A 57,671-nucleotide genomic window follows, 5' to 3' on the forward strand; every position below is an offset into this window, starting at 1 on the left:
GCTAGTGCGCCACGTTGAAAACGTGATAAAGTAGATGTACCCAAAGTAATCACTCCCTATATTGGTTGGAATTAGCTACTACCATTGTAAGTGATTGCTTTGGGCTTTTTAATTTCTGTTCGGATTAATTATAGAATTTGCCTTATCCAATAAGTATTTTACACTACATACTAAACATTACCAAACATTTATCTTTAATTAATTGTTAAGGTGCTGTTCGATAGTACGACAAAAAAACGGCTTCCTGCAGCGGAAGCCGTTTTTTATAACGTTGCTAATATTGCCGGAACTTCTTTTAATGATTCAATTTGATAATCCGCTACCGATTGATCAATCGCGAAAAGTGGATCAAATGGTTTTAATGCGATGACGGTTAAACCAGCCGCCTTCCCCGCTTGAATCCCCAGTGCAGAGTCTTCAATCGCAACCGCCTCGGTTGGTTCTAAATGCATTCTTTTAAGCGCTTCTAGATACACATCTGGTGCTGGTTTATTGTGCGCAATCTCTGCACCACTAACAACCGTTTCAAAATAAGGTTCTAACGCGGTTTCCAACAACATTTGTTGAATAATTCCGCGCTCACCAGCGGACGCCAAACCGATTTGATATGTCGGTGCAACGGTTGCTAATAACGGTTGTGCGTCTGGGTTCATGATATTTTTAAAAACGATTGGATGAGCCGCTTTATACGACGTATAGCCGTTTTTAATTGCCGCTCGTTCCAAAACAGTATGGTTTGGAAACAACTGTTTTAAAACGGCATTCATATTGGAACCAATTTGTTTACGACTTTCCTCTGCCGTTAGTCGTGCGCCAATTGCATTCAAAAATGCTAAGCGTTGTTCAAAATAATACGGTTCACTATCCACTAAAACGCCATCGACGTCAAAAATAATCCCTTTTACTGTCATCTTCTCTCAATCCTATCTGGTTAATTAAAATAAATCTGAAATCTTCCGTAAGTAATCCGCAATTTTATCAGGTAATTCAGGTTGTAGCAACAATGACTGTAAAAAGCGATTGCGGTTATACCACCGATTCCAAAAACCAACGGTATCCTGTGGTGCCATAGTCAACAATGAACGCTGCCACTCCTGTAAGACGATTAAACAATAATCGACATAGAGTTGATGCTTGTTCATTAAACTGATTAGAACGTTCGTCAGATGACTATCTTCACCATATGCGAGTGCGTTATCAGAGAAGCGATACGCCTGTAGCACAATTGCCATCATCAAAATCTTATCCGCACGTTGGATTTCAGGTGTTTCGTTAAGTTCTGACCAGACATTGATGATATGCGTCATCGCATGCGCCCAGCCTTTACCATCAACGTATCCTCGTGAATCTAATTCGATGACTGTATAAGCCATTACTCGCCGTTCAATTGCCAATAATTCGGCCGTACTTAATACATGATAAAAAGTGCGGTTAGCATATAAAATCCCGGCCAAAAACATCGCGCTAAACGAACGTAAAAAAACAGCGTCATTTTCAGGTTCTAAAATATGCGCGAATAAATAATCATCTTGCAATAAGCGGTCCTTGACCCAAATCAATTGGGCTGGGGTTAAAACCGTCTGCCGTAATAATCGATTGAATAAGTAAAAAACACCTTTATCGCGCACTTGCGAATCTGGGCTTGCAAGATGCCTTAATAAATCATCGAGCTCTTCATCGCTGATGGTCGCTTCTTTGCCTTTGGTTTTAATTCGCTCATCAATTGCTGTGATTCGTTGCAAGACTGACTCGTTGTCCTCAGGTACTACGACATGTGTCCGCCGCGTCTTATATTGGACGCCATCCATGACGACCAATACTTTTTCCGGAATTGATTGATAGATGTCCCCTTTAATCAATGCACTACGAATCGCGTCTAACTGTTGCATCACATTTTGAACTTCCTTCATCAATCATCACCCACTCTCTACTGAAAACATCTCATAACTAACTATTATAATGCATTCGGCCACAGACATAAACTATCAATCCTTAAACAGGCCCACGATATGACAAAATCGTCACCTCGCTTAGAATAAATTCCACCTTTAGACTGAATCAATGTAACTTCTAGCTTGATACGATTAAGACATCAATTCACAAGGAGTGTCAATCATGAAAAAAATCATTCTATTACTGTTCTCACTTGGACTAATTGTTATCGGCGGTCCAATTATCGGATCAGCCACAACTCAGAATATGACGGACGGCAATGACCTTGCCCAACAGTGGGACCGGTTCAACCTCTTAATTCCCAGAGAAGCCGTCTATGTTAAAACAGCACACCAATACGGGACACAACGATTACCTTTACCGGCAACCTGCTTACCGTGCTGATGGCAGTCATTACGAAGTCGTTTTCCAAGCGCCGCGCGCACTAAAACCTAATCACTACTTAAAATTAGATGCCAAGGGGCGCTTCGTCAATTCTTGGACTGTCGTTTCAAAATCTGAATTGCCCGTTAAACTGCAGGCTAGTCTATAATTGTAAAATACAATCGAACTAAATGCTGTTAATTGCGAAATACAAACGAGGGATTTCGCTTTTTTCATTGCTTACATTTAATAAGTATGCTATATTATTCGCATGCACTGATAAAAACGATTTCACAAGGGAGTAATGAACATGACAGAATTATTCGATTTACAACAAACACGCCGGACAATTTATGCACTTGGCAAAAACGTTTCAATGAGCGAAGCTGAATTATCAGAATTAATCTTCAACACCATTAAAGAAACACCAACTGCTTTTAACGCCCAAGGTTCACGCGCCATTATTCTCTTTGGAAAAGCAAATGAAACACTTTGGAACGATATTACAGCAACTGCCTTAAAACCATTAACACCTGCGGAAAACTTCCCAAGTACACAAGCTAAATTGGCTTCATTCGCCGCTGGTGTCGGGACAATCTTGTTCTTTGAAGATCAAGACGTTGTTAAGAATCTTCAAGAAAACGTGCCATTATATGCCGAAAACTTCCCAACATGGTCAGAACAAGCTTCAGGCATGGCACAATATGCCACTTGGTTAGCCCTCGCAGAAAAAAATGTGGGCGCTAGCTTGCAACATTATAACCCAGTAATTGATGAAGCCGTTACTGCAAAATGGAACATTCCATCAAACTGGAAACTTCGTGCGCAAATGCCATTTGGTTCAATCGAAAATCCAGCCGATGCTAAAGACTACAATACCGATGCAAGTCGTTTCCAAACCTACACAAACTAATTTTAAACCGAATCGACCAGAGTGCGCATGCACTCTGGTTTTTTATTTTACCCAACAAAAAAAGCGACTCGCATCCGCGAACCGCTTTTTACTTTAAGGAGAATGAGAGATTCGAACTCTCGCGTGGGCAGAACCCACCTGACGGTTTTCAAGACCGTTCCCTTCAGCCAGACTTGGGTAATTCTCCATATCAAATCTTACAACGTTTATTATAATATCAAGTTCGCTAATCACTGTCAAGCCTGTTTTTTAAAAATAACTGCTATTTACACCCGCCCACCAACTCGGTATTATAAAGGGGTGCATTTAAAATCAAGTAAAACTACTTGGACTGGTTCGGAAACTTCCCAGAATAAAAAACTAAGGATCTCAAGGAGGTTAGAAATAAATGCAAACTCGCAAAATCATTATCGATTGCGATCCAGGCATCGATGACACGCTCGCTTTGAATTTGGCCATTCAATCGCCAGTGGTGGAAGTCGTTGCAATCACCATTGTTTGCGGCAACGTTCCCGTCCAAATCGGCGTGGACAATGCCTTTAAGTGTCTTGAACGCCTCGGGCGGCTCGACATTCCCGTTTATGTTGGTGCGGATAAACCGCTCCATAAACCATTTGTCAGTGCGCAGGATACGCATGGCATGGATGGTTTAGGTGACAGCCATATCCCGCGCCTATCCACTATTCAACCGGCACAACAATCCGCCGCTGATTTTTTAGCAGCCACTTTTAGTCAACCGAGCGATATCAGTATTATCGCACTCGGACCATTGACCAATATTGCGACTGCGCTCCAGCGGAATCCAGATTTAGGTCGGCACTGTGCCCGCTTTGTTTCAATGGGTGGGACCTATAAGAGTCACGGTAACTGCTCACCCGTTGCTGAATTCAACTACTGGAGCGATCCGGATGCCGCACTGTTGGTATTCGACCAACTCGATCAAAAGATTGAAATGGTTGGCTTAGACGTGACCCGTGAAATTGTCTTCACGCCAACATTGCTGGCTTATTGTCAGCGTGTCAATCCTGAAGTCGGCGACTATCTAAAAGCCATCACCCAGTTTTATTTTGATTTTCATTGGCAATATGAACACATTATCGGCTGTGTGATCAATGATCCATTAGCAGTCGCCTATTTTATCGATCCAACCCTTTGTCACGGCTTTGAAAGTTATACCACCGTCGAAACAACCGGCATCAGCATTGGCCAAACACTGGTTGACCGGTTCGATTTCTGGCACCATCCTGCCAATAGCCTCATCTTAACTAAGGTGGACACCAATCGTTTCTTTGAACAGTTTTTGACCGTCGTTTTAAATGCACAAGCAACCCTCATTAAAACGGACTTACCAAAACTTAGATAAGGAACCTATTATGCGAAAATTTAAAACACAACACTTAACCATTCTGGCACTTGCCATTGCACTCAATTACGTAGGCGCTAACATTGCCCTATTTTTACGGTTACCAATCTATCTCGATAGCGTCGGCACCATTTTAGCCAGCACCCTATTAGGTCCTCTGGCAGGCGCATTAACTGCCACTTGCAGTAGCATCATCAGCGGTGTCACGACCGACTTATTTGCGCTTTATTACTTGCCAGACGGTCTATTAACCGGCTTACTCGCTGGATGGTTCTTATACCACCACCAACGGACGAAACGCGAGTTACCCCTTGTTGCTTTAGGTGTCGCCATTCCCGGCACAATTGTCAGTTCATTAATCACTTACTTCTTGTTCCACGGTATCACCTCTTCAGGGTCAAGTTTAATTGTACAACTACTAAGCGGCTTGGGACTAAATCAGTTTGTCAGCATTACACTGGTTCAAGCCGGTACGGATTATCTGGACCGGCTCTTGGCAATCATTGTGGTGACACAGGTTTGCGTCCACCTCAAACAAAAAATCAAGACACTCTAATCAATTAAAAAAAGCAAGTGTGCTTCTAACATCAATTAGAAACGCATTTGCTTTTTTTAGTTTTGCATCAGTAACGTGACATACTGTTCTAGATAATCTCGGTCGACCTCATCGTAAGCGCCAACGACGCGGTTATCAAGATCCAAAACACCGATTAGTTGATTAGCCTTGATCATTGGCACAACAATCTCAGAACGTGCAGCCGAATCACAAGCGATATAATTCTGATGTTGCGCCGTGTCTTCTACAATTAACGTTGTTTGCTTTGCGGCGGCTTCACCACACACCCCTTTACCTAGTGCAATGTGCATACACGAGACGTTTCCTTGAAATGGGCCTAAAATCAGCTCAGCATCTTGATACAGATAATAACCCGCAAAAACAGTCTCCGGTAATATTTGATTTAATAACGCCGAAGAATTTGCTAGATTAGCAATTAAATTCGTTTCACCTGCCAGCAAAGCAGCTTGTTGTTTTAAGAGCATTTCGTAAGCCTCGACTTTAGCTTCTTTTGATTTAAACATCACAATCACTTCCTCTTTTCAAGCTATTATAGTGGAAGCTTGCTGCGTTAGCAATTCAAAACATCCCTTAATTTCGACATTAAAAAAAACGCACATCGGCGGTTTTTTTAATGAAAAATTGTTTTATTTCTTCGATAAACTGTCTCTAGTTCGCCCTCTTCATGATTGACGTACCGCGCAATCGCGTATAAATAATCAGAGAGCCGATTCAAGAAAGTTAATACAGCTTCGTTAATCGGTTCTACTTCCTGCAAGGCGACGACTTGGCGTTCAACACGCCGCGCAATTGTCCGACAATATTGTAGTTTCGCTGCTGATGGTACTCCCCCAGGTAAAATAAATTCTTTTAAAGCAGGTGGAACATCTGCATACTGATCAATCTTAGCTTCTAACCATTTCGTGTATGCGTTGTCTGTCCGATACCCCCGCGAATCATCCGGCGTCGCTAAATCTGTCCCACAGTCAAACAGAATTTGTTGAATCTCAACCAATTCCATTCTCAATGCCGGATAATCAGGTAAATCACTGATGACGACACCTAAGTATGAATTTAACTCATCAACACCCCCGTATGCTTCCACACGAATTGCGTTTTTGCGCACTTTTTGACCGCCGATAATTCTGGTTAATCCCTTGTCACCGGTCTTTGTATACAGTTTCAATCTGTAGCCTCCTAAAACTGTCATCCATTATCAATTTTAGTGTACCACGTTTGAAAGCGAATTTTTGGCGTTGCTTAATTTTTAACACTTGTCTGCTTGTATCAATTTAAGTAATGCCTCAATTCGACGGTACGAAACATCACATGTATCGCCATTTGCAAATATCACTTGATGCGTCTCCTTATCAATCCGTACGACTTTGTCCGGATTCACTAGGATACTCTTATGGGCTCTGAAAAATTGTGGCAATTGCGCTTGAATCGTCACGATTTTCCCTACAAATTCACTTAACCGATGATCACTGTGTAAGAAGACGTGCCGTGCTTTATACGCTGTTTCGAAATAATTAATCTCTTGAATTGCCACTTTTTCAAACGATAATCCATCATCATATTCAAAATGAGCTGGTTCTTCAGCTAATGGCACCTGTTGTTGTCGTAACTTAATGGCATCGTTAATGGTTGCTTGAATATCTGCACGAACCTGTGCTAACCCGCGATCCTTCAAAATAAAATTCAAAACATTAATTCGGCGTTGAATGGTTTCCATTAAAAGTTCGTCATGTGTTGAAACGAACACAATCTGTGCATATGGATCCAATTCACGAATTTTAAGCGCCAATTCCATCCCATCCAGCACGTCATTCTCTAAATCAATATCAAGAAAGTAAACGCCCCCTTGCGTTTGACTTTCTTGTAAAAAAATTAATAGGTCATAGCCATTCTTAGTCTTCAAACGCACCTGAGCATCCAATATATTTTGTTGAATATATGCCGTTATAATCTCTTCATAACTATCTAGTAAAACCTGTTTATCATCACATAAAAAAATATCAACCATGGGTCTCCTCCTGTTCAACAACAAGCATTGCAACGAAATAGTCTCCATCTTGTTTTAACATTAAGCTAAAATCTGAGCGCATATCCGTGATTTCTTTAGCAGTTGTGAGCCCAAGCCCGCGATTAATCCCCTTCGTTGAATAACCAGCCTGATAAAGCTGACCAAATTCTACTGGTGTATTAATCGTATTTTTGACACAATAGACCATCTTACCCTTTTGCTCGAATAAACTGACACTGATTGAACCATCTTTAATATCATTTACCGCGTCAATTGCATTATCCAAAAAGATTCCCAGAATCCGTAATTCATCAAAATACTGTTGTTGTTGCTTAAATAAATCCGGTTGAACCTCTAAATTAAAGGGAATCCGATTATTATGTGCTTCAATATACTTGCTAAAAATAATGCCTTTAATATAAGCATTATTAATCTCTTGAAACCGTCCAATTACCTGATCTTGAATCGTGTCAAAGTTATAATGCGTTAGTAAATCATGAAAATCCTGCATTAAAACTGGGCTCCCTTGTTCATTGATAATTGTCTCTAAAGCCAATAAAGCATTGGCGATATCGTGGCGAAACTTGCGTATTTCACGGTAGTTACGCTCTAACTGTTCAACATACAGCGTTAGATTTTGCTGACTTTCTTGTTCTACGTTGATTCTATTTTGGCGAATCACAGCTTTCGTATACAAAAGCATTCCCACAATCACCAAAACTAATAGTAATAGCACAAGTCCTAACACAAGGTACAAATATTCAACCGGCAGATTCGCATGCTTAAAGCTATCAAAAAGCACCATCACTGCCACCACAAATAACGCGAGACCGGCTAAAATCGTGCCGGCCACGCACATACCGTATGAAGCAATGGATGCTTTAATAAGCTGATCTAACCGTTGGACAATTAATCCTAATCCGGCTGCAATCAATAATTGACTCAACATAATTAAACACACCATTTGCCAATTAAACTGGCTACTCATCAGATTATCAAGGCCCTTTAAGTGAGTATACCCAATTAACCCCACCGTTGTCAGAACCGATGATAGCATCACGATGATGTAACTAAAGATGGTTGCGATAATTAACGCATAACTTGTCTTTAATTTACGCAGATTTTTAAAGCCATTTAACCAACCATATAATCCAACAGTTGCCAAAACCAGCCATAGCTCTTCAAAAAAATTTCCAATTAATAAATCCATTCCCTGAACAAAAGCAATGCCGACTCCAACTGATAATAGTAGTTGAAATCTGTTCGTTCGTTTCAACTTCCCCGTCAAGAATAATACTAATAGTAGAAACGAACTAAACGTACTTAGATTAATGACAATCTGCATTGCCAGCGGCATTTTCATTGCCATGCATAAAACTCCCTACTCGAACCTTAATTTCAAAACCAGAAAATTAAATTTTGAATGTTACTCATCATTATCATACCCCTCCTTTCATATTATGAATACCCATGATTGATGACTCATTTCGATTTTATCACGTAATTTTTTTAAAAGGATTAAATGTCATAAACGTATACTTATCTGCATTAAACGTATATAATTAATCATAAATATAGATAAATAATTACTATTTGGAGGCTAAAAATGTTTTTAGGCCAATTGATCCATCAACAGCGACTCAACAAGCAACTGACACAGTCTGAATTAGCAGCGGGGATTTGCACGCAAAATACAATCAGCAAAATTGAAAAGAAAAATCTGCCCCCCACAATTCCAATTCTAATTAAGATTTGTACACGGCTTGGATTGACATTAAATGAACTTTTCACCGAATTTAACGCGCTCGACACTGCCAGTGACGAAGGCGTGATTTCTGCGGAAGTTGCTTTATTAGCAGGCGATTCTGGCCCTGCTGCCGCATTAATTACCGATATCGACTTCAAGGCAACCGAACATCCTTATCCCGCCATCTTCTTCTTTTTCAATGGCTATTTAAGTTACCTTGACCATCAATCTGAATTACAGATTTTTTCCGCTTATAACTCGTTCACAGCGGCTATCGGTGACGACACTTCAACGTTGAAGTTACTTCTAAATACCGGCATGGGTTTAATTTACCAAGAAGCTGGCGAGGAATTAGCTGATTTTTATTTCAATAACAATATCAATTTCATCAACCAACTTGATCACATCAATGTCATTGATGTTCAACGCGTCCTATTTGCTTCGCGTCACACAGCAGCCTATATGATTAACCAACACCGCATTGATGCAGCTATCGAGTTTTTGACGAAAGCCCTCAAACTGAGTCAAAAAAATCAAATCATCAAACAAGTCGATCATTTGTATTACCTCCGTGCTCGGGCACGCCAACAAAGCGGTCGAGACTATGCAGAAGATCGCGAAACCGCGTTAGTTTTTGCCAAATACCTTAAAAATAACGCGTTAATCGCTAAAATTAAAGCGTTAAACTAAAAAACACTATCCGATTGGATAGTGTTTTTTTAACTAATTGATTGAACGCGACTGGCAATCATCACCACTAAACAACTCTTGATCATTTCAATCGGAAAATACGGCACAAAACCGGTCATTAAGCCGGTCACTACGGATAATTTTAATGACCAGATTAGCCAGAGTGTGCCAAATCCGAGTTGAATAATGCTTGCTAGCACATTGCCGCCGAGAAGTACGCGGTTCGATTGTCCAAATAGTTGCTGACTATAGTGAACAATTGCCACATAAGCGATAAAACCAATCAGATAGCCGCCTGTTGGTCCGACCAGCACTGCAGCCCCACTGGCATAATTTGCAAAGACCGGTAAGCCAAGCATGCCTAACATGAGATAGCTCCCGATGACCAGTCGACTTAAGCGCCATGCTAACGTGGTGCCAATTACACCAACTGCGAGCGTTTGGAGTGTTACTGGAACCAGCGAAATCGGTAGACTGACTTGAGCGCTAACCATTAATAACGCCAAGCACATCCCGACTAAGCTAACTTTTCTGGCAACCGATAGTGTCATTTAAATCAGCTCCTCCTTAAAATCAATCTTTTGGCCGACTGCCACTTGCGAGCCATTGCTCAGAATTAACGTGCCATCCGCTAAAAGCTGTGTAATGACAAGCCCATTTTGCAAACGTCGGCCAATAATCGCCGACCAGTTGCAATAATGAGCACCAATCGCCTCGTCCGCTTGGGCCAATCCGGCTGCTAGCCGGTTGAGGTACGTAGCACAAAATTGATTGATGTTCACTTGGTGGGCGTTTACGGCTTGGCTTAAATTACCAATTCGCTGGGTTGCAATGGTTGAGGCAAAATTTAGCCCGACGCCAACCACAATGCCCGCCAAAGTTCCTTCAGTGTCAAGGACCCCTTCCGTCAAAATACCAGCAATCTTTCGCTGATAATCATAAACATCATTGACCCATTTTAAACGAACCTTTTGCTGGAGCGTTGCTTGGATTGTTTCAGCGACTGCAACTCCAGCGGCGGCTGTGTAGCGAAAAGCGTTGACTGGCTTACTTTTTTCAAACGGAACCGCGACACTCAAGTACAAGCCCCCAAATGGTGAGTCAAAAACATGGCCGTGTTGGCCGCGCCCGCCGGTTTGTTGTGTTGCAATTACTGCTTGCCACGGTACCAATGAGGTCTGTTGTTTTAAATAAAGATTAGTGGATGCCAATGTTGCATGGACTTCCAGCGATAGGTGTTGTTTCAGATACGGGATTAGTGCTTCTTCAATTTGCTGGTGATTAATCTGAATTAAATCGGTCATTATTGTAAATGAACACCTTTATCGACGTAGATCACATCCCCAGTCATGCCGCTTGCCAGCGGACTTAACAAGAAACTAGCGACGTTGCCGACTTCTTCGATTGTCACTGATTGACCGTCGACTGTGCGGTTTTCAGATTCCATCAATAAGTCACGATAGCCTTTTACACCGGTCACCGCAAGGGTTTTAATTGCGCCAGCTGAAATCGCATTGACCCGAATTTGGTCTGGGCCTAAATCGCGTGCTAAATAGCGGACACTCGCTTCAAGTGACGCCTTAGCAATCCCCATGACATTGTAATTCGGAACAGCGCGTTCTGAACCAAAGTATGTCATCGTCACGATACTGCCATTTGGATTGAGGAGCGCGCGACCGAACTTCGCGACTGCAATCAATGAGTAGGCGCTGATTTCTTGCGCCAACAAATAACCTGCCCGTGAAGCAGTATAAACCGTGCCATCTAATTCTTCCCGATTGGCATAGGCAATCGCATGTACGATCCCGTCAAGCTTGCCAACTTGTGCTTGAATCGTCGCAAAAGTTTGTTCGATTGCCGCGTCATCACTCACGTCACATTCGACCAATAACGCTGATGCGGGTAGAAATTTTTGTAAACTGGTTTTGATGCGGTCATTCTGATACGTGTAAATCACTTCACCGCCGGCAGCTGTAATGGCTTGCGCACAGCCCCACGCGATACTTTTTTGATTAGCGACACCCATCACTAGGATTTTCTTTCCATTTAACACGGTGAACACACTTCCTTCTATTTAAAATTGTCTGAATCTGGCTTGGCGCTGCGCCAGTAAATGCGTTACTGGCAGTTGTTGTAGTTGGGTTAATTGTTCAGTTAGCATACTCGCGATATTTTGGCAAAAGATACTTTCATCTTCGGGCTCATCAACAATCCCATCAATCACTCCGGCTGCTTGCAGCGCATCCGGTGTCAATTGCATGATGGCCGCAGCTTCATCCGCACGTTGACTGTCTTTCCACAAAATCGCCGCGAATCCTTCTGGCGACAGAATCGAATACATACTATCCGTCGTCATCCAGACTTGATCGCCACAAGCTAGCGCCAATGCGCCACCGGAACCGCCTTCACCAAAAATCACACTGATAATTGGCGTTTTGAGCGTACTCATTTCATAGAGATTATTCGCAATTGCCATCCCTTGTCCCGTGATTTCAGCATGGGCCGCTGGATACGCGCCCGCAGTATTAACGAGCGTGATAACCGGCCGATTAAACTTCTCGGCCGCCTTCATCAAGCGTAATGCTTTGCGGTAGCCCGCGGGTTCCGGGCAGCCAAAATGACACGCCATCCGTTCTTCAAGCGTCGTGCCTTTATTGGTCGCAATCACTGTCACCGGTTGACCGTTAAATAGCGCGATTCCGCCAACAATCGCCGGATCTTCGCCACCAACCCGATCACCATTTAACGGGACAAAATCCTCGAATAATTGTGCTAAAAGTGTCTGGGTCGTTATCTTTTGACTACTCCGAGCACTGGCCACAATTTTAGCGGCTGTTTGTTGTTGTCGTTTGATGGGAATCACCTCTTTCATGTAGCGCTAATAGCTGCGTAATGAACGGTTTTTGGTCAGCACGCGATACGATTTGATCGATAAACCCGTTTTTCAACACCGTTTCGGCATCTTGCAAGTCCGGTGCAATCTGTTCGTGCATCGTCTGTTCAATCACTCGCCGACCAGCAAAACCGATAATCGCCTTAGGTTCGGCTAAAATAATGTCGGCTTCAGTGGCAAAACTCGCGGTCACCCCACCAGTCGTCGGATCAGTTAACAAACTGATGTACAGTAAGCCCTGTTCGGCATGGCGTTTAATCGCCGCCGATGTTTTAGCCATCTGCATCAGCGAAAAAATGCCCTCTTGCATGCGTGCACCACCGGAAGCTGTGATGAGAATCACCGGTAACTTTTTAACAGTTGCGACTTCAAATAACCGTGTAATCTTCTCACCAGTCATCGTGCCCATACTGCCCATGATGAAATTGGGGTCCATGATGCCGAGCCCAACGTGATGGGGCCCAATCGTTGCGAACCCGGTCAAAATACTATCTTCTAATCCGGTAACTTGTTGCGCCTTGCGTAATTTATGCCCATATTTGGGAAAGTGCAGTGGATTGGCATCTTGTTCGAGTGGTGCTGCCGGTTCAAACGTATCGACTAACCAACTCAGCCGCTCCTTAGCCCCTGTTCGAAAACCATACTCACAAAATGGACAAGTTCGATAACGACCGAGGTCCTTATGGTAGATTGATTGCTGACATTTAGGGCAGACTTGCCACAAGCCATCAGGCACTTTTTGACGTGCTTCTTGGTTATATTTGAGATGGGCCTTGCCAATGTTACGGACAGCATTAAATAACTGCATACGAGCCCTCCTCTATTCTGTTTCCTTATTCGTTAAGTAATCCGTTGTGACCGTCCCGTCTAAAAAGACAGGATCGATCAATAACATTTGTTGGAATTGGGCGTTAGTTTGAATGCCAGAGACAATTAACTCACTGAGTAATCGCCGCATTTTGGCAATCGCGATTTCCCGCGTTGCCCCCCACGTAATGAGCTTTGCAATCATCGCGTCATAAAAAGGCGAAATTGCATAGCCACTATATAAGTGCGTATCAATCCGTACACCTAAATTGCCGGCTGGTAAGTATAAATAATTAATCGTCCCAGCAGACGGCGCAAAATGATTGGCGGGATCTTCAGCATTTAAGCGACACTCGAGTGCATAGCCGCGACTTTGCACATCCGCCTGTGTGAATGATAATGGTAAACCGGCCGCCACATTAATCTGTTCTTGCACTAAATCAATGCCAGTCACCATTTCAGTCACTGGATGTTCAACTTGAATGCGCGTATTCATTTCTAGAAAATAGAATTGATGCGCCTCATCCATTAAAAATTCGACCGTCCCTGTATTCACGTAGTTGATTTGTTCAGCTGCTTTAAGCGCAATTGCACCTAACTGTTGGCGCTGCGCTTCAGTAATCAACTGGCACGGCGTTTCTTCAATCACCTTTTGCTTAAAGCGTTGCATCGAACAATCGCGTTCTGGAAAATAGACGGCATTGCCGAACTGATCACGGAAAATCTGGACTTCGATGTGTTTAACATTCAACATAATTTTTTCTAAGTAGAGTTGATCGTTGCCAAAGGCGCCAGCGGCTTCTAATTGTGCTTGCGCGTAGCTATCCGCTAATTGTTCGGCTGATTCAACGAACCGAATCCCTTTGCCACCACCCCCGGCGACTGCTTTGAGCATCACGGGGTAACCAACTTGTGCGGCAATTTCTTCGGCCTGTTCAAAATCTGCAAGTGGCCCAGCACTCCCTGGAATCAATGGGACTGCAGCGGCTTGCATACTGATTTTAGCCTGACTCTTATCCCCCATTTGCGCAATCACGTTGCTCGAAGGCCCGATAAAGGTAATCCCGCACGCTTCACACATCTCAGCGAACTGGCTATTTTCAGATAAAAAGCCGTAACCGGGATGAATGGCATCGCAGCCTGTCCCGATTGCGGCTGACAAAATATTTTGCATGTTCAAATAGGATTCTTGGGGACGATTACCACCGATACAAACGGCTTCATCCGCTAATTGGACGTGTAAGCTGCTGGCATCGGCTTTGGAATAAACCGAAACGGAAGGAATCGCCATTTCCTTGAGCGTGCGTACGATGTGTAATGCGATTTCGCCGCGATTGGCGACCAATACTTTCTTAAACATCGCTTAAAGCCTCCTATTCAATGATAAACGTCAATTCTGCGGTACAAGCTTTTTTGCCATCAACTGTTGCGATGGCCTTGCCAACGCCGATGCGATCCTTTAATTTCTCAAGGGTCACCTTAATTTCTAGGGTGTCCCCAGGGCGCACAACTTGTCTGAATTTAGCGGATTTAATCCCGCCAAAATAAGCCGTTTGTCCTTTAAAATCATCAAGCGTCAACAAGGCAATTGCCCCAGTTTGTGCCATTGCTTCTAAAATAAAGACACCCGGTAAAACCGGATTCCCCGGAAAATGACCTTGGAAGACAGCTTCATTAATCGAAACATTCTTGCGGGCAATCGCATATTGACCTGGTTCATGTTCGAGAACGCGATCAATTAATAACATCGGGTAGCGATGTGGTAAGATCGCTTGGATTTGCGTACTATCTAACATTAATTAACCTTCTTTCACTTTGAATAGCGGTTGGTGGTATTCGACTAATTCTTCATTTTGAACGAGAATTGCGGTAATTGTGCCTGCAACGGGACTCTTAACTTCCGTCATCATCTTCATTGCTTCAATCACACACACAACATCCCCGACAGCGACAGTTTGACCAACCGTCACGAATTGTGGATCGTTAGGTGCTGGTTGGAGATAAATACTACCGACAAGCGGCGCTTCAATTGCGGCCCCCTCAGATTCTTCAACCGGTGTGTTTTCAATCGATTCAATTGGATCAGTTTCCGCTATCTTTGGTGCATGGGTTGCACCTGGGTGGCTACTCCCCTGTTTGTTGAGATATAACTTGATATCATCTGTTTCAAGTTGCATTTCTTGGTTACTTGATTGGTTGAATAATGCCACCATTTCTTTCACTTGATCATATTTCATGCCTTAATCGCTCCATTTCTTGAACACCAAAACTGCATTGTGCCCCCCAAAGCCAAATGAATTACTCATCCCATATTGGGCGTCTGGCGCTGATTGTGGTTCGCGAATCAAATTGACTTGGCAGTCAGAGTCTGGTGTTTGCAATCCAACATTGGGCGGTAAAATCCCCGCCGTTAATGCCCCCACCGTAATGACTGCTTCCAAAGCACCGGCCGCCCCTAATAAATGGCCGGTCATACTTTTAGTGCTGCTAACTTGGACTTTATTATTCGTCCCAAACACGCGCTGCAGTGCAGCTGATTCGGCTAATTCATTCGCAACTGTCCCAGTGCCATGGGCGTTGACGTAATCAACATCAGCCGGTGTAATCTGACTTTCAGCAATTGCCATTTGCATTGCACGCGCAGCCACTTCGCCGTTGGGATTCGGTGACGTCATATGGTAAGCATCACAATTGGTCCCATACCCCGTGATTTCGCCCAGAATAATCGCATTGTGCGCTTGTGCATGTTCGAGACTTTCTAATATCAGTGTCGCCCCACCTTCACCCATTACAAATCCTTGGCGCCGCGCATCAAATGGTAAGGATGCTTGCGCTGGATCAGTCGCAGTTGAGAGCGTCGATAAAGCAGCAAAGCCGCCAATCCCAATTTCATTAATGGACGCTTCAGAACCACCGGTCACCATCACTTGGGCGCGGCCTTCTTTAATTTGGCGATAGGCTTCACCAATTGCGTTAGCCCCACTCGAGCAAGCCGTCACAATCGTCGTACAAATATTTTGTGCACCAATTTCAATCGCAATGTTAGCCGCAGCCATATTGCCAATTGATTTGGGCACGAACATTGGTGAGATATGATCCGCCCCTTTTTCAACCATGTGGGTTACTTGTTCTTGAATCGTGGTTAACCCACCAATCCCTGAACCATAAATGACGCCCATATCGGCTGGATCAGTATTTTCTGGCGTGATATTCGCCTGGTCCATCGCTGCCAGTGCACTATCGAGTGCGTACTGTGAGAATAAATCCATCCGCTTCGCTTTTTTCTTACCAACCCGCTTAGTCACGTCAAAATCAACGACTTCGGCTGCGACCGAAACACCGGTTGCTTGTGAATCAAACTTGGTAATCGGGCCAATGCCCAACTCGCCGGCTAATACCCGGCGCATGAATGTCTCGACATCGTTGCCTAATGGTGCGACAACGCCCATTCCTGTAATTACAACTCTTGTCATTTCAAACCTCACTTATATCGTCATTCCACCATCGACGGTCAAAACTTGCCCCGTCACATAGGTGTTTTCTGCTAAAAATAAAGCGGCATCGGCAATTTCTTCCGGCGTACCAAAGCGCTGCAATGGAATCTGCGCTTGAATCGCTTCTTGCATGCTGGGTTTCAAAGCGGCCGTCATTTCAGTCGTAATCATCCCGGGTGCAATCGCGTTACACCGCACGCCGCGCAACGCGCCTTCTTTGGCCAGCGACTGGGTTAAGCCGATCACGCCAGCTTTACTAGCGGCATAATTAGCTTGCCCAACGTTGCCGTGTTGCCCAATCACGCTCGACAGGTTGATGATACAACCGCTGCGTTGGCGCAACATTTTCTTAAAGGCGACTTGGGTCACGCGGAAAGTCCCAACCAAGTTAACATCGATTACGGCTTCAAAATCCGCGACCGACATCGCCATCACTAATTTGTCGTTGGTGATTCCCGCATTGTTCACGAGCACGTCTAATTGACCGAAACGTTCAAACGTGGTGGTCACAATTTGTGTAGCCGTTTCTGGATCAGTAATATCGCCTTGAACAAATGCATACTGCACACCGTAGTCTTCAATCGCTGCCATTAAGTCAGGACTCAATGCAGAGCGCGCATTGAGCACAAGTTGGTAACCGGCTTGTGCAAAGCGTAATGCAATTGCCCGGCCAATCCCGCGACTGCCACCGGTAATCACGGCGACTTTTTGATCATTAGTCATTGATTGATTCTCCCTTCAAACTGGTAACAACTGTTTCAAATTGGTCAGCATTACTAACATTAAAGCGCGCCAAATCAGGTACGGTTTGGCGGGCAAATTTGCTAAGTGCGTTGCCTGGGCCAACTTCGATGAGGGTTGTTACACCACTATCCGCAAGTTGTCGCAAGCCCGTTGCAAAATGAGTCGGTTGCGCTATCTGGGCCACTAGCGTTGTCCGAATTGAATCCGGTGCAAATGGCTTTTCAGTCGTATTACTAATCACCGGATAATCGCCGACTTGAAAGTCCACTGCGGCTAGCGCTGTTTGGAAATTGAGCGCTGCTTGTTCAAAAAGCGGGGTGTGAAACGCCCCCTTGACAGGTAAGCGCAGCGCCCGCATTTCAGGTAACGCTGTTAGTAATGCAGCCACACCAGCTTCCGTGCCCCCGACCACAATTTGTTGTGGTGAATTATAATTAGCAATCGACACCTGTTGCCCTTGCGCCTGTAACGTTGCACAGGCGGCTTCCACTTGGGCGATATCCGGTTTTAAAATTGCGGCCATCGCATGTGCTTGATCACCGATTGCTGCTTGCATCAATGCTCCCCGTTGAACAACTAGCGGCATGCCTTCTGCTAATGAAAGCTGACCACTCGTAATCAACGCGGCGTATTCGCCTAAGCTCAAGCCAATCGCTCCAGCTACCGCAATATCGGCATCTGCTAATAGCGCATTAATACCGACACTCATTGCAACCAGAGCAGGTTGTGCGTAGCGCGTTTGCCCCAAAAGTGTTGCATCATTCATGATGGCTGGTAAATTCAACTTTGCATAAGCACTTGCTTGATCAATCACCGCACGGTATTGCGGATATGTTTGATATAAGTCATTGCCCATTCCGACTTTTTCGCTACCTTGGCCGCTCATCAAGAGCCCGATTTTCGTCATTTGCTTACTTCGCCATTGTTTGATCGATGTAATCAACAACATTTTGAACGGTCACAATTGATTCATCTGGATCGAGTTTCACTTCTAAATCATCTTCAAGTTGGTTCATCACTTCAAAAATATCCAAGCTATCAGCGTCTAAATCTTCACGAATATTGGCGGTTGGCACCACTTGGCTTTCTTCTACGTCTAATTGTTCTGCAATTACGGCTTGTACTTTTTTTAAGATTTCTGCTTTTGTCATGGTTTAAAACCCCTTATTATTTTTTAGTATTGGATGATTTGAATCCCGATGGTCAACCCACCGCCGAAGCCACATAAGACGCAGAGGTCACCGCGCTTAATTTGCCCGGTTGCGACTTGTTCCGCCAATAACAACGGAATGCTTGCGGCAGAGGTGTTGCCATAGTGCTGTAAATTCATTGGAAATTTGCTTAGTTGTTGGTTAAGTTTGCTCGCCATCCTCGTAATCAACCGTGCATTTGCTTGATGCACCAAGAAATGATCAACTTGGTCCAACGATAAGCCCGCTGCTAAAACGGCCGTTTCGATTGCCTGAGGTACTTGGCGCGTCGAAAATTGATAAATCGCTTGCCCCGACATTTGGAAAAAACTGCTTTGAATATGCGTTTGACCAACCTGACCAAAGTTGGCTTGCGTGACTGGTGTATAGCCTGACGTTAGTTGTTCACTCTGGCTACCAATCGTCAGTAATTGTTCCCCATACCAACCATCCGCTTCTGCTGATGTCCCTTGAAGCAGCACGCCCGCAGCTCCGTCGCCAAATAAGACAGCAGAACTACGATCAGACCAGTCCAAAACTTTTGAAGTCACTTCGCCACCAATCACTAAAACATAGTCGGTGGAAAATTGAATATAGCCCCGTGCCACTGAAAGTGCATACGTGAAACCAGAACAAGCAGCACTGATATCAAACGCAAAAGCGTGGGTTGCCCCTAACTTTCCTTGGACAATTGCCGCAGTGGCTGGTGTGTAATAATCCGGCGTCATCGTTGCGACAATGATTGCCTTAATTTGTTCTGGGGCAACATTGGCTTGTGCTAATAATTTTTCAGCGACGCGATAACACAAATCAGACGTATTCTCATCAACGGCCATGTGCCGCTCGATAATGCCAGTGCGGCTTTCAATCCAGTCATTTGATGTTTCGAGAATCTCTGCTAAATCGTCGTTGGTCACAATTTTATCCGGCACCGCACTGGCTGTCGCTATTATTCGATAAGCCATTTACGTCGCCTGCTGACTTTTGAGCAGATCGTCGCGTGGTGCCACCACGAAGGTCAACTCAGCTTCACACACCACTTGGTCATTAACGGTTGCGTGGGTTTGTACAACACCCATGTTTTCTTTTTTCTTTGTAAGCGTCACGGTAAATTTAATTTGATCCCCTGGTAAAATAACGCGATTGAACACGACATTTTTAGCCGCCCCCAAGTAAGCTGTTTTACCAAAAAATTCTGGTGACTTTAGGATTAATATCGAAGCCGTCTGTGCGAGTGCCTCAATCATCAAGGTATTCGGCATTTGTGGCGCATCAGGTCGATACCCGCGCATGAACTGCTCATTAATCGTGACGTTTTTTACCGCCACTACTTCTTGACCTGGAACTAACGATTCAACAGTGTCGATGTAAATAATCGGATACCGGTTCGGAATTAATGCCATAATCTCAGTTGTATTTAAGCGTGTCATAATGCCTCCTTATTTATTTTTTAGAAAATACAATACGGTGTATTGTTTTTCTATTCATGAACAATACCACAGCTTTTTTTTGAAGTCAATTTGCATTCACGGAAATTCGACAATTATGACGCGTAAAAAGCGGTATCACGCCTGTTTTTAAACAGTATTTAGAAACATTAAATAAAAAAGCCCCCAACCATTCGTAATAGCCGAAATGGTTGGGGGCTTCAATAATTATTGATGACGCGCTTGCCACTGTGCCTTCGTCATTTTTGTAAAATGCTCTTGCCGCGTATCATCTAATAGCGGATTATACATCTCATCAATTGTGAGCACTGGTTGGAAGCCTAACTTCTCTTGGGCACGTTTAGATTGTTGGTTGCCATCGTAATAACCGCACCAGATATTATCCAGTTTGAGTGTTTCAAACCCGTACGCCAATATCTTTTCCGCGGCTTCTGGAATTAACCCTTGACCCCAATAAGGAACGCCAATCCAATAGCCAATTTCGGCATCATTAGCCCCCATAAAGGGTTGTCCGCCGCCGTTTTCAACCAATTCCAACCCCACACTACCGATAGCATGATTGGGTGCTGTTTTTAAATTAACGGCAAAGATTGCTTTGGCCATCAAATAATTTTGAATGAGTTCACGACTATGCGCGACACTCGTATGAACTGGCCAGCCAGCAATCGGACCGATGTCTGGATCCTTTGCATATTCATAAATAGCTTGGTCATCTGTCAGTTCAAATGGTCTGAGGATTAAGCGTTGTGTTTCAAGTTGCATCTTGTTATTCCTTCCGGTTTCCTAGTATTTTAACCGCTAAGTGTTTGCCAGGACTTAAAAAAGTCCCGCGCATTTCAATCCCAATTAGCGGTAAAGTTTGGTGAGTGGTGATGGCTGCCAAAGCTGAATCAAATTCCGCACCGCTAGCGGCTTCAATCGTTGTCGTCACATAACACCCAGCGTCAATCTGATAATCACTGACTGCTGGTGTTGCCATACAAATCGCGTAATCCGTCTCATTAATCACATAATAAAGCTGACGCAGCATCCAATCAGGCTGCCAATCAATCGTTTCGACAACTGATAAATCAAAGTCCTGCGCAAACGGTAGCCGTTGCAAAACGCGTAAATGAATGGGCTGATCAACTTGCAATGTATCTTGTTGGTTAACCTGTTGCAATTGATCATCAATGGTTTGCTCTAAGGCCTGTAGACGTGCAATTTCTTCTTGCAACGCTTGTTTTTTATTCAGCAATAATGTTTGTTCTGAATAATCGCTTGTTAAGATGGCCTTAATTTCAGCTAGCGATAGTCCTAATTGGCGCAGGAATAAAATAAAGGACAACTGATATGCCTCTGCCATCCCATATTGCCGATAACCGTTGGCTGCAATTGTTGCTGGTTGCAATAAGCCTTGCTGTTCATAATGGCGAATCGTATGTTGGGTCGTGTTAAATAATTGTGCAAATTTCGAAATCGTCAACAATTTTTCAGCCATCTTCTCACCTCACAAAAAAGTATAAACCCTAGGGTAACCCAAAGGTCAACAGAGTGTTTTTGAAGTTGGTCAGATTTTGAGCATTAACAGCGACTGGTTAAGCGCAGAAATCTAGCTTCAAAAACACGTTTCAAAATTAACCCCGTCTAACTTCAAACTCAGTCTTTGCAACCGCTTGTCCATTCACAATCAACGCGACTTGATGTAGACCAGGATAGTGCTTGCGAGTTGTAAGGTCTTTAAAGTTAATTTGACGTTCACCCTGTAGTCCCTGTCGACCATCAATTTTCTTTTCAACTAATTTAAATAGTTTGCGCGATTGTTGGCCGTTTGCCTTCACGTAATCCACCGCGTATTCAACCCGAATTAATAAACCGGCTTCCGCCCTAAAACGAATGCGGTATTCAAACGCCAACCGATCACCAATTGCCACTTCTTTTGACCGTGTTGTGATCGTGGCTGCCACAACTAACGGCTGATCTTGTCGATCACCTGCATAGCCGAACAAATCACGCACGGACACGAAGTCTTTGCGCAAAAGGGTCTGACAACCATGCCGAATGACCCAATCGACTTCAGGCGATGCCCCTTGCCAACGATGTGCAGTCTGAATCACAAGCGCGGGATGGTCTTTGGCAATATCGTTTAAATTATTGGCGACACTTCGTCGGACATATAATTCAGGATCGTTTTTCAACTGTTCCAAAATCGCGAGGACCGGTTGGGGATCCGCCTTAAAAATTGGCAACGATTCACCCCATGGCAAGCGTGGTCGACAGCCCTCACTCGCTAAGCGCCGCACATGTGCATTCGAACTCTGTGCCCATGCTTGCATCTGCGACATCGTCCGGTCTGGTTCCTGCAGGATAAACGTCCGAATAGCAAATTCCGCTGATGATGATTGGTAGATTGTAAAATTAATCCGAACGCTGTTCGGATTAATTTTACAATCTACCACTTAATAATATATACAAGAAATTATGCTATTTCTGACGGTTCCTAGGTGATGTTGACTTGCTGTTTCTTTCAAACTACTACTCAGATGTTGTACAGTTCTGACAATTATTTGACATTACTTCAAATAATTTCTTCATCTAAATTTTCATTAAATTCAAGTATTATTAAAACCAAAAAAGGTTGTAACCCCACATCCATCAAAGGGTTACAGCCTTTTTGTTATCCCACGCTTCCTTCCATCTCATAACTAATCAATCGATTCAATTCCACCGCATATTCCATTGGGAGTTCCTTGGTGAATGGTTCGACGAAGCCCATGATGATCATTTCGGTTGCTTTGGCTTCCGAGATGCCACGGCTCATCAGGTAATAGAGTTGTTCTTCTGAAATTTTAGAGACTTTGGCTTCGTGTTCCATTGAAACGTTGCCGTTTAGAATTGTGTTGTACGGAATCGTATCAGAGCTGGAGCGGTCATCCATAATAATCGTATCGCATTCGACATGGGCAAACGAACCGTCACTGTCGCGTTCAAAACGAACAGTCCCACGGTAATCAACGGCCCCGCCATCTTTGGCAATCGATTTTGAAACGATTGAGGATGACGTATTCGGCGCAGCGTGAATCATCCGCGCGCCACTGTCTTGATCAACGCCTTCGCCGGCGACGGCGATTGAGAGCATGGTTCCGCGGGCACCTTCACCATCGAGGTAGACACTTGGGTATTTCATGGTCATCTTCGAACCGAGATTCCCGTCGACCCATTCCATTGTCGCATTTTCCATGGCTTGGGCCCGTTTAGTTTCCAAACTATAAACGTTCTTTGACCAGTTTTGAATGGTCGTGTAACGGCAATAGCCATCCCGTTTCACAAAGACTTCAACGACCGCTGCGTGCAAGCTATCACTTGAATAGCTTGGTGCAGTACAGCCTTCAACGTAGTTCACGCTGGCGCCTTCATCGACAATAATCAATGTCCGTTCGAATTGACCTGAATTTTCGGCGTTAATCCGGAAGTACGATTGGATTGGAATATCCGTCCGCACGCCTTTTGGAACGTAGATGAACGTGCCACCTGACCAAACGGCCGAGTTAAGCGCTGAGAATTTATTATCAGTTGGTTTGACCAACGTGCTGAAGTATTCCTTCACAATTTCAGGGTATTCGCGTAAACCGGTATCCATATCGGTAAAAATGATCCCAAGTTTTTCGAATTCTTCACGCATGTTGTGATAAACCACTTCTGATTCATATTGCGCACTGGAACCTGCTAAATACTTACGTTCGGCTTCAGGCACACCTAAGCGATCAAACGTTTCTTTGATTTTGTCGGGAACATCTTCCCAATCGCGGTATTGCTTGTCCGTTGCCTTTTGATAATACAACATGTGTTCTAAATCAAGATCGGATAAGTCCGGTCCGAAATCTGGCATTGGCATTTTTTCATAAGCGTGAAATGATTTTAAGCGGAAATCTAACATCCATTGTGGTTCCTTTTTCTCACGCGAGATGGCGCGCACAACGTCTTCCGTTAAACCGCGCCCAGTTGAAAAGACGGGCTCTACATCGTCGCTAAAGCCGTAGTCGTACTCTTCAAATTGGGGCATCGTTGTCTCTTCTGTCATTTGTTAGTTTCCTCCGTTTCTGCGTGGTTCATCATTTGACCGGTTGTTGCACGTCGGTCATCGCTATTTAAGGCTTTGTGGAGCGCCTTCCAAGCTAAAGTCGCGCATTTAATCCGCGCAGGGAATTGTTGCACCCCTTGTAAAATCGCGGCATCTTCTAACAATGACCAGTCTTCGTCACGATCACCAATCATCATATCCGAAAAGCGTTCGATCATCGCCTCCGCTTGCGCCGGTGTCTTATGCATCACGGCATCGGTCATCATGCTGGCAGAAGCCTGGCTAATCGTACAGCCTTCCCCTGAAAAAGCAATCTGACTAATCTGCCCGTCTTCGAGCACCAGTTCAAGTTGTAACACATCGCCACAGGTGGGGTTGCGTAATTCAATTTCATGATCGGCAGTCGTCAAGTGACCATGATGATGCGGATGTTGCGAATGGTCAAGAATGACCTGCCGATATAAGTTATCTAATTTAGAGAGTGCCATTTTGGAAAAACTCCTTTGCTGCTTGAATGGCGGTCACGAACGTTTTCACGTCCGCTTCGGTATTGTAGAGGTAAAAACTAGCGCGCGCGGTTGCGGCAACGTTCAACCATCGCATCAACGGTTGTGCGCAGTGATGACCAGCACGTACGGCAACGCCTTCCATATCGAGGGCGGTCGCTAAATCATGTGGATGTAAATTGTCGAGATTAAAGGCAATCACACCGGTGCGTTGGGCGGCATCTTGTGGGCCATAAATCGTGAGGCCGTCGATTGCTTGGAGCTGCGGTAAAGCCATTGTGACTAGCGCTTGTTCATGGGCTTGGATATGATCCATCCCAATTTGCGTTAAATAATCAATGGCGGTCCCTAAGCCAATTGCCCCCGCAATGTTTGGCGTTCCACCTTCAAGACGCCACGGTAATTCTTTAAACGTTGAAGATTGTAAGCCCACAAAGTCGATCATCTCGCCGCCGTATTCCACGGGTGGCATCTGTTCAAGTAATGCTTGCTTGCCATAAAGCACACCAATGCCGGTTGGTCCAAGCATCTTATGCCCTGAAAAGGCGTAAAAGTCCGCATCAAGTGCCTGCACATCAACCATCATGTGCGGCACGGCTTGTGCACCATCGACCACCATGTAACCGCCTTGTGCATGGACTAAAGCCGCAATTGTTTTAATCGGATTGACAACCCCAAGTACGTTGGAAGCATGCGCCAAACTAACAATTTTCGTCTTAGGCCCAATCACCTGGCGTGCTGACTCTAAATCGAGTTGTCCATCCGGTAATAAGTCGATGTAACGCAATTTCGCGCCCGTTTTCTGCGCCAGTTGTTGCCACGGCACGAGATTACTATGATGTTCCATCACACTAATCATGATTTCATCGCCGGCTTCAACCACGGTTGGGCCGAAACTGCCTGCAACCCAGTTCAAACTTTGCGTCGTCCCTTTTGTGAAAATCACTTCGGCACTCGCAGCGGCATGGATGAAGGTTTGGACCTTCGTGCGCGCGGCTTCATACTGGGCGGTTGCTCGTTCAGCTAAAGTATGCACACCACGATGCACGTTCGCATTGTCATTTTGGTAATAAGCCACCAACCGGTCAATCACGGCTTGTGGTTTTTGGGTGGTCGCCGCATTGTCTAAATAAACAAGTGGTTCATCATTGACGATTTGGTCTAAAATCGGAAAGTCGCACCGATAATCATTTAACTGGTTGACCATCGATTAACTTCCTTTCAATCGTGTCCGTTAATTGTTGGCGCACGTTTTTATCCGGAATTTCACTTAGAACAGCGCCTAAGAAACCACGAATTACAAGTCGTTGCGCGACTTCTTTTGAAAGACCGCGACTCATTAAATAATACATTTGTTGTTCATCAACGCGCCCGACACTGGCAGCATGGCCAGCTTGCACGTCATTTTCATCAATTAATAAGAGTGGGTTCGCATCCCCGCGTGCTGTCCGCGATAACATCAAGACGCGATTTTCTTGTTGGGCATCGGCACCCTTAGCCCCTTTTAAAATATGCCCGATCCCGTTAAACGTTAACGTCGCATCTTCTAAAATGACGCCATGTTGCAAGATGTGCCCAATTGAACGCGGCCCAATATTCGTCACACGCGTATCAATCCCTTGAATCTGTTTACCAGTTGAGATGGCGACCACTTTCGTTTCAGCATGTGATCCAGCACCCACTAAATCAGAATCAAAGTCACCGATGATATTGCCATCATTCATTGATCCCAATGCCCAATCAATCCGCGCATCGCGCATCAAGTGGCCCCGGCGATTCAAGTAAGTCGTCACGGATTTTCCAAAGGCATCAACCGCTGAAAAATGAACGTGACTGTTATCTTTAGCAATCACTTCCACGACAACGTTTGCTAAGTTCTTGTGGTCACCCGCTGTTTGGAGGTTTTCAAGATAACTAAATTCACTGTTTTGTTCGGCTACTACGAGGACGTGATGAATAAAATCAGCGGGTTGAGTGCTGTCCTGTACATAATAAGCCGTAATGGGTTGCTTAATCACCACATTTTTCGGCACATACAAGAAGAGCCCACTGTTCATCAAAGCTGTGTGAAAAGCCGTTAAGCGATCCTCGTTCGGTTTCACTGTGACTTGCATGTAGTATTGTTGTACCAAATCAGGATGTTCTTGTAACGCGGTGAAAATGTCGGTAAAAATGACACCTTGTTCTGCCAATTCTGCCGGTAAATTTAACTTGGCAGTTGTCTGACCAATCTGTACTGCGTACGGTTGATCAGCTGAAAGATTCGCTGCCGCAGATGGCATTAAACTCAAATCGGATTTAACGGCTGTTGGCGCATTTGCTGCCATCACTGGCCAATGTTTATAGTTAATTTTTTCAAAGATAGGCAGTTCGAGTTGCTCAATTTGCGCAAACGCTGCTTGACGCATTTCAGCAAACCAGGCCGGTTCTTGATGCAATTGTGAGAATGACGCGATTTGTTCAGGCGTGATGGCTAAAGTTTTCTTCATCAAAATCGCCCCCTATTTACTTTCGTCGTCAGTCAATTTGATATCCAAGCCTAATTCGTCACGAATCCCGACATAACCTTCGTCTTCCAAACGTTTTGCAAGTGACGCATCACCAGTCGTGACGATTTTGCCACCCATCATGATGTGCACATAATCTGGCACGATGTAGTTTAAGAGCCGTTGATAATGTGTGATGATTAATGAGCCAAAATCAGCCTCGCGCATTTCGTTCACGCCTTTTGAAACGACTTGCAAGGCATCAATATCAAGTCCGGAATCAATTTCGTCTAGGATGGCGAATTTGGGTTCAATCATCATCAATTGCAGAATTTCATTCCGTTTCTTTTCACCCCCAGAAAATCCTTCGTTTAAGTAACGTTCTGACATTTCTTCCGTCATATCCAAGAATGCCATCCGTTGATCTAATTTTTTCAAGAAAGCCATCACTGAAATCTGATCATCTTCAGCCCGACGTGCATTAATCGCTGCACGCATGAATTCAGCGTTCGTTACCCCTTGAATTTCAGCAGGATATTGCATCGCCAAAAATAACCCCGCACGGGCGCGTTCATCAACCGGCATTTCTAAAATATTTTGGCCATCTAGTTTGATCTGACCTTGTAGTACCTCATACTTGGGATTGCCCATAATCGTTTCCGAAAGCGTCGACTTCCCAGTCCCGTTAGGTCCCATGATCGCGTGAATTTCACCCGTGTTCATTTCCAGGTTAACACCTTTTAAAATTTCCTTACCGTCGATGCCGACGTGCAAATCGATAATCTCTAATTTAGACATAGATGACCCTCCAAGAATCGCATTCTAGCAATTATTATACGCTCTTAATTCTATGCTAATTGAGAACTGTTTTCAATGCTTGAATGCATGAAAAAAGACCACGCAGGCGACGTGATCTTTATCAATAGCTTTCCTGGGGAAATAGGTAAAAAATAACTTATTGATTTGATACTCTTCTAAAACGTTCAACCATCGGACAAGCCGTCCCATAGGGTTGAACTACTCATTGATTTGATACTCTTCTAAAACGCTGCCACTCCCTAGAATGGTAAGTCGTCGGTTGAACTACTCATTGATTTGATACTCTTCTAAAACACTGTTGATGGCGGTTGGTTAGAATGGGTTGTTGAACTACTCATTGATTTGATACTCTTCTAAAACCTACACGTCCATAAAATGTATCGCGGATACGTTGAACTACTCATTGATTTGATACTCTTCTAAAACACCTACAGCGACACTATTCTTAGAAGTTGTGTTGAACTACTCATTGATTTGATACTCTTCTAAAACGATGCAATCGGCGTGCCCGAAGGAACACAGGTTGAACTACTCATTGATTTGATACTCTTCTAAAACGTATGATTAAGCGCGAGACAATGATTAAACGTTGAACTACTCATTGATTTGATACTCTTCTAAAACTATTGACTCTCACGCGTTCGTAGGAACTCGTGTTGAACTACTCATTGATTTGATACTCTTCTAAAACTGCAACATGCATAGCAGGGTGTCATTTGATGTTGAACTACTCATTGATTTGATACTCTTCTAAAACTTTCTTCCAAATAACTACTATTAATACTAAGTTGAACTACTCATTGATTTGATACTCTTCTAAAACAAAGTGGTGAGTGAATGGATTAGAGATGCAGTTGAACTACTCATTGATTTGATACTCTTCTAAAACTAAAAATCGGATATAACTCCCATTTCTGCCGTTGAACTACTCATTGATTTGATACTCTTCTAAAACGAAGACAGGTTAAAGCCTGAAAACTTTGAAGTTGAACTACTCATTGATTTGATACTCTTCTAAAACATGGTGTGTTTATTGAGCACCCTTTTAAGAGTTGAACTACTCATTGATTTGATACTCTTCTAAAACACGCAGGTTAAAGGTACATGGACAGGACATGTTGAACTACTCATTGATTTGATACTCTTCTAAAACCGTCGTTTTTTCATCAGAATTCCATTTTATTCATAGCGCCATTCGACATAATCATTATCGATGTGATAATAACAACATTTCTGGTACTGATCAGATTTAACTTCTTCTGAAAATTCAATGAGAAAGAGTTTCACATTCAATGTCGCCACCAACCTCACCAATTCATTAAATTGGTTGATACTGAGATAGTGCGAAACGTTGATCAACGTGATTATTTTTGATTCATTTAACTCTACTGCTGTCTGTACTATACTCTCAATTATACCATATGGGTCATGCTGGACGGCAGTCGAAAATTGTAAATTATAGAACTTAATCATTCTTTGAAGATCCCATTCCTGGTTGACATCTAAGGTCAATTCATACATAAAGGCCGCATCCAAAATCGTTGAACGAATCTCACTATCTAACTGAGTTAATTTCTGGCGCTGCTGATCCGTTAAGTCGGCGGCGAATTTTTTAATCAACCGATTTTGAAATAGATGATTCAAATTAATTGCTGCCACATCCCCACCCCAAATAACAGCCTTTGAATAATCCATTAATTCGTATTGATCATTGCTAAATTTAACGGTCTCTTGTGCGCCGGACATCCCTGCAATGAGTTTGGTATACACTTCTGGACTACTTGTACTGCAAACCGTTATTTTCTTATTCTGAACGCTAAAGGGTTGGTATGGATAAAAAGTAATGTTCATAAAATTAACGTCCTCTCAGCAGAATTACGGACGTCATCACTCGATTCGCCCAGTAAGAAATGCATTTTATTATATTGTTGCTCAGTAACCATCAACGTTTGTACTAAGCCTGCAGGCGGAGTAAAGCCAGCAATTCGGTTCTCAATAAACTGTGCCGATTGTTTGCTGACACAAACTCGAACATAAACAGAATATTGAATCATTAAAAAACCTTCGTTAAGCAGCGCTTTTCTAAAATGACGGTATGCCTTGCGATCCTCGCTCGTTTCAACTGGTAAATCAAACATGACTAATAAGCGCATTATTCGGTACCTCGTGAGTCATTACCACCTTTACTTCAAACTCTTCTTTCGGAGTTGTCATGAATTTCAAACAATTCTGTACGTGTTTAGTGAGTGCGTTTCTAAGAATTGTGATCTGTCCATTATATTCTAGCTCAAGATTCAGTAACTCCACTAAACCAAATTTAACATCAGGGGTTAATTCATTAAACTTTTGATGTGCCACCCAATAATCAATCACTGGTCGAAAAGGTTCCATTAGATCGGAACCCAAATTAAAATCACTGACGCCATTGTGATGATGAATGCCAAACTGTGTTAAATAGCCATTACAAACAATTTCGCGATTAACGGCTGATAACAACAAACTATAACCATAATTAAGGGCTGCATTAATGGGACTGTACTCCGTTCGAACAAAGTCTTTATCAAAAACTAACTGAAAATACTTGCGCGCAATCACGGCTTCTCGATTTGTTCGATCAGCAAATACCATTGCATCAGCTTCTGTTGTTAAGTCTTCAATATCCTTTCCTAACAATTGTGCACATTGAATTTGCATCGCTATTTTAGCTTGAATAATCGCCGTCCATAAGGTTTCTTTCAACCCCGTTCCCCATTCAACCTGTTGCTGGATCGACGCGAGACTACGATTTCCTGGATAATCCGCAATTGTTTCGCAAGTTGGATTACCGTCTTTGCCTGTAAAAATAATCTTAGCGCCAGCTTCACTCAACTCAGTAATCGCTGATGCCGTTAAAACGGCCTGTGTAGTCGCAACTAACAAAATTTGGATATCATCAATTGGTACTTGGTGTGTTGCATCTTTTGTCTGGACAATAATCTTCCGTCCAGAATAAGAAACCTTTGCATGTTGTGAAATCACAACTGTTCGCCAACTCATAAAAATTTACCCCCTACATCCTTGTTTTCAAAATGATAACATGCTATAATGCTGTTGTTGAGCTTGATACACTCAATCGAAATACTCATTGATTTGATACTCTGAGTTAAAATCAAACAAGGTCTTCGGACCAAGTTTTCTATTCTGAGCCTCTTATGAGGCCTTTTTTTATGCCTTCAAACCAAAAAGCTAGCCCATCATTACACTAATGACAGGCTAGCTTTATTTATAAATCCCTTAAAGCTACTCGTCGTTCGAATAAACCGGTTGGAGATTGATAGATAATTTGGGTGTCAGGTGATAAATAAATTCCAGAAGATTTTTGTAACTTACCAAATGGTGTTGTTAGTTTTAAAATTCCTAAGTCGCTAACTGCTGCATTTGCATGCAATCCAATTAGAACTCTATCCAATATAACTTGTTGCCCAACCTGCACCATCTTATTACCATCCCATTGACTCTTCCACGGTAACTTCATAAAGGCTGCTTTACCCGCAGATAATTTAGCTCTGAATTGATTAGTATCATACAGTGGGAAATAATGCATCACTTGATCTAAGATTTCATCATAAACTTGTTCAGCGAGTTCTTCAGACTGTGTTAAAGGTAGCGCGCCATTTAATAATTTAACAGCCGTTTTATCGAGAATCAGTTCCTGCTCGTTGTGTTTATACGTCGCAGAGCCCAATGTCAATTCTTGACCATTATCGAAGAAACGTTGATTGATTAGGATATGTGGTGCAATGACTTCAAAGTCTTCGACCACTTTCACAATCGTTCCTTTTTGTTTCTTCACTTTTGTAAATTGCGGACTAATTTTTTGCTTTAAGAATGCCTTTTGTGAGTCTTCATCCGTCAGTTGTTTAAGTTGCGCTAGCCAACTTGTCTCAACACCACAGACTTTATAGAGATCACCCTTTTTATTTTTAATGCGTACAATACACATGTAGGCAACGGTCTTCCCCGAGTACCCACCATAGAGCGCAGTTGGTCGATTTTGTTTAGCGGGAATCAATTGCTTGCCGCCCTGCCCACTTGCTTTATCATCTTTAGCCGCATAGAGCGTTTGATTAAATAGCGCTCCCGAATTTTCATGCACTTCGCGAGTCACTAGAATCTTCTTAAACTGATAAATTTTATTCAAATAAGCTAGACCGGATTCTTTATCCCAAATAACCGCTTCAGTATTTTCATCAACCAATTCGTCTTTCTTTAGACCATTTAGAAAATTGAAGTTACGCCACTTATCTTGCTGACTTGCCTTCTGATACTCACCGTATACAAAATAAGGTTTTAATTTAGGATAGCGCTTCAATAGATACAGACCAACGAATGCGGTCAGATAAGCATCGAATGCATGATGGTGGTTATTTAGATTACGATTCTTCGGAAAATCGAATTCTGTTCGCATTTGGTGGGTTAACCCACTCTTAACCGTAATTAACTCAATATTGTCTTCACCATACTGTTCCATCAATAGATTTGTCGCTAACTTAATGACTTGGCGTGTTTCTACTAATTGCCGATTAATAAAGCCCTTCATGGCGTATTTACTGATGTGATCAGGATTTAACGTTAAATTATCATATTTTTTCTTGGTAATTAACCCAGCTCGCAACATCTGTTCCCACTGAAGCTGCATCTTCTTACCAAGTTCAACGCTTGTAAAGTCGGTCGGTACTTGATCTGCTTTACTACGATTCATTTTTTGAGAAACTAATACCCGATTATCTAGTGAGTTATCCTTAATAAACGATTGTGGCAAAATATGATCAATATCGTACGTCGATAAACGATCAATATTCAACGAATCACCCGTATACATATCCCGACCACCCTGCATGAAGTACAAGAATAAGCGCGTATTACTCAATGCAGAATTCGATAAATCCTTAAGTTCATTTCTGATTTCAGTATTATTTAGCAATTCATTGCTGATATTTTGATAGACTTGTTCAACTTGGCGCTTACGTTGCACCGAAAGTCGTCGATTCACTTCATCTTCGCGCGCAAATTCAATCAATATCCGTTCTGGCGCTTGGCCTTTCATGGCCTTTTGAATGTCATTGACAACAAGCAGAATCTGGCGGAGCGCTTTTTTATTCTGTGGTGACGTATATAAATCATTGATAACATCTTGTACATCATTTTCAGCTAGCATCATTTGATTAGCTTCAGTAATTAATTTATCAAAGTCTTCAGAGTGCACAATCCGCATGAAGTTATCCGTTGTATCCCAGAGTAAGTCCATGATTCGTTGTCCATTCGCATTGACGATTTGCGTTAATAATTTAGCCGACAAACGACCCCAACCGCGGTAGCGTTTAGCAGCTAATTGCACACGTTGCTGATCCGTTAACCAATCGATTTCATTCAATTTGGCGCTATATATTTTGCCGTCTTCAAAAATCGTTGACCATTCAACACATTTTTCCAAATCGACTTGTTTATCAACATCTTCAACCGCATCCCCAACAATCGCCTTTAAGTCATGATACGTACTTAATCGACTATTGAATTTATTCTCATCAGATAGACCAGTAATTGCGGGACGACTTGCATAGCGCTTTTCTGATACCAAGTAATCCTGAATATTTTTCACTGTTACACTTATTTTTTGCATAAATAAATCCGTAAATATTGCTTGTTTCAACTCCGTCGTAATCGGTTGGTCATCAATCTTAAGTCCGTTTAATTCATTCAACACTTCAAACCGTTGATAAATTAAGCTTTGCTTAGGGAGTACATCTTCAGCCAATAAATAAGTATCAGTCGTTGTCATGCGCTTAATGAATTCATTAGCGGATGCTTGACGGTCCACTTTATCATCGAAGTTCCACGGTGTAATCCGGCCTTCTGCTTTACGAATCATCCACGCAAACTTCGCATCGGAGCTTTGTTGTTGCTGCTCAGCCGTAATCAGGGGCCCCACATAGTACGGCACTCTAAAGGCCACTAATTCGTCCAATTTATATTTAGCGACTGTTTGCCGTTTAGAATTGGGATTAAGTTCCGCTAACCAGGGGTAATATTGTTGTTGGTCTCGATAATCCGGTCTAATTCCTGTTGATGTAGTTGATGCGGGATTGCCCCATTATCTTTGGTCCGTTGTTTTGGCATAAATTGATCAAGTTCAATTAATTTTTTAATTTCACTCACAATCGGATGATCTGGGTTGTTCTTTAAGGCTTTTGTGATATCTCCATAAAAATCTTCCTTCGAATAGGCCTTCGTATTTTCTTGACCATCAACATATTGGTCATAAGCCTGCTTTAATCTCTGTCGGTCTTCAGGTGCTAACGCTTCCCGTACCGCTTTTAGCATTTTTAAATGCTTTTGATGATCGTCATACTTCGTGATCATCGCTTGCGACAATGATTGATTTTCAGGAACGATTCCCGCCAATAGAACACCAGAATAAAGTTCCTGTAGGCTTTCGATAATTTGATGGGCATTATCATCAAGACTACTCTCTAACTTGACCATTTCTTCATCAAAGTTTTCTGCATTAAAAGTGAGTGTCCATGCTTTAACATCTTCGGCTTCGATCCCAGTAAGCACATTAAACTTCGCTTTTAACCCCAAGATTGCTTTTAATAATTCTGTCGCAATCGCCTTATTCTGCTTTTCAACTGCCTTATTCGTACTTGGCGTATAAATCAGTGATAATGCTTGTCTTTGCCGATTGCTAGCACTTTGTTGATTATCCAATAAGAGCGCTTTGACCTCCGCCAATTTATCCGTCTCTAGTTGAAAGCCAGATTCACTGAACAAGTCAGCAAAAATCGTGTTTAGTCTGTCAAAATGAGCCACTAAATTAATTTCGCTACTCTTAAAGGATGAAACGGGCGCTTCATTTAAAAAGTGCCCGCGATACTTCACAATATGATGCATCGCTAAATAAATCTCGCGAATATCAAATTGACGTTTCTCGGTCATTAGCTTATATCTTAAATGGTAAATCGTTGGATAATCGTCATAGAATGCCCGATCTGTTCGATCATTAAATAAACTTGTTTGTGGATATAACTTTCGCTGATCCTTCGGACTTAGGTTTGATTGTTTTTGCCGCAAGAAAAAAGTATCATCAACCGGCGTGATATAGGGTTCAAAGATTTCTCTTAACAATCCTAACCGCCATTTACGTCGTTTTAATCGGCGACGTGTTGTTCTAAAGCTGCGCCGTTCTGCGGCTGTTTGTCCTTCATCGTATAAACGAACCCCATAACCATATTTACCTCTTACACTGACCAACTTACTTTGGTCATCAACCACTGACCACCCAATTGAACTAGTACCAATATCTAAACCAATATTATACGGACGACTCATTCTTACTCCCCCTAAAAGTTTATATTCAATGATAGTATATCCAATTTAACCCGCTTTTTCCAATTAAGTTAAGAATTACACATGCTAACAGCAAAAAAAGACAAGTCTTAATGACTTGTCTTTGATCATTATTCAACTGGTAACACTGCGCCGTGCCATTTATTCTTAATCCATTCTTGCGTTGATTTTGATTTGAGCGCTTTAACGAGCTTCTTGATAGCTGGGTTATTGCGGTCTTTTTTATTTGTCACAACAATGTTGGCAAATGGCGAAGATTGCTTTTCAAGGGCCACAGCATCCTTTTCAGGGTTGAGACCGGCTTGCACAGCATAGTTCGAGTTAATCGCCACTAAGGTGCCTTCATCATTCTTCAAAAGTTCAGGCATGAGTTTTGGTTCGAATGTGTACTCAAACTTGAGGTGTTTGGGATTGCTAGCGATGTCTTTAAACGTTGCGTTTTCAGCATTTACGCCCGATTTCAAGGTGATTAAGCCACCGTCTTTTAAAATTGTTAAAACACGGCCCCAGTCTGGCTGGCTGCTTGAAACTAATACTTTCGCACCTGATTTCACATCACTCAATTTTTTAACTTGTTTACTGTATAAGCCGAGCGGTTCTAAGTGAATACTGCCAACACTGACTAAGTCGTAGCCGTTATCTTTATTGGCCTTCTTCAAAAAGGGTTTGTGTTGGTAGTAGTTCGCATCTAATTCGCCACTCGCTAAAGCTTTATTGGGTAAAACATAATCGCTGAAGACTTTTACTTTGAGGTTGATGCCTTCTTTTTTCAACTCCGGTTGAACGTGTTTCAAAATCGCGGCGTGTGGAATTGCGGATGCCCCAACGACGATTGTGTTGCTGTCTGACTTCGCTTCTTTGTTACCACAAGCGGCAAGTGCGCCCGCTAATAAGAAGACTGCTGCTAATAATCCTAAACTGTGTTTTTTCATGAAAACTCCTCCTTTTAAATTAACGATGATCAATGTGTTGAACAACCAAGTCGCCCGTTTTTTGACAAATGAAGACGATGATTAAAATAATGACGGTTGCGACTAACGTAATCGCATTTTGGTTAGCTTGGAAACCATCTTGGTAAGCAAGATTTCCCAGTCCACCGGCACCAATCACCCCCGCCATTGCGGTATAACCAACAAGTGAAATTGCGGTGACGGTTAAGCCGGAAACAAGCGCCGGCATACTTTCTGGCAGAAGGACTTGCCAGACGATTTGGGCTTTTGAAGCGCCCATTGAACGGGTGGCTTCAAGCACACCGCCATCGACTTCCCGAAAAGCTAATTCAACGAGTCGTGCATAAAAGGGCGCGGCTGAGATGATTAACGCTGGAATCGCCGCTTTCGGGCCAATCATCGTGCCCATCAAACCTTTTGTCAATGGAATCAACAAGACGATTAAAATGATGAATGGAATGGAACGAAAGACGTTCACGAATAAAGCCACAATGCCATTCAACAGCCGATTCACTCGACCACCACTCGCGTTTGTTTGATAAAGAACTAACCCGAGTGCGAATCCAAGAACTGCCACCAATAAAACACTGACAATTGTTAACCAAACTGTTTCAAAAGTTGCTTGCCACATACTTGGCCAGTTCACTTGCTTAAATTGAAAATAGGATTGAAATCCGTTTACGTTATCCATGACGTACCACCTCAACTTCGATTGTTTGTTGTGCTAATTCTGCAAGGACTGCCTTTAAATCACTTGGATTAGCTTGAATTTGAATGTATAAATAGCCAAGTGCGCCATTAATGGTTTGTTGTAAACTCCCACTGATGACACTGATTTCGACTGCTGGGTATTGACGCATCAAGCGACCGATCACCGGTTGACTCGATTGTTCTTCGTTAAATCGCAGTTGGACGATTGTGCCATTTGGAACCCGTTCTAACAGTTGATCAATCGAAGCGGCCGTTTCACTTGGCGACACCACTAAGGATTCAGCAACAAATGCCTTAGTTGCAGCCATTTGTGGTTTTTCAAAGATTTCGTGCACAGTCCCTTCTTCGATTAACCGCCCATTTTCCATGACCGCAATTCGTTGGCAAATCCGCCGCACCGCATCCATTTCATGGGTGACAAGAACGATTGTAATCCCCATTTCACGATTAATCTTAGCCAGTAACGTTAAAATTGAATTCGTTGTTTTCGGATCAAGGGCGCTAGTCGCTTCATCACATAACAGAATCTTCGGGTCACTAATCAAGGCTCGTGCAATTGCGACCCGTTGTTTCTGACCGCCCGATAGTTCGCTTGGATAGACCGCTTCTAAATGGGTCAATTCAACAATCTTTAATAATGCGCGGGCTTTGATTTGTCGTTCTGCCTTAGGTACCCCGGCTAATTTTAGTGGCAACATGATGTTTTCTAACACTGTCTTTGACCAGAGTAAGTTAAAGTGTTGGAAAATCATGCCAATTTTCTGCCGAATCGGCCGCATTGCTTGTTCGCTCAACCCCACAATTGACTGGCCCTCAACGAGCACATCCCCAGTCGTTGGCTTTTCAAGTCCATTCAAGAGTCGGATCAACGTACTCTTACCAGCGCCGGAATAACCGATAATCCCGTAGATTTCGCCCGCTTCAATGTTCAACGAGACATCCGTTAGTGCGGCGAATGTTTTTTGTTCTCGCTCAAAGGTTTTACCCACTTGTTTTAATGTCAACATACTAATCGCTCCCTCTTCTTTTAAAAAATGCCAAAAAAAAATCCTTCCTCTCAAATAAATGAGAGAAAGGACGCTAAATGCGTGTTACCACCTTAATTTACGATTACCTCACAGTAATCGCCTTACAAAGTACCCGATTGATACTCGTTCGCTATATCGGGCAACCCCCGCATTCGGCTCAGTTAAACCTTACCAAATGAATTGCTCAAAGACCATATTCATCTAGCTTTCACATTATCCGCTTGCACCTGACCGGACTCTCTTAAAATGCTACTGACTAAATTACTCATCTTTTCATCGCTTGTATTAAGTAGTATCTATCATAATTAAAGTTCAATTAAAAGTCAAGCAAGACTATTCAAAAAAATCAGATTATTGTTTAAGTAATGGCCTAATCGACCCGAATGTCAGCAATCCACGCATCTTTTTCGTTATCTGCATTTAATAATTCCGGATTATCAGCTAACGGTGTGTTGACGTTTACTAATTCACCAGCTAGTGGACTGTCAAGATCTTGTACCATCTTCTCAGCTTCAATGGCCACTAAGGTTTCATTAGCCGTCAATTTTTGCCCCACGATTGGAACATCAACAAACTTGATTAACCCAAACTCATTTTGTGCGGCTTTGGTGATCCCAATTCTTCTAATCGATGCTGCAATTTCCTCTGTCCAAAAATAATCATTATTATTCATCGTCATCCGTCATTCACTCCTAGAAAGTATCTTCAGCTTCACTGAACATGTAACTCTTATAATGGTACCGCATCGACATGATAAACCCAACGCCAATTAGGTTCCCCAATAATGACGAGCCCCCTTGTGAGATGAACGGCAATGGAATCCCTGTCAATGGTAATAAACCAACGCTCATCCCAATGTTTTCGAAAACATGGAATAAGATCATCATGATGATCCCAGTTGAGACATACGCGTAAAATTCATTCTTCGTATCAAATGTGACCCGAATCATTTGGTAAATCAACAAGAAGTACAAAAGAATCACAAAACATGAACCGACAAAGCCGAAGTTCTCACCAATGACAGAGAAAATCATATCGGATTCACGTACTGGCACATGGACTTGCACTTGATTGAAGCCTTTCCCAAATAGCTGACCAGACCCAATCGCCTTTAAACTCTGCGATAATTGTAAACTGGTACTGGCAGTATTATCAAAAGGATGCAGCCAAGCATCAATTCGATTGAATTGGTACGTTTTAAAGCCCAGATGCGTCAAGATTACCCGGCCAGGGGTCGTCGCCGCTAGTGTAAGGGCCGTGCCCCCAACAGCGACTAAAACAGCAATGGCTGGGGCTAAAATCTTCCAGGTCACACCTGAGACAAGCACAATCCCACCTAAGATGGCAACGAACACTAATAAGGTCCCAAAGTCATTTTGTAATTTCAATAGGACCATCACTGGAAGTGTCCATAGTAACATTCGTCCAAGTAACATCCAATCCGTCTTAATCGTGTGTTCTGGATAAGCCGTATTGTGTTGAGTAACGACCCTGCCCAACATCAAAATATATGCCGGTTTCATGACTTCAGATGGTTGAAATGAGATTGGTCCAAGAGAGAACCAACTCTTTGCCCCAGTTTGCAAGGCGACTGCCCGATTATAAAAGATTAAAACGGCAATCAAGAGGAAAATCCCTAACCCATAAGCCAGTGGTGCAATCCGCCATAGTTGTTCTGAATCAAACTGCATAATTGCGACAATCGCAATTCCACCAATCACGTACCATGCAGCTTGCATAATAACGGCTCGAGTTGAACTCGCACCTGATGTATCATGTGATGTTGCCACATAGATTGACATCAAGCCAATCAACGCTAGCATAAAGACTGAAAAGACGATTCCATAATCAACTCGCGAGGAATCTTCTGTTGTTTCTACTTCCTTTGGCATGCTAAGTCTCCTTCAATCAATTCTGCTCTCATTATATAAATAACCCGGCCAGAATTCTGCCGGGTTACTGTAGTTCTAATTAATTCTTAAGAATTAACCTTGGTGTAAGTGGTACTCCCGTAGTAATTCGTTAACTGCATCGTCGTGGGTCTTAGTAATGATACTTTGACCAGTCCCTTCAACAGTTGCTTCAAAACGTTTCTTAGCGCTATCTTCTACAATCACGCCAATTTCATTTTTGCCGACCATGACGCTTGTCATTTCTTGGCCATTACGTTTGATGTCATCAATTGTGACAGTAATTTTTTGTTCTTTTTTTGACATAGTTATGTTGAACCCCTAACTTCTTTGACTTACTTTTGTGACTCGTCTTGCTGTCGATTGCGCAAAACGGTGAAATGATCTGGTACTGGATCATAGCCGCCCCGTACAAACGGGTGACAACGCAATATACGACCGATGCCCATGATTAAACCCAAAATAGCACCATGTTTTTGAATTGCTTGAATCATGTAACTCGAACATGTTGGGTAATATCGGCAACTCGGTGGTAACAATGGTGAAATTCCCTTCTGATAGAAACGGACCAATCCAATCAATATTTTCCTCAATTTATCTGCCTCACTTTAGCGCATGCTACTGCAAGAAATTAATAATATGACTCCATGTGCTAGGCAAGAAAACGGCAAATGGATTCTGGCCGCCAATTGCAAAACCAATCATCTGACCAACTAATAACGCAATAATTATGAGCACGAAAACCAATAAAATTTTCTTTAAAACGGGTTTGACGTGTTCGTCAAAATTTGATTGATACACACAATCACAATCCTTCTTTAATAGAATGCGGCTTAATAGGCGCGTTTATGTTCAATATTATCTAATAAGATGCCAGTCCCTAAAGCAACAGCATCCAATGGATTTTCTGCTAAGACCACCGGAACCTTCAAATGTTCTGAGAATAAGCTAGCGATATTGCGTAATAAAGCACCGCCACCCGTTAACATGATTCCCCGATCAATAATATCTGCAGATAATTCTGGTGGTGTCACTTCTAACACTTCTTTGGCAGCCGCAATAATTTCCATCATTGTTTCATGCAAGGCTGATTCAACTTCATCTGCACTAATTGAGACAGATTGTGGCAACCCACTTACCATGTCCCGGCCACGAATCTCAAGTGACTCACTCGCATCAGCATGCCAAACGTTACCAATTGTTAACTTAATTATTTCAGCCGTATGTTCGCCGATTAATAGATTATGTTTCTTCTTAACGTATGCGGCAATTTCACTATTCATCTTATCGCCTGCAAGACGCAATGAACGACTTGTGACCACTTCACCCATTGAAAGCACAGCGACGTCACTGGTCCCACCACCGATATCAATAACCATGTTACCGCGTGGTTGAAAAATATCCATGCCAGCACCTACAGCCGCGACTTTTGGTTCTAATTCCAAGAAGACTTTGCCGCCACCTGATTTTTCAGCAGCTTCAACAATTGCTTTTTGTTCAATTGATGTAATATTTGTTGGGCAGCAAATCAAAATATTAGGTTTTGATAGGAAGCCCTTTACATTTAATTTATTAATAAAATACGCTAACATTTCTTCTGTAATGTCGAAATCAGCGATGACCCCATCCTTTAATGGACGGACAGCGTGGATATTGCCAGGTGTCCGGCCAACCATCCGATACGCTTCTGAGCCAACTGCTAAAACTTTTTTGGTTTGGGTATCAATCGCAACAACTGAAGGTTCGTTTAAGACAATGCCTTTTCCCTTAACGTTAATTAAGACGTTGGCAGTTCCCAAGTCAATCCCGATATCTTTAGCCATTTGGTGTTGCTCCTTCCGAGAACTATATTCAGTAAATCATTATACCATAAGACAGATACCTTTAGTATCCTGATTTGGCAAAATAAAAAAGCGACGTCCGCTGAAATAGCAGGCGCCGCCAGTCTGTTTTATGCACGTTTTGCTTGTTTAATCCGGTGACCGGCAGCATCAAAATCAGCTCGACTAATATGTGCCCCAAGTGCCCGTAATTTTTGATGGAAATGATAGTAACCCCGGTCCATGTATTGAAGGTTCGTAACCAACGTTTCACCATTAGCTACTAACCCAGCAATGACAAGTGCTGCGGCAGCTCTTAAATCGGTTGCAGCCACTTCAGCCCCATTGAAATGTGTATCGCCATAAAGCACAACTGATTGACCTTCAATTTGATAATCCGCATTCATTCGGCGGAGTTCTTCCAAATGCATGAAACGATTTTCAAATACCGTTTCGGTCATAACACTCGTCTTCTTAGCAAGTAATTGAAGTGTCGTCATTTGTGCTTGCATATCAGTTGGAAAGCCTGGATAAGGTAGCGTCTTGATATTACATGCCTTTAATTCAGCGGAACCAATAATTCGAACACCAGCTTCTTCGTCAATCACTTCCGCACCCATTTCCACTAATTTTGATAGGAGTGGTTTATTGTGTTCAGCAATCGCTTCTTTAATCAAGACATTTCCTTGTGTTGCCGCAGCGGCTACCATGAAGGTTCCGGCTTCAATCCGATCTTGCACGATACTGTGATCCGTCCCGTGTAAAGCGGTTACGCCTGCCACCCGAATTGTCTCAGTTCCGGCGCCAAAAACGTTCGCACCCATTTTGTTTAAGACATTAGCAAGATCCACAATTTCAGGTTCACGAGCAACGTTTTCAATCACCGTTGTCCCTTCAGCCATTGTCGCAGCCATCATGATGTTTTGTGTCGCACCAACACTAGGAAAATCTAAGTAAATATTAGTTCCCACTAGGCGTTCTGCTTTAGCTTCAATGTAACCATGATTTTGATGAATGGTTGCACCAAGTGCTTCAAAACCCTTCAAATGTAAATCAACAGGCCGCGAACCGATAGCACAACCACCTGGCATCGCAACTCGTGCGTGACCTAAGCGCGCTAATAACGGCCCCATCACAACGATGGAAGCACGCATTTTTGAAACATATTCAAAAGCTGCTTCAAAATTCAAATCACTACTGGCATCGATTGTTAATTGGTTCCGTTGTTCATCAAACTCAACTTTAGCATCTAAACTCTTTAATACATCTTGCATCATGAAGACATCAGATAAAATAGGAACGTTCGTTAATTGAACGGGTCCGTCAGTTGCTAGTAAGGCAGCCGCCATAATTGGTAATACTGCGTTTTTGGCGCCTTCGATTTGAACTTCGCCAACTAATCGTTGACCGCCTTGTATAATCAATTTTTCCAAGAGTTTCCCTCCGAATAAGACTGCTAGTTTATGGGACTAAAAAAATCACATTTTTAGCCTGCGCGATTATTTCTAAAAAGAATTGGCTAACGGTGTAGCCCATCACAATAGCGAGAAATACTATGACAATCTGTACTTGACGGATATGATTCGGTTTGAAAAATTGCTCAAACCGGATTGATTGTAAGCCATAAAAACTGATTAAAATAAAACCAATATGGCTAATAATTGAAATAACTGCCTGTAACCCGATTGATTGCACTTAAATAACGCCCCTTTTGTGATATGCAAACATTGTAACATACCAAAATAGGATTTGTCTGCCCACCAGACTGAATCTTAAGAAACAAAAAAAGCCTTAAACCATTCAGGTTTAAGGCTTTTTGAATCCTACAATAAGTGATTCTTAACGTTAATCCGGTTTATCGCACGTTGCAGTGCAATTTGAGCCCGGCGTAATTCGTCAGTATCATTATGTTCGGACGCTGTTTTAATTGCGTTTTGAGCACGTTCCTTGGCACTTTGCGCACGCGTAATATCAATATCACGCGCCCGTTCAGCACTATCGGCAACGATTGAAGCAACGTTATGGCTCACTTCCATGAACCCACCATTGACCGCAATTGCGTCTTCACGTGCTGGATCATCAGTCCGTTTAACGCGAATCTCACCAATTTCTAAAGGGGTAATAATTGGCTCATGATTAGCCATAATACCAAGTTGCCCGGCCATCGCTGGTACAACCAACAATGTTGCGTGATGATCATAGACAATCCCACTTGGGGTCACGATATTAACGGTTAATACCTTTTGTTCTTCTGCCATCATTAACGCCCCTTTCTAAGCTTGTTTCGTTTCTTGTTCGGATGGTGTATAACCCAATTCTTTAGCTTTTGCTAATGCAGCATCAATATTCCCGACAAGCCGGAATGCTTCTTCAGGGACATCATCATAGTCACCCGCTAAGATGCCTTTGAAGCCTGCCACTGTATCTTTTACTGGCACGTATGAGCCGGCTTGGCCTGTGAAGGCTTCGGCAACGTGGAAGTTTTGTGATAAGAAGAATTGAATCCGACGAGCACGCGCAACGATAATCTTTTCATCATCAGATAATTCATCCATCCCTAAGATCGAGATGATATCTTGTAATTCACGATACCGTTGTAAGACGTGTTGCACTTCTGAAGCAACTTCGTAATGTTCTTCGCCAACAATTTCTGGATCCAAAGCACTAGAAGTTGATTCTAGTGGGTTAACAGCAGGATAAATCCCCTGTTGTGTTAATTTACGATCCAAGTTAGTTGTAGCATCCAAATGCGCGAAAGTTGTTGCAGGCGCAGGATCAGTATAATCATCAGCAGGCACATAAATGGCTTGGATTGATGTAACTGAACCTTTTTTAGTAGACGTGATTCGTTCTTGCAATTGGCCCATTTCTGTTGCCAATGTTGGTTGGTAACCAACGGCAGAAGGCATCCGTCCTAATAAGGCAGAAACTTCTGAACCAGCTTGAGTGAATCGGAAAATGTTATCGATGAATAATAACACATCTTGGCCTTCAATATCACGAAAGTATTCAGCAATTGTTAAACCAGTCAAGGCAACTCGCATACGAGCGCCAGGTGATTCATTCATTTGACCGAAAACCATCGCTGTCTTTTCCAAAACGCCTGATTCTTTCATTTCAAAGTATAAGTCATTACCTTCACGTGTTCGTTCACCAACACCAGTAAAGACAGAAATACCACCATGTTCTTCAGCGATATTATGGATTAATTCTTGGATTAAAACGGTTTTACCAACACCGGCACCACCAAACAAACCAATTTTCCCACCTCGTAAATAAGGTGCAAGTAAATCGATAACCTTAATCCCTGTTTCAAGAATTTCTGAACTTGTATTTAATTCCTCAAATTTAGGTGCAGAACGGTGGATACTGTCCCGTCTAAAATCTGCAGGAAATTCTTCGCCGCCATCGATTGTTTCACCAAGAACGTTAAATACCCGTCCTAAAGTTTCTTTACCAACTGGTACGTTAATTGCACGACCAGTGTCTTCAACAGCCATCCCCCGACGTAAACCGTCAGTTGATTCCATTGAAATAGTACGCATTACCCCATCACCTAATTCAAGTGCCACTTCTAAGACGACAGATTCGTCGTTCCCTTTGTTGACAACCAAGGCATTATTGATATCTGGTAAAGTCGTATCTAAAGAAAATTCGACATCGACAACGGGACCAATAACTTGGACAACTTTTCCCATACTCATAGTTGTTATTTTCCTCCCGCGTTTCTTATTCTAATGCTGCCGCACCACCGACAATTTCGGTGATTTCTGTAGTAATCTGTGCTTGACGTGCCCGGTTAAATTTAATTGATAAATCAGAAATTAAATTATTAGCATTATCAGTGGCACTCTTCATCGCCGTCATGGAAGCAGAATGTTCAGCTGTTTTAGAATCAAGTAGTGCGCCGTAAATCAAACTTTCAGCGTATTGCGGTAGAATGGCATCTAAGGCATCATCAACAGAAGGTTCTGTGATGTATTCTTGATCTTTATCAGTGACTTCTGAAACATCCAAGTCGGTAATAGGTAGCATTTTTTCAGCTCGAAAAGCAGATGTCAGTGAGTTGACATGATGGTTGTAACAAACGTACAACTCGTCAAACACGCCGCTATCATACATTGCAACAGCTGTTTTGATGATTTCACGGACTTCATTAAATGATGGCACGTCACTTACACCACGATATTCGTAGGATAAGTTCATTTGCCGTGCTTTAAAGAAATCAGCACCAGTGCCACCAACGGCTAAAATAGCATATTCATCAGCAGACTTGTGGTTTTCTGAAATCATTTCAACCATTGCTTTTAAGATTGAGCTGTTATAAGCGCCAACCAATCCACGATCACTCGTGATGACCAAATAACCGGTCTTTTTGATTGGTCTTTCCACTAACAAATTACTTAACGTAATGTCATGCCGCAATGATTTCTGTGAAGTACCGTTAGTAGCTTCTGCTGCTTTAGCGGTACTTTTTTGACGTGCACTTGCAATTAATTGACTTGCAGCCAAATGCGTGACGATTTCTCGAATCTTATTCGTATATTGTTGATAAGCGATTGAATTTTTTTCAATCTGAGAAAGTTTTGCACCAGAGACCATTTGCATAGCACTCGTAATTTGCCCAGTTTTTTTAGTAGAGGCGATTCTTCGTTTGATATCCATTAAAGATTCAGCCAATTAATTCACCCCTTACTGTCCTGAGTCTTGATTGTCAGCAGTAGCTTCAGCGCCGACAAAACCTTCTGTGAAGGATTTGATAGCAGCATCTAACTTATCTGTATCTGGCAATGCAGCGGTTTGACGGATAGTGTCCATCAAGTCCTTTACGTTACTTTCAAGATAATCGCTCAATTGACTTTCATATTGCATGATATCGTCAACTGGAACGTCATCAATAAAGCCGTGTGTTAATGCATAAAGAATCGTTGTTTGTTGTTCGAATGGTAATGGTTTGTGAAGTGGTTGTTTCAAAACTTCAACAGTCCGTTTACCACGATTTAATTTCGCTTGTGTTGCCGCATCCAAGTCTGAACCGAATTGCGTAAAGGCTTCAAGTTCACGGTATGATGAAAGATCAAGACGTAATGTCCCAGAAACCTTCTTCATCGCCTTCGTTTGCGCTGCGCCCCCAACACGAGAAACAGATGACCCAGCATCAATCGCTGGACGTGTTCCTGAATAGAATAAATCACTTTCCAAGAAGATCTGACCATCAGTGATGGAAATAACGTTAGTTGGGATATAAGCTGAGATGTCCCCAGCTTGTGTTTCGATGATTGGTAAAGCAGTCATTGAACCGCCACCTAATTCATCACTTAACTTAGCAGCCCGTTCCAATAAACGTGAATGTAAGTAGAAGATATCACCAGGGTAAGCTTCACGGCCTGGAGGTCTTCTCAAAAGTAATGAAATTTCACGATAAGCAGCAGCTTGTTTACTTAAATCATCATAGACGATTAAGACGTGCTTGCCGTTATACATGAATTCTTCACCCATCGCTGCACCAGCATATGGTGCAATGTAGAGTAATGGTGCTGGTTGACTAGGACCAGCTTCGACAACGATGGTATAATCCATAGCGCCGTAACGACGTAAGGTTTCCACTTGCGCTCTAACGGTCGATTCTTTTTGACCGATCGCAACGTAAATACAAATCATGTCTTGATCTTTTTGATTAATAATCGTATCAATCGCAACAGATGTTTTACCAGTCTTACGATCCCCGATAATTAATTCACGTTGACCACGACCGATTGGTACCAAAGCATCAATGGCTTTTAGACCTGTTTGTAAAGGTTCTGAAACAGATTGACGTGCCATAACACCCGGTGCCTTCTTTTCGATTGGACGAGTTTTGTCCGTTTTAATTTCGCCTTTGCCGTCCACGGGTTGACCCAATGGATTAACAACACGACCAATTAAAGCATCGCCAACAGGCACTTCCATAATCCGGCCTGTTCGTTTAACTTGGTCACCTTCACGAATGTTTTCATATTCACCTAAGATGATAATCCCAACATCGTTGGTTTCCAAGTTTTGCGCAACCCCGTATGAACCGTTAGAAAATTCTAGCAATTCATTTGAAAGGGCGTTTTCTAAACCGTGAGCACGTGCAATCCCATCACCAACATAAGTGACAGTACCGACTTCTTCAACGGCTAAATCTTCATTATAATTTGCAAGTTGTTGTTTAATTAATGCACTGATTTCCTCAGTTTTGATGCTCATCAGGTTCACCTCTTTATCAACGATTGACTATTTCAATAGTAATGACTTAATTTGATCTAAGCCATGTTTAACACTGCCATCGATCACCTTGTGATTCGATTCCAGTACAATCCCACCAATAATATCTGGATCAACGATACTTTCCACTAAGACCTGATTGAGACCTTCGCGTTTAGCGTAGCTTTGGCTAATCTTTGCGATTTGATCACCATCTAAAGCAACGGCTGACGTTACCTTAGCGTATGCAATCCCCATCTTTTGATCATAAAGATCTTCGTAGGCCGCAATAATGTATGGCATCTCAGCCATTCTTTGATAGTCAAAAACAAGGCTTAAAAAGTGTTGCATGAGTGTACTAAATTCACCGGAAAGGCTCTTTAGAAGCTCACGTTGTTTCAATCCAGATAAAGTCGTATCAGTCAGAACTGCACCCAATCTTGGGTTGTCATTGAAAATAGTCTCGAGTGCTTGTATCTCTTCATGGATACTTTCAAATTGTTGCTCTTGTTCTGCAAGGGAAAATAATGCCTTTGCATAGCGTTGTCCGACTGCATATTTATCTAGTTTCATTTTGCTTGTCCAACCCTTCAATGTAGGAATTGATCAATGACTTTTGATCAGTAACTGACAATTCTTTCTTAATGAGTTTAGAAGCAATTTCAATAGATAGTTGAGCAACATCATCTCTCACACTGTTTAACGCATCTAAACGAGATTGTTCGATGTCTTTTTTAGCATTTTGTTTTAAAGTTTGGACTTCTTCTTGAGCAAGTTTGACCATGCCTTCACGTTGTTTTTCACCATTTTGTTTGGCTGCATTCACAATTTCAACTGCTTCTGATTTAGAATTCTTTAACTCTGTTGCACGTTGGGCTGCTAATTTGGCAGCATCTTCACGTGAGCGAGCAGCGTTATCTAAATCGTTTGTAATTTTGTCTGAACGATCTTGCATCATCTTTGAAACAGGACCAAACGCAAATTTACCAACTAAAGCGACTAAAATGATAAAGACAACTAGTACGAAAAGTGAATCTCCAAGGTAGGCTTCAGAAGCACCAACGATTAAATTACTAAACATCTATTGACACTCCTTCCTTGACTTACTGACTAATTTTTAAAGCGAAAATTTAAATTCACTTGGATTAACTAAATAAGATCAAGAAAGAAACGACAATAGAAATAATTGGAACAGCTTCAATCAAACCAACACCGATAAACATCATTGAGCGTAATTCTGCTGACAATTCTGGTTGGCGTGCCATACTTTCGATTGTTTTTGAAATAACCTTACCATTACCATATGATGCTGCGAATGCTGCTAAACCAGCCGCGATAGCTGCTGCTAAATAGTTCATTTTTTTTCCTCCTAAATTTTAGTCTTCCATTTCAATTTTTTCTGAAATATAGACCATCGATAGTGTTACAAATACATATGCTTGGATAGCTCCAATAAAGACGGAGAAGCCTTGCCAAATCATTTGAAGCGGTGCCGTCACAAGCATCGTTGCTGGTCCATGTGAGAAGGCCATTTTAACTAATAAACTTAGTAAAACTTCACCCGCAAAAATGTTCCCGTACAAACGCAAGGACAACGTTAAGAAATTGGTAAATTGTTCGATGATATTAATTGGTAAGAAAAACCCTACCGGTTTAATATAACTCTTCATGTAATTACCAAAGCCTAACCGTTCAACACCAAAGTAGTGCGCAAGCACTAAGACGATCATCGCAAGCGACATCGTGATAATCGGATTAGCTGTTGGACTCTTCAACCAAGTAACACCATGTACTTTAATTTGAAGAATCAAACCAAGTTGATTACTGATAAATATGAACATGAACATAACGAATGTAAATAGGTAAAATTGCTTACCTTCTTCACCAGGCATTGCACCCTTAACGATTCCGTTTGTAAAATCAATAATCCACTCTAAAACATTTTGTCGTTTAGCCGGTTTGAGCGCAATTTTTCTTGATAAAAAGAAAACGAGTGCAAAAACCAAAACCGCACTTACTAAAACCGACAGACAGTTTGCTAAATTAAAACGAATTCCCAAAATGCTAATAATGGGATATTTATCATCCACAAAATTCCCTCCTCCCTTAGGCTTATTTGTTGATTCCACTCTATCAACGACTACGCGAGTTGCACAACGAACCTAAAAACAGCAATATTTATGTAGAAAAATTAAGCATAAATCATCACCGCAATACAAGTATGATAATACCACCATTAAATTAAAAGTACAAAGCAAATACTAACTAATTTCTAATTATTTTTTTGTCAATGCACTCAAATACCATAAATATTATCATATCAAAAGATTAAACTTATTAACGGTTGCTTTTTTGGCAAAAAAAAGCGTAACACAGGAAAATCAAGTGTTGCGCGCTTTTATTATCGGTACCTAATTAATGGCTATTTAGTCCCGAAAAGACGGTCGCCTGCATCCCCCAAACCAGGAACAATGTATCCATCCTCGTTTAAATGATCATCAAGACCAGCTGCATAGATGTCAACATCTGGATGGGCTTCTTGAACAGCTTTAACGCCTTCAGGTGCAGCCACTAGTACAACAAGGCGCATTGACGTTGCGCCGCGTTTTTTAAGGGCATCGATGGCCATGATTGCTGAGCCACCAGTTGCAAGCATTGGATCAACGATGAATAGTTGTCGTTGATCGATATCTGTTGGTAATTTAACAAAGTATTCGTGGGGTTGTAATGTTTTTTCGTCACGGTACATACCAATGTGACCAACTTTAGCGGCTGGGATTAATTCTAAAACGCCATCAACCATCCCAAGACCTGCACGCAGAATTGGCACAACGGCTAATTTTTTCCCGCTCAATTGTTTTTCAATTGCAGGCCCCATTGGTGTTTCAACTTCTACGTCTTCCATTGCTAAATCGCGCGTGATTTCATAAACCATTAATTCTGCGATTTCGTTTGCGACTTCGCGGAAAACTTTAGTACCCGTATCCTTATTCCGGATAATCGTTAATTTGTGTTGAATTAACGGATGATTTAATACTGTGAATTTTGCCATTTACTTTGCCCCTATTCTATTCAATGAATTTAGTCCAAATTTTTTTCGCAAAAAAAGAGTGACTCCAAAGAAAACCTTCTCCGAGTCACTCTCCCTTCCGCGTAAAATTCTGTTTACTATTGTAGCGTAAATAGCATCAAAAAACTAGCGGTATTCATTAATTAATCTAAAAATTTAGCTTGTGTGATTGGAAAACGATCCGTCAACGCTAAAACATCTGCACTAATGCGCGTCATGGCGTCTAATTGATCGTGTTTTTCAATCACTTCTAAAATTAATTGCGCAATCAATTCACAATCCGCTTCTTTAAACCCGCGCGATGTAATTGCTGGGGTCCCAATTCGAATCCCACTTGCCTTAAATGGACTTAATTTTTCAAAAGGAATGGTATTCTTATTAACGGTAATGTGGACACTATCTAAAAATGCTTGGACTTCCTTCCCATTTAAGCCACTCTGCGTTAAATCGAGTAACATTAAATGATTGTCAGTCCCGCCTGAAACCACACGTACTAAGTCAGATTGTTCGAAAACGACAGCCATCGCTTGCGCATTGGCCACAATTTGTTTTGTATATGCTGTAAATTCAGGTTGTAAATCTTCACCAAATGCAACAGCTTTCGCCGCAATGACATGTTCGAGCGGTCCACCTTGAATACCAGGGAAGATGGCAGAGTCAATTGCTTTGGCATATTCTGCTTTACACAAAATCATTCCACCACGAGGTCCACGCAACGTTTTATGCGTTGTTGTGGTCACCACATCGGCATATGGCACTGGACTTGGATGAACACCAGTTGCCACTAAACCAGCAATGTGTGCCATATCGACCATTAAATAGGCACCGACATGATCGGCAATGGCGCGTAACCTTGGGAAGTCAATTGTCCGACTGTATGCTGATGCCCCTGCAACAATCATTTTAGGGTGAATTTCATCCGCTTTAGCAGCGAGCGCATCATAATCGATTCGTTCGTTATCGTCAGCAACGCCATAACTATAGAAGTGATAAAGTTGCCCACTGAAGTTAAACGGTGACCCATGGGTTAAATGACCGCCATCTGTGAGGTTCATCCCTAAAATCTTATCACCGGGTTCTAAAAGCGCTTGGTAAACTGCCATATTAGCCTGCGAACCGGAGTGCGGTTGTACATTGGCATGTTCTGCATTAAAAAGTTGTTTAGCACGTTCAATCGCGAGTGATTCAATTTGATCGATAAATTCACAACCACCGTAAAACCGTTTGCCCGGATAACCCTCGGCATATTTATTGGTTAATACGCTACCTTGTGCTTCTTGAACAGCTCCGGAAACAATGTTTTCAGAAGCAATTAGTTCAATATTATGCACCTGGCGTTGTTCCTCTTTTTTAATCAATTCGTAAATTGCTGGATCAGTTTGTTCAATCATTTACAATCACTCCTCTTCCTATTAAAATAGTGCCTATTTCGAAGTAAAGTATTGTTGGCCGGCAGACTTCTCGAGGCGATTCATATACGCTAATCCGACACCCTCTTTTGCGAAGCCTTGCACTAATATAATTTTAACCTCAGGATTCAAATCAAAATACCGTAATCCTTCAAACAAGTGTTGACTAGCAGTCACTACAGAATCACCTAAAGAGAACTGATCTTTAAACCTAACGTCAGATAACTGCCCTAACACCGTATCAACCGCCATAACACCAAATGGCACATTTTGTTGACTGGCCCATTTAACCGCCGCCGGAAATTCATCTGGCGTTGGCACTATGTAAACCTGTGCATTTGGAGCATAGTGTTTGTATTTCATGCCTGGTGCCTTTGGCGTTTCAGCTGCGCCAACTTTATGGTGGTTTGTCATAATCGGCCCAATCACACGTTCAATGGCTTCTTGAGTCACAACACCGGGTCGTAAAATAACGGGTGTCGCAACACTTAAATCAATCACCGTTGATTCCAACCCAACACCAGTTGGACCATCATCAATGACACCGGCAATCTTTCCATTTAGATCATGTAAAACGTGATCGGCAGTGGTTGGACTGGGCTTGCCTGATGTATTGGCTGAAGGCCCCACAAGTGGGACACCGGCCGCTTTAATCAAGTCTAACGTCACCGCATTGTTCGGCATTCTAAAGGCAGCGGTCTTTAAACCACCCGTCACAACTGAATCTAGTGCCGCATGTTTTAGCGGCAAAATAATTGTCAATGAACCGGGCCAAAAAGCGTCGACTAATTGCTTAAATCGATCACTAACTCCGGCTGCGTAATGCTCAACCGTCGCAACACTTGCTACATGCACGATTAGCGGATTATCACTTGGGCGCCCCTTAGCGGCATAAACTTTCTTAACCGCTTCAGGATTCGTCGCATCTGCCCCAAGACCATAGACGGTCTCAGTTGGAAATGAAATCAATTCGCCCGCTTTTAAATCTGCTGCTGCTTGTTCAATCTGTTCTACTGTGTATCTCTTGGTTTCCATTATAGACCTTCCTTACTCTACTTCTGATTTACATCATACCAAATTCCGATTGAAATCGTAACCCACACGGGCCATTCTAGACCAATTAGCCATATCTTTTTTGATTGTAACCGCTACATCGGTCGATTCATGTTCGAATAACCGAACGATCGCCTCTTTTTGCTGATAACCGAACTCTAAATAAAGCTGCCCATCTGGTTTTAAATACGCACGCACTTCTTTAGCAAACCGTTCATAAAACGCTAAGCCGTTATTATCTGCAAATAGGGCCAAGTCGGGTTCGTATTTCAAAACGGACGCATCCATCACATGCCGTTCATCCTGTGCAATATATGGCGGATTAGACACAATCACATCAAACTGTTGGCCCATCACTGGGGTTAGAAAATCACCCACGATAAAGTTAACATGCGCGTTTAATTGGCGCGCATTTGCTTGTGCAACAGCAATCGCTTCTAGTGAAATATCAATTGCGGTCACTTCCCATTCTGGATGCTCACAGGCAAGGGTAATTGCAATGGCGCCCGTTCCTGTCCCAACATCCAACACTTTAAGCGGTCGGTTCTTTGGTTGTGTAGCATCTAATATCCATTCTACCAATTCTTCCGTCTCAAGTCGTGGAATAAGCGTTGCCGGCGTCACCTTAAAATCGCGTCCGTAAAAATTAGCATATCCCAAAATGTATTGTGCCGGTTGATCAGCGATAAACGCGTTTAAGTCTGCTTGATACTGATCGTATTCGGCAGTCGGCATTTCATCGTGATAATGCAAGACCAGTTGGGTCGTCGTCCAATGTTTACGACCGAGTAGTAAAAAGCGCGCTGCTTCACGTTCTTTAGCGTGTTCTTCTAAAAATAAAAAAGCCCAATTCAGGGCTTTAAGATAAGTGAGCTGTGCCATCTTGTAATTGCTCCAATTTTTCGGTTTGATCGTAAAGAATTAACGCATCAATGACGTCGCCTAATTCCCCGTTCATAATCCGATCTAATTTGTTTAACGTTAAACCAATTCGATGATCCGTCACTCGGTTTTGTGGATAGTTATATGTTCTAATCCGTTCAGAACGATCCCCAGACCCAACCGCTGACTTCCGGCTTGAATCGTATTCACTTTGATTTTGTGATTCATAGAAATCATAAACCCGTGACTGTAAGATTTGCATTGCCTTCACTCGGTTTTGTTGTTGTGACCGTTGATCTTGCATCGCAACCACAATCCCGGTTGGAATATGCGTCATCCGCACGGCTGAAGAGGTTTTATTGATATGTTGACCACCAGCACCTGAGGCACGATAAACGTCAGTCCGAATATCCTTAGGATCGAGCTGCACGTCAACCCCATCATATTCAGGCATAACTGCAACAGTCGCTGTTGAGGTATGAACACGACCTTGTGATTCGGTCTTTGGAATCCGTTGGACACGGTGCGCACCATTTTCATATTTTAACTTCGAATAAACATTTTTACCGGTAATCATCATCGCAACTTCTTTGAAGCCACCCACTTCTGTAGCCGTTTCATCGATGATTTCAGTTTGCCAGTTTTGTGATTCAGCGTAGCGTTGATACATATTCAACAAATCACCTGCAAAGAGACTGGCTTCGTCGCCACCAGCAGCCCCACGAATTTCCATGATGATATTCTTTTCATCGTTAGGATCCGTTGGTAACATCAAAATCTTGATGTCTTGTTCTAATTGTTCCTTTTCATCTTGTAACTCACTTAAATCCGCTTTAGCTAATTCTTCCATTTCTGGGTCATTAGATTCGCGTAACAATTCTTCGCTTTCTGCAATGTCGTTTAAGACAGTCTTCAAACGCGTGTATTTACCAACAATTTCCCGTAAACCCGCTTCTTCTTTAGACAATTCCATATACCGACTGGTTTCGTTGATCACTTCTGGATCAGACATTAATTCCTGTAATTCCGCATAGCGGTCTAACAAACTATCAAGTTGTTCAAACATTTTATCCATGAATGACTAGCCTTCCTTTTCACTCTCTTGTGTTACCGGTGGGTTAAAATAGTGTTTCCGACAAACGGGGTAGTATGCTTCGTTGCCCCCGATTTGAATCTGTTCACCCGTATAAACCGGTTTGCCATCGTTCATTCGCAAGTTCATAATCGCTTTTTTGCGACAGAACCAACAGATGGTCTTCATTTCTTCAATCTTATTGGCAAATAGCAATAAGTATTTCGAGCCTTCGAATAATTCATTCTTAAAATCATTCTTCAACCCAAACGCCATCACCGGGATATTCAAATCATCAACGACCTGCGCCGCTTCGATTACGTGATGCCGTTCTAAAAATTGTGATTCATCAATCAAGACACACGCTGCATCCGGATTAGTCGATTGTACCAACTCAAAGATATTCGTATCCGAGAAAATCGGTGTCGCCTCACGTTTGAGCCCAATCCGACTTGAAACAATCCCCACCCCGTCGCGATTATCAATCCCACTCGTCAGGATGATCACTGATTTATTCTGCTCTTCATAATTGTGTGCGACTTTTAAAATTTCAATCGACTTACCACTATTCATTGCACCATATCTAAAAAATAATTGCGCCACTCTCAAACACCCCTATGTTAAGCACATTTTAATCTAGTATACCTGAAAATCAGCGAGGCAACAATATTCGCCACTATTAAATTCTAAAGTTTCCCTTATTTTATTTGCAGATGCGTTTTTATATCGTCCAAATTGAGAATTTATGCTATGATTATGAACATTGAAAGGGTGGCAAGCATGACAATTAAAAGCTCATTTGCAATTACAGCAGGACGTTTTTCATATTGGTATTTACATACCTTTATGAAAGGTGGCAGCTCCCTCCCCGGGAAAATCGCAACCAAGTTCGATCCTGCTGTGTTAAAGCAGTTAACCAAGAACTACGACGTGATTATCATTACCGGTACCAATGGTAAAACATTAACGACCGCACTCACTGTGCAGACGTTGAAGCAAAAATACGATCATATCATGACCAATTCGAGTGGCTCGAACATGATGCAAGGATTGACCACCGCCTTTTTAGCAGATCATCCTCAAAAAGGACAACGGCAATTGGCCGTCCTCGAAGTCGATGAAGCCAATGTGGAACCCCTTTGTCACTACATCAAGCCCAAAGCGATTGTGATGACGAATATTTTCCGTGATCAGATGGATCGTTTCGGCGAAATCTACACGACTTATAATATGATTCTAGCGGGCGTCAAACTCGTTCCTGAGGCAACCCTCATTATGAACGCTGACTTGCCTCTCTTTTCATCGGTTGAACTTCCTAATCCAAAGATTTATTACGGATTCAACCACTTACCAGATGGCGAAATGATGGCTCCAAGCAACACAGACGGCGTTTTGTGCCCCGTTTGTGATCACATCATTCATTACAAATTCATCAGTTATGCCAGCCAAGGGAAGTTTTACTGCCCTAATTGTGGCTACCAACGACCTGAATTAGACGAAGCAGTCACTGCCATCAATCAGATGCGCCCCACAAATTCACACTTTGAAATTAACAACGAACCGTTTGAAATTTCAATTGGCGGCATGTACAACATCTATAACGCACTTGCAGCCTATAGTGTCGGTCGATTCTTTGATATTCCAGTGAAAGCAATTCAAAAGGCCTTCACTGAAGACAAACGAATCTTTGGCCGTCAAGAAGTCATTCAATTAAAAGACAAAGCGGTCACATTGGTACTCGTTAAAAATCCGGTTGGCTTAAACCAAGTCTTACAAATGATCAGTTCTGATCCAGAAGACTTTTCACTCGCAATGTTGCTTAACGCTAACTATGCCGATGGAATTGATACGAGTTGGATTTGGGATGGCGAGTTTGAAGACTTACTCAAACACAACATTCCAACCGTGATTACCGGTGGCGAACGCGGTGACGATATCGCTTTCCGACTAAAAGTAGCTGGTGTCACGGCAGATCAATTACACGAAACCAAAGAACTCGATGCAACGATGGCAGCCATTGAAGCAGCCCCAACCAAACATGTTTATGTATTAGCAACTTATACCGCTGTTTTACAACTACGTAAGAAGCTGGCA

63 protein-coding genes, 1 tRNA gene, 1 pseudogene, 1 CRISPR repeat array, 1 riboswitch and 1 other annotated feature (1 of these 68 running past the window's edge) are annotated in these 57,671 nt (G+C 42.5%); of the genes and pseudogenes, 7 read left to right on the plus strand and 58 right to left on the minus strand.

Features of this window, described 5'->3' with window-relative positions; genetic code table 11:
* Positions 1–263 precede the first annotated feature (263 nt).
* Positions 264–911 carry an HAD family hydrolase gene (locus tag ACF1X7_RS03785; protein ID WP_069468150.1) on the minus strand — a complete coding sequence of 216 codons (648 nt, stop codon included), beginning with the start codon at positions 909–911 and terminating at the stop codon, positions 264–266.
* Positions 912–935: 24 nt separating this feature from the next.
* Entirely contained in the window at positions 936–1,910 is a 975-nt protein-coding gene (locus ACF1X7_RS03790; RefSeq protein WP_039099170.1) for a DUF2785 domain-containing protein, read from the minus strand.
* 205 nt (positions 1,911–2,115) lie between these two features.
* Between ACF1X7_RS03790 and ACF1X7_RS03795 the strand changes: the two genes are divergently transcribed.
* From ACF1X7_RS03795 to ACF1X7_RS03805, 3 genes are all read left to right on the plus strand, one after another.
* Complete coding sequence (locus ACF1X7_RS03795) at positions 2,116–2,337, plus strand: hypothetical protein (protein ID WP_155275692.1); 222 nt, start codon at positions 2,116–2,118, stop codon at positions 2,335–2,337.
* Positions 2,270–2,485 (plus strand): YxeA family protein, encoded by a 216-nt coding sequence (locus ACF1X7_RS03800; RefSeq protein WP_052202751.1) that lies wholly within the window; start codon positions 2,270–2,272, stop codon positions 2,483–2,485. The genes ACF1X7_RS03795 and ACF1X7_RS03800 overlap by 68 nt, the downstream gene beginning before the upstream one ends.
* Positions 2,486–2,626: 141 nt before the next feature.
* Entirely contained in the window at positions 2,627–3,229 is a 603-nt protein-coding gene (locus ACF1X7_RS03805; RefSeq protein ID WP_039099167.1) for a nitroreductase family protein, read from the plus strand.
* Between the two features lie 96 nt (positions 3,230–3,325).
* Here ACF1X7_RS03805 and ACF1X7_RS03810 read toward each other — a convergent pair.
* Positions 3,326–3,416: transfer RNA gene (locus ACF1X7_RS03810), tRNA-Ser, on the minus strand.
* Positions 3,417–3,554: 138 nt separating this feature from the next.
* Positions 3,555–3,599, plus strand: a riboswitch (PreQ1 riboswitch).
* Positions 3,600–3,617: 18 nt separating this feature from the next.
* Between ACF1X7_RS03810 and ACF1X7_RS03815 the strand changes: the two genes are divergently transcribed.
* Together ACF1X7_RS03815 and ACF1X7_RS03820 are read left to right on the plus strand one after the other, a co-directional pair.
* Entirely contained in the window at positions 3,618–4,592 is a 975-nt protein-coding gene (locus tag ACF1X7_RS03815) for a nucleoside hydrolase (RefSeq protein WP_411162436.1), read from the plus strand.
* 10 nt (positions 4,593–4,602) lie between these two features.
* Positions 4,603–5,148, plus strand: coding sequence for an ECF transporter S component (locus ACF1X7_RS03820; protein ID WP_039099165.1), 546 nt, complete (start codon positions 4,603–4,605; stop codon positions 5,146–5,148).
* A gap of 56 nt (positions 5,149–5,204) precedes the next feature.
* Here ACF1X7_RS03820 and ACF1X7_RS03825 read toward each other — a convergent pair whose 3' ends face one another.
* The 4 genes from ACF1X7_RS03825 to ACF1X7_RS03840 form a co-directional block, all read right to left on the minus strand.
* Complete coding sequence (locus tag ACF1X7_RS03825) at positions 5,205–5,672, minus strand: GAF domain-containing protein (RefSeq protein ID WP_004271020.1); 468 nt, start codon at positions 5,670–5,672, stop codon at positions 5,205–5,207.
* A 107-nt stretch (positions 5,673–5,779) separates the two neighbouring features.
* Positions 5,780–6,334, minus strand: coding sequence for a cob(I)yrinic acid a,c-diamide adenosyltransferase (locus tag ACF1X7_RS03830; RefSeq protein ID WP_411162437.1), 555 nt, complete (start codon positions 6,332–6,334; stop codon positions 5,780–5,782).
* 81 nt (positions 6,335–6,415) lie between these two features.
* Positions 6,416–7,174: a LytR/AlgR family response regulator transcription factor gene (locus ACF1X7_RS03835; protein WP_056966746.1), complete on the minus strand. Its 759-nt coding sequence runs from the start codon at positions 7,172–7,174 to the stop codon at positions 6,416–6,418.
* Positions 7,167–8,543: a GHKL domain-containing protein gene (locus tag ACF1X7_RS03840; protein WP_411162438.1), complete on the minus strand. Its 1,377-nt coding sequence runs from the start codon at positions 8,541–8,543 to the stop codon at positions 7,167–7,169. The genes ACF1X7_RS03835 and ACF1X7_RS03840 overlap by 8 nt, the downstream gene beginning before the upstream one ends.
* 237 nt (positions 8,544–8,780) lie before the next feature.
* Here ACF1X7_RS03840 and ACF1X7_RS03845 point away from each other — a divergent pair, with 237 nt between their 5' ends.
* Positions 8,781–9,611, plus strand: a complete 831-nt coding sequence (locus ACF1X7_RS03845; RefSeq protein WP_004271273.1) for a helix-turn-helix domain-containing protein — start codon at positions 8,781–8,783, stop codon at positions 9,609–9,611.
* Positions 9,612–9,640: 29 nt separating this feature from the next.
* On the opposite strand, the gene ACF1X7_RS03850 is transcribed toward ACF1X7_RS03845, so the two are convergent.
* From ACF1X7_RS03850 to ACF1X7_RS04100, 51 genes and pseudogenes are all read right to left on the minus strand, one after another.
* Positions 9,641–10,162 (minus strand): biotin transporter BioY, encoded by a 522-nt coding sequence (locus ACF1X7_RS03850; protein WP_039099160.1) that lies wholly within the window; start codon positions 10,160–10,162, stop codon positions 9,641–9,643.
* Positions 10,163–10,915: a biotin--[acetyl-CoA-carboxylase] ligase gene (locus tag ACF1X7_RS03855; RefSeq protein ID WP_221276589.1), complete on the minus strand. Its 753-nt coding sequence runs from the start codon at positions 10,913–10,915 to the stop codon at positions 10,163–10,165.
* Positions 10,915–11,664 (minus strand): enoyl-ACP reductase FabI, encoded by a 750-nt coding sequence (fabI, locus tag ACF1X7_RS03860; protein ID WP_375710863.1) that lies wholly within the window; start codon positions 11,662–11,664, stop codon positions 10,915–10,917. Before fabI ends, ACF1X7_RS03855 begins: the two co-directional genes overlap by 1 nt.
* Before the next feature lie 21 nt (positions 11,665–11,685).
* On the minus strand, positions 11,686–12,483 hold the full coding sequence (gene accA, locus ACF1X7_RS03865; RefSeq protein WP_039099156.1) for an acetyl-CoA carboxylase carboxyltransferase subunit alpha: 798 nt from the start codon (positions 12,481–12,483) through the stop codon (positions 11,686–11,688).
* Positions 12,437–13,312 (minus strand): acetyl-CoA carboxylase carboxyltransferase subunit beta, encoded by an 876-nt coding sequence (locus tag ACF1X7_RS03870; RefSeq protein WP_039099154.1) that lies wholly within the window; start codon positions 13,310–13,312, stop codon positions 12,437–12,439. Before ACF1X7_RS03870 ends, accA begins: the two co-directional genes overlap by 47 nt.
* 12 nt (positions 13,313–13,324) lie before the next feature.
* Positions 13,325–14,671, minus strand: a complete 1,347-nt coding sequence (gene accC, locus ACF1X7_RS03875; RefSeq protein WP_221276588.1) for an acetyl-CoA carboxylase biotin carboxylase subunit — start codon at positions 14,669–14,671, stop codon at positions 13,325–13,327.
* Between the two features lie 13 nt (positions 14,672–14,684).
* On the minus strand, positions 14,685–15,107 hold the full coding sequence (gene fabZ, locus ACF1X7_RS03880; protein ID WP_039099152.1) for a 3-hydroxyacyl-ACP dehydratase FabZ: 423 nt from the start codon (positions 15,105–15,107) through the stop codon (positions 14,685–14,687).
* Between the two features lie 3 nt (positions 15,108–15,110).
* The gene (locus tag ACF1X7_RS03885; RefSeq protein WP_064777220.1) at positions 15,111–15,548 is read right to left on the minus strand and encodes an acetyl-CoA carboxylase biotin carboxyl carrier protein; all 438 of its coding nucleotides are present in this window, start codon (positions 15,546–15,548) and stop codon (positions 15,111–15,113) included.
* A gap of 3 nt (positions 15,549–15,551) precedes the next feature.
* Positions 15,552–16,784, minus strand: coding sequence for a beta-ketoacyl-ACP synthase II (fabF, locus tag ACF1X7_RS03890; protein ID WP_064777221.1), 1,233 nt, complete (start codon positions 16,782–16,784; stop codon positions 15,552–15,554).
* 12 nt (positions 16,785–16,796) lie between these two features.
* Entirely contained in the window at positions 16,797–17,528 is a 732-nt protein-coding gene (fabG, locus tag ACF1X7_RS03895; RefSeq protein ID WP_039099148.1) for a 3-oxoacyl-[acyl-carrier-protein] reductase, read from the minus strand.
* Complete coding sequence (locus ACF1X7_RS03900; RefSeq protein ID WP_411162439.1) at positions 17,521–18,456, minus strand: ACP S-malonyltransferase; 936 nt, start codon at positions 18,454–18,456, stop codon at positions 17,521–17,523. Before ACF1X7_RS03900 ends, fabG begins: the two co-directional genes overlap by 8 nt.
* Positions 18,457–18,460: 4 nt before the next feature.
* Positions 18,461–18,700: an acyl carrier protein gene (locus ACF1X7_RS03905; protein ID WP_039099145.1), complete on the minus strand. Its 240-nt coding sequence runs from the start codon at positions 18,698–18,700 to the stop codon at positions 18,461–18,463.
* 23 nt (positions 18,701–18,723) lie between these two features.
* Positions 18,724–19,704: a beta-ketoacyl-ACP synthase III gene (locus tag ACF1X7_RS03910; protein WP_039099144.1), complete on the minus strand. Its 981-nt coding sequence runs from the start codon at positions 19,702–19,704 to the stop codon at positions 18,724–18,726.
* Positions 19,705–20,169 (minus strand): 3-hydroxyacyl-ACP dehydratase FabZ, encoded by a 465-nt coding sequence (gene fabZ / locus ACF1X7_RS03915; RefSeq protein WP_039099143.1) that lies wholly within the window; start codon positions 20,167–20,169, stop codon positions 19,705–19,707.
* A gap of 225 nt (positions 20,170–20,394) precedes the next feature.
* Positions 20,395–20,949 (minus strand): GNAT family N-acetyltransferase, encoded by a 555-nt coding sequence (locus tag ACF1X7_RS03920; protein WP_064777225.1) that lies wholly within the window; start codon positions 20,947–20,949, stop codon positions 20,395–20,397.
* Positions 20,950–20,953: 4 nt separating this feature from the next.
* Entirely contained in the window at positions 20,954–21,667 is a 714-nt protein-coding gene (locus ACF1X7_RS03925; protein WP_065825609.1) for a MerR family transcriptional regulator, read from the minus strand.
* A 136-nt stretch (positions 21,668–21,803) separates the two neighbouring features.
* On the minus strand, positions 21,804–22,625 hold the full coding sequence (locus tag ACF1X7_RS03930) for a DNA alkylation repair protein (RefSeq protein ID WP_411162440.1): 822 nt from the start codon (positions 22,623–22,625) through the stop codon (positions 21,804–21,806).
* Positions 22,626–22,843: 218 nt separating this feature from the next.
* Complete coding sequence (gene sufB, locus ACF1X7_RS03935; protein WP_035187061.1) at positions 22,844–24,247, minus strand: Fe-S cluster assembly protein SufB; 1,404 nt, start codon at positions 24,245–24,247, stop codon at positions 22,844–22,846.
* On the minus strand, positions 24,244–24,735 hold the full coding sequence (gene sufU / locus ACF1X7_RS03940; protein ID WP_411162441.1) for a Fe-S cluster assembly sulfur transfer protein SufU: 492 nt from the start codon (positions 24,733–24,735) through the stop codon (positions 24,244–24,246). Before sufU ends, sufB begins: the two co-directional genes overlap by 4 nt.
* Positions 24,722–25,960, minus strand: coding sequence for a cysteine desulfurase (locus ACF1X7_RS03945; RefSeq protein ID WP_411162442.1), 1,239 nt, complete (start codon positions 25,958–25,960; stop codon positions 24,722–24,724). Before ACF1X7_RS03945 ends, sufU begins: the two co-directional genes overlap by 14 nt.
* A complete protein-coding gene (gene sufD / locus ACF1X7_RS03950; protein ID WP_004271204.1) occupies positions 25,941–27,242 on the minus strand; it encodes a Fe-S cluster assembly protein SufD in 1,302 nt (433 codons plus the stop codon). The genes ACF1X7_RS03945 and sufD overlap by 20 nt, the downstream gene beginning before the upstream one ends.
* Positions 27,243–27,254: 12 nt before the next feature.
* On the minus strand, positions 27,255–28,037 hold the full coding sequence (sufC, locus tag ACF1X7_RS03955) for a Fe-S cluster assembly ATPase SufC (protein ID WP_064777230.1): 783 nt from the start codon (positions 28,035–28,037) through the stop codon (positions 27,255–27,257).
* A 147-nt stretch (positions 28,038–28,184) separates the two neighbouring features.
* A CRISPR array of direct repeats spans positions 28,185–29,211; the repeat unit is 36 nt; unit sequence GTTGAACTACTCATTGATTTGATACTCTTCTAAAAC.
* Between the two features lie 26 nt (positions 29,212–29,237).
* Positions 29,238–29,909, minus strand: a complete 672-nt coding sequence (gene csn2 / locus ACF1X7_RS03960; RefSeq protein WP_064777231.1) for a type II-A CRISPR-associated protein Csn2 — start codon at positions 29,907–29,909, stop codon at positions 29,238–29,240.
* Positions 29,906–30,211, minus strand: coding sequence for a CRISPR-associated endonuclease Cas2 (cas2, locus tag ACF1X7_RS03965; RefSeq protein WP_411162443.1), 306 nt, complete (start codon positions 30,209–30,211; stop codon positions 29,906–29,908). The genes csn2 and cas2 overlap by 4 nt, the downstream gene beginning before the upstream one ends.
* Positions 30,189–31,094: a type II CRISPR-associated endonuclease Cas1 gene (gene cas1 / locus ACF1X7_RS03970; protein ID WP_004270938.1), complete on the minus strand. Its 906-nt coding sequence runs from the start codon at positions 31,092–31,094 to the stop codon at positions 30,189–30,191. The genes cas2 and cas1 overlap by 23 nt, the downstream gene beginning before the upstream one ends.
* A gap of 226 nt (positions 31,095–31,320) precedes the next feature.
* Positions 31,321–35,426, minus strand: a pseudogene (gene cas9 / locus ACF1X7_RS03975) (type II CRISPR RNA-guided endonuclease Cas9).
* Positions 35,427–35,554: 128 nt separating this feature from the next.
* Positions 35,555–36,376, minus strand: a complete 822-nt coding sequence (locus tag ACF1X7_RS03980; protein ID WP_004270942.1) for a MetQ/NlpA family ABC transporter substrate-binding protein — start codon at positions 36,374–36,376, stop codon at positions 35,555–35,557.
* Positions 36,377–36,395: 19 nt separating this feature from the next.
* Positions 36,396–37,085, minus strand: a complete 690-nt coding sequence (locus ACF1X7_RS03985; protein ID WP_039099356.1) for a methionine ABC transporter permease — start codon at positions 37,083–37,085, stop codon at positions 36,396–36,398.
* Positions 37,078–38,112, minus strand: a complete 1,035-nt coding sequence (locus tag ACF1X7_RS03990) for a methionine ABC transporter ATP-binding protein (protein WP_039099357.1) — start codon at positions 38,110–38,112, stop codon at positions 37,078–37,080. The genes ACF1X7_RS03985 and ACF1X7_RS03990 overlap by 8 nt, the downstream gene beginning before the upstream one ends.
* A 63-nt stretch (positions 38,113–38,175) precedes the next feature.
* Positions 38,176–38,419, minus strand: a binding site (T-box leader).
* Between the two features lie 84 nt (positions 38,420–38,503).
* A complete protein-coding gene (locus tag ACF1X7_RS03995; protein WP_004270931.1) occupies positions 38,504–38,812 on the minus strand; it encodes a glycine cleavage system protein H in 309 nt (102 codons plus the stop codon).
* Between the two features lie 13 nt (positions 38,813–38,825).
* Positions 38,826–40,025 (minus strand): FtsW/RodA/SpoVE family cell cycle protein, encoded by a 1,200-nt coding sequence (locus ACF1X7_RS04000; RefSeq protein ID WP_039099358.1) that lies wholly within the window; start codon positions 40,023–40,025, stop codon positions 38,826–38,828.
* Positions 40,026–40,118: 93 nt separating this feature from the next.
* Positions 40,119–40,349, minus strand: a complete 231-nt coding sequence (locus ACF1X7_RS04005; protein ID WP_004270939.1) for a DUF2969 domain-containing protein — start codon at positions 40,347–40,349, stop codon at positions 40,119–40,121.
* 29 nt (positions 40,350–40,378) lie between these two features.
* Entirely contained in the window at positions 40,379–40,636 is a 258-nt protein-coding gene (gene yidD, locus ACF1X7_RS04010; protein ID WP_039099359.1) for a membrane protein insertion efficiency factor YidD, read from the minus strand.
* A 25-nt stretch (positions 40,637–40,661) separates the two neighbouring features.
* Complete coding sequence (locus ACF1X7_RS04015; protein WP_004270937.1) at positions 40,662–40,844, minus strand: DNA-directed RNA polymerase subunit beta; 183 nt, start codon at positions 40,842–40,844, stop codon at positions 40,662–40,664.
* 32 nt (positions 40,845–40,876) lie between these two features.
* Positions 40,877–41,866 carry a rod shape-determining protein gene (locus ACF1X7_RS04020; RefSeq protein ID WP_039099360.1) on the minus strand — a complete coding sequence of 330 codons (990 nt, stop codon included), beginning with the start codon at positions 41,864–41,866 and terminating at the stop codon, positions 40,877–40,879.
* 128 nt (positions 41,867–41,994) lie between these two features.
* Positions 41,995–43,296 (minus strand): UDP-N-acetylglucosamine 1-carboxyvinyltransferase, encoded by a 1,302-nt coding sequence (gene murA / locus ACF1X7_RS04025; RefSeq protein WP_039099361.1) that lies wholly within the window; start codon positions 43,294–43,296, stop codon positions 41,995–41,997.
* A 28-nt stretch (positions 43,297–43,324) separates the two neighbouring features.
* Positions 43,325–43,558, minus strand: coding sequence for a DUF1146 family protein (locus tag ACF1X7_RS04030; protein ID WP_004270934.1), 234 nt, complete (start codon positions 43,556–43,558; stop codon positions 43,325–43,327).
* Positions 43,559–43,686: 128 nt separating this feature from the next.
* Complete coding sequence (locus ACF1X7_RS04035; RefSeq protein ID WP_064777235.1) at positions 43,687–44,121, minus strand: F0F1 ATP synthase subunit epsilon; 435 nt, start codon at positions 44,119–44,121, stop codon at positions 43,687–43,689.
* A 15-nt stretch (positions 44,122–44,136) separates the two neighbouring features.
* The gene (gene atpD, locus ACF1X7_RS04040; RefSeq protein WP_065825598.1) at positions 44,137–45,567 is read right to left on the minus strand and encodes a F0F1 ATP synthase subunit beta; all 1,431 of its coding nucleotides are present in this window, start codon (positions 45,565–45,567) and stop codon (positions 44,137–44,139) included.
* A 25-nt stretch (positions 45,568–45,592) separates the two neighbouring features.
* On the minus strand, positions 45,593–46,543 hold the full coding sequence (locus ACF1X7_RS04045; protein ID WP_004270029.1) for a F0F1 ATP synthase subunit gamma: 951 nt from the start codon (positions 46,541–46,543) through the stop codon (positions 45,593–45,595).
* 12 nt (positions 46,544–46,555) lie between these two features.
* Complete coding sequence (gene atpA, locus ACF1X7_RS04050) at positions 46,556–48,094, minus strand: F0F1 ATP synthase subunit alpha (RefSeq protein WP_411162444.1); 1,539 nt, start codon at positions 48,092–48,094, stop codon at positions 46,556–46,558.
* 27 nt (positions 48,095–48,121) lie between these two features.
* Positions 48,122–48,664 (minus strand): ATP synthase F1 subunit delta, encoded by a 543-nt coding sequence (atpH, locus tag ACF1X7_RS04055; RefSeq protein WP_221276584.1) that lies wholly within the window; start codon positions 48,662–48,664, stop codon positions 48,122–48,124.
* Positions 48,651–49,172: a F0F1 ATP synthase subunit B gene (gene atpF, locus ACF1X7_RS04060; RefSeq protein ID WP_039099366.1), complete on the minus strand. Its 522-nt coding sequence runs from the start codon at positions 49,170–49,172 to the stop codon at positions 48,651–48,653. The genes atpH and atpF overlap by 14 nt, the downstream gene beginning before the upstream one ends.
* Positions 49,173–49,236: 64 nt before the next feature.
* Complete coding sequence (gene atpE / locus ACF1X7_RS04065) at positions 49,237–49,449, minus strand: F0F1 ATP synthase subunit C (protein WP_039099367.1); 213 nt, start codon at positions 49,447–49,449, stop codon at positions 49,237–49,239.
* An 18-nt stretch (positions 49,450–49,467) separates the two neighbouring features.
* Entirely contained in the window at positions 49,468–50,181 is a 714-nt protein-coding gene (gene atpB, locus ACF1X7_RS04070; protein WP_221276583.1) for a F0F1 ATP synthase subunit A, read from the minus strand.
* A gap of 332 nt (positions 50,182–50,513) precedes the next feature.
* The gene (upp, locus tag ACF1X7_RS04075; RefSeq protein ID WP_004269972.1) at positions 50,514–51,143 is read right to left on the minus strand and encodes a uracil phosphoribosyltransferase; all 630 of its coding nucleotides are present in this window, start codon (positions 51,141–51,143) and stop codon (positions 50,514–50,516) included.
* Between the two features lie 161 nt (positions 51,144–51,304).
* A complete protein-coding gene (gene glyA, locus ACF1X7_RS04080; protein WP_411162445.1) occupies positions 51,305–52,552 on the minus strand; it encodes a serine hydroxymethyltransferase in 1,248 nt (415 codons plus the stop codon).
* A gap of 33 nt (positions 52,553–52,585) precedes the next feature.
* The gene (locus tag ACF1X7_RS04085) at positions 52,586–53,605 is read right to left on the minus strand and encodes an L-threonylcarbamoyladenylate synthase (RefSeq protein WP_039099369.1); all 1,020 of its coding nucleotides are present in this window, start codon (positions 53,603–53,605) and stop codon (positions 52,586–52,588) included.
* Positions 53,606–53,638: 33 nt separating this feature from the next.
* The gene (gene prmC, locus ACF1X7_RS04090) at positions 53,639–54,505 is read right to left on the minus strand and encodes a peptide chain release factor N(5)-glutamine methyltransferase (protein WP_004269973.1); all 867 of its coding nucleotides are present in this window, start codon (positions 54,503–54,505) and stop codon (positions 53,639–53,641) included.
* Entirely contained in the window at positions 54,483–55,580 is a 1,098-nt protein-coding gene (gene prfA, locus ACF1X7_RS04095) for a peptide chain release factor 1 (protein ID WP_004265393.1), read from the minus strand. Before prfA ends, prmC begins: the two co-directional genes overlap by 23 nt.
* Before the next feature lie 6 nt (positions 55,581–55,586).
* On the minus strand, positions 55,587–56,180 hold the full coding sequence (locus ACF1X7_RS04100; RefSeq protein ID WP_039099370.1) for a thymidine kinase: 594 nt from the start codon (positions 56,178–56,180) through the stop codon (positions 55,587–55,589).
* 177 nt (positions 56,181–56,357) lie between these two features.
* On the opposite strand from ACF1X7_RS04100, the gene ACF1X7_RS04105 reads away from it, so the two are divergent.
* On the plus strand, positions 56,358–57,671 hold the 5' portion of the coding sequence (locus ACF1X7_RS04105) for a Mur ligase family protein (RefSeq protein ID WP_089542151.1). It continues 36 nt past the right edge of the window; only the first 1,314 of its 1,350 coding nucleotides appear in the window; it begins with the start codon at positions 56,358–56,360; the stop codon falls past the right edge of the window.

It is taken from the genome of Latilactobacillus sp. VITA-14, from assembly GCF_046580785.1.
Taxonomy (GTDB): Bacteria; Bacillota; Bacilli; order Lactobacillales; family Lactobacillaceae; genus Latilactobacillus; species Latilactobacillus curvatus.

Excerpts from the sequence above, each read along its gene's own strand:
- ACF1X7_RS03785 (WP_069468150.1), bottom strand. The coding sequence starts at position 911 with ATGACAGTAAAAGGGATTATTTTTGACGTCGATGGCGTTTTAGTGGAT.
- ACF1X7_RS03790 (WP_039099170.1), bottom strand. The coding sequence starts at position 1,910 with ATGAAGGAAGTTCAAAATGTGATGCAACAGTTAGACGCGATTCGTAGT.
- ACF1X7_RS03795 (WP_155275692.1), top strand. The coding sequence starts at position 2,116 with ATGAAAAAAATCATTCTATTACTGTTCTCACTTGGACTAATTGTTATC.
- ACF1X7_RS03800 (WP_052202751.1), top strand. The coding sequence starts at position 2,270 with ATGTTAAAACAGCACACCAATACGGGACACAACGATTACCTTTACCGG.
- ACF1X7_RS03805 (WP_039099167.1), top strand. The coding sequence starts at position 2,627 with ATGACAGAATTATTCGATTTACAACAAACACGCCGGACAATTTATGCA.
- ACF1X7_RS03815 (WP_411162436.1), top strand. The coding sequence starts at position 3,618 with ATGCAAACTCGCAAAATCATTATCGATTGCGATCCAGGCATCGATGAC.
- ACF1X7_RS03820 (WP_039099165.1), top strand. The coding sequence starts at position 4,603 with ATGCGAAAATTTAAAACACAACACTTAACCATTCTGGCACTTGCCATT.
- ACF1X7_RS03825 (WP_004271020.1), bottom strand. The coding sequence starts at position 5,672 with ATGTTTAAATCAAAAGAAGCTAAAGTCGAGGCTTACGAAATGCTCTTA.
- ACF1X7_RS03835 (WP_056966746.1), bottom strand. The coding sequence starts at position 7,174 with ATGGTTGATATTTTTTTATGTGATGATAAACAGGTTTTACTAGATAGT.
- ACF1X7_RS03840 (WP_411162438.1), bottom strand. The coding sequence starts at position 8,543 with ATGGCAATGAAAATGCCGCTGGCAATGCAGATTGTCATTAATCTAAGT.
- ACF1X7_RS03845 (WP_004271273.1), top strand. The coding sequence starts at position 8,781 with ATGTTTTTAGGCCAATTGATCCATCAACAGCGACTCAACAAGCAACTG.
- ACF1X7_RS03850 (WP_039099160.1), bottom strand. The coding sequence starts at position 10,162 with ATGACACTATCGGTTGCCAGAAAAGTTAGCTTAGTCGGGATGTGCTTG.
- ACF1X7_RS03855 (WP_221276589.1), bottom strand. The coding sequence starts at position 10,915 with ATGACCGATTTAATTCAGATTAATCACCAGCAAATTGAAGAAGCACTA.
- accA (WP_039099156.1), bottom strand. The coding sequence starts at position 12,483 with ATGAAAGAGGTGATTCCCATCAAACGACAACAACAAACAGCCGCTAAA.
- ACF1X7_RS03870 (WP_039099154.1), bottom strand. The coding sequence starts at position 13,312 with ATGCAGTTATTTAATGCTGTCCGTAACATTGGCAAGGCCCATCTCAAA.
- accC (WP_221276588.1), bottom strand. The coding sequence starts at position 14,671 with ATGTTTAAGAAAGTATTGGTCGCCAATCGCGGCGAAATCGCATTACAC.
- fabZ (WP_039099152.1), bottom strand. The coding sequence starts at position 15,107 with ATGTTAGATAGTACGCAAATCCAAGCGATCTTACCACATCGCTACCCG.
- ACF1X7_RS03885 (WP_064777220.1), bottom strand. The coding sequence starts at position 15,548 with ATGAAATATGATCAAGTGAAAGAAATGGTGGCATTATTCAACCAATCA.
- fabF (WP_064777221.1), bottom strand. The coding sequence starts at position 16,784 with ATGACAAGAGTTGTAATTACAGGAATGGGCGTTGTCGCACCATTAGGC.
- fabG (WP_039099148.1), bottom strand. The coding sequence starts at position 17,528 with ATGACTAATGATCAAAAAGTCGCCGTGATTACCGGTGGCAGTCGCGGG.
- ACF1X7_RS03900 (WP_411162439.1), bottom strand. The coding sequence starts at position 18,456 with ATGACGAAAATCGGGCTCTTGATGAGCGGCCAAGGTAGCGAAAAAGTC.
- ACF1X7_RS03905 (WP_039099145.1), bottom strand. The coding sequence starts at position 18,700 with ATGACAAAAGCAGAAATCTTAAAAAAAGTACAAGCCGTAATTGCAGAA.
- ACF1X7_RS03910 (WP_039099144.1), bottom strand. The coding sequence starts at position 19,704 with ATGGCTTATCGAATAATAGCGACAGCCAGTGCGGTGCCGGATAAAATT.
- fabZ (WP_039099143.1), bottom strand. The coding sequence starts at position 20,169 with ATGACACGCTTAAATACAACTGAGATTATGGCATTAATTCCGAACCGG.
- ACF1X7_RS03920 (WP_064777225.1), bottom strand. The coding sequence starts at position 20,949 with ATGCAACTTGAAACACAACGCTTAATCCTCAGACCATTTGAACTGACA.
- ACF1X7_RS03925 (WP_065825609.1), bottom strand. The coding sequence starts at position 21,667 with ATGGCTGAAAAATTGTTGACGATTTCGAAATTTGCACAATTATTTAAC.
- sufB (WP_035187061.1), bottom strand. The coding sequence starts at position 24,247 with ATGACAGAAGAGACAACGATGCCCCAATTTGAAGAGTACGACTACGGC.
- sufU (WP_411162441.1), bottom strand. The coding sequence starts at position 24,735 with ATGGCACTCTCTAAATTAGATAACTTATATCGGCAGGTCATTCTTGAC.
- ACF1X7_RS03945 (WP_411162442.1), bottom strand. The coding sequence starts at position 25,960 with ATGGTCAACCAGTTAAATGATTATCGGTGCGACTTTCCGATTTTAGAC.
- sufD (WP_004271204.1), bottom strand. The coding sequence starts at position 27,242 with ATGAAGAAAACTTTAGCCATCACGCCTGAACAAATCGCGTCATTCTCA.
- sufC (WP_064777230.1), bottom strand. The coding sequence starts at position 28,037 with ATGTCTAAATTAGAGATTATCGATTTGCACGTCGGCATCGACGGTAAG.
- csn2 (WP_064777231.1), bottom strand. The coding sequence starts at position 29,909 with ATGAACATTACTTTTTATCCATACCAACCCTTTAGCGTTCAGAATAAG.
- cas2 (WP_411162443.1), bottom strand. The coding sequence starts at position 30,211 with ATGCGCTTATTAGTCATGTTTGATTTACCAGTTGAAACGAGCGAGGAT.
- cas1 (WP_004270938.1), bottom strand. The coding sequence starts at position 31,094 with ATGAGTTGGCGAACAGTTGTGATTTCACAACATGCAAAGGTTTCTTAT.
- ACF1X7_RS03980 (WP_004270942.1), bottom strand. The coding sequence starts at position 36,376 with ATGAAAAAACACAGTTTAGGATTATTAGCAGCAGTCTTCTTATTAGCG.
- ACF1X7_RS03985 (WP_039099356.1), bottom strand. The coding sequence starts at position 37,085 with ATGGATAACGTAAACGGATTTCAATCCTATTTTCAATTTAAGCAAGTG.
- ACF1X7_RS03990 (WP_039099357.1), bottom strand. The coding sequence starts at position 38,112 with ATGTTGACATTAAAACAAGTGGGTAAAACCTTTGAGCGAGAACAAAAA.
- ACF1X7_RS03995 (WP_004270931.1), bottom strand. The coding sequence starts at position 38,812 with ATGACGATGAATAATAATGATTATTTTTGGACAGAGGAAATTGCAGCA.
- ACF1X7_RS04000 (WP_039099358.1), bottom strand. The coding sequence starts at position 40,025 with ATGCCAAAGGAAGTAGAAACAACAGAAGATTCCTCGCGAGTTGATTAT.
- ACF1X7_RS04005 (WP_004270939.1), bottom strand. The coding sequence starts at position 40,349 with ATGTCAAAAAAAGAACAAAAAATTACTGTCACAATTGATGACATCAAA.
- ACF1X7_RS04020 (WP_039099360.1), bottom strand. The coding sequence starts at position 41,866 with ATGGCTAAAGATATCGGGATTGACTTGGGAACTGCCAACGTCTTAATT.
- ACF1X7_RS04035 (WP_064777235.1), bottom strand. The coding sequence starts at position 44,121 with ATGGCAGAAGAACAAAAGGTATTAACCGTTAATATCGTGACCCCAAGT.
- atpD (WP_065825598.1), bottom strand. The coding sequence starts at position 45,567 with ATGAGTATGGGAAAAGTTGTCCAAGTTATTGGTCCCGTTGTCGATGTC.
- atpA (WP_411162444.1), bottom strand. The coding sequence starts at position 48,094 with ATGAGCATCAAAACTGAGGAAATCAGTGCATTAATTAAACAACAACTT.
- atpH (WP_221276584.1), bottom strand. The coding sequence starts at position 48,664 with ATGAAACTAGATAAATATGCAGTCGGACAACGCTATGCAAAGGCATTA.
- atpF (WP_039099366.1), bottom strand. The coding sequence starts at position 49,172 with ATGTTTAGTAATTTAATCGTTGGTGCTTCTGAAGCCTACCTTGGAGAT.
- atpE (WP_039099367.1), bottom strand. The coding sequence starts at position 49,449 with ATGAACTATTTAGCAGCAGCTATCGCGGCTGGTTTAGCAGCATTCGCA.
- upp (WP_004269972.1), bottom strand. The coding sequence starts at position 51,143 with ATGGCAAAATTCACAGTATTAAATCATCCGTTAATTCAACACAAATTA.
- glyA (WP_411162445.1), bottom strand. The coding sequence starts at position 52,552 with ATGATTGAACAAACTGATCCAGCAATTTACGAATTGATTAAAAAAGAG.
- ACF1X7_RS04085 (WP_039099369.1), bottom strand. The coding sequence starts at position 53,605 with ATGGAAACCAAGAGATACACAGTAGAACAGATTGAACAAGCAGCAGCA.
- prmC (WP_004269973.1), bottom strand. The coding sequence starts at position 54,505 with ATGGCACAGCTCACTTATCTTAAAGCCCTGAATTGGGCTTTTTTATTT.
- prfA (WP_004265393.1), bottom strand. The coding sequence starts at position 55,580 with ATGGATAAAATGTTTGAACAACTTGATAGTTTGTTAGACCGCTATGCG.